Source organism: Burkholderia sp. KCJ3K979 (assembly GCF_016759955.1).
Taxonomy (GTDB): Bacteria; Pseudomonadota; Gammaproteobacteria; order Burkholderiales; family Burkholderiaceae; genus Burkholderia; species Burkholderia orbicola.
In genome coordinates, this window is the sequence record NZ_JACFYV010000018.1 from 1 (window position 1) to 56,419 (window position 56,419).

The window sequence follows — 56,419 nt, forward strand, 5'->3', positions numbered from 1 at the left end:
CAGCACGGCAACCGTGCGTTTTGTACTCAGTCACGGGCTCCAACACCCAAGCGCGGGGCAAACTGCACGGTCTCGTCTGGCTACCACCAGACTTTACCGTACTGGTCAGTACTGAACATACAAGCGCGGCGGTACGAATGCACCATGTGGATTGGTGCATCCGCATCTACCTCGCGCGGCGCCCCGCTTGCGATCCTGTCCACTCGGCGGTGCGACGGAAGGCGCCGCATCGCCGGCTCTCCCTCAAACCATCGCAGGAGATGACCATGGACAGGAATCGCATCGAAGGCAAGCTCAAACAGGTCAGGGGTTCGGTCAAGGAAGCACTCGGCAAGGTGACGGGCGACCGCGAGACCGAAGCGGAAGGCGTGGCCGAACAGCAGGCCGGCAAGCTTCAGGAGAAGGCCGGCGAGGCGGCCGATGCGGTGCGCAACCACACGGGCACCGATCGGCACTGACCGATGACGCGGCGCCCGCAAGGGGCGTCGCGAAGGCCGGCCGGGCCGGCATCGCAACGATGATGCGTTGCCGGCATGACCACGACCGGCCCCGACCCGGCGGCGCAGCCGCTGTCTCCTGCCGCGGACTTCCATCCCGGCTCACCGTCGTACGGGCCGCGGAGCGGCCATGACCACGGAACTTGATGACCAAATCTCACAACATAGTTCCGATATTTCGTTTGCTGCACGGGTATTGGCTACCCACAATCCATTTACCTCTTTCGCGATGAAAGGTTCTTCGGAGACGGAACCACGGTGAACGGCCAGCCGGTCGGGCGCATGGCGCCTCGGCGGCGCACGCCATCGCCGGCGCGCAGGAGGTTGCCGACGCGCGCCGATCGCGCGTTGCATCCCGATCCCCAGCAGAAGGACAGCCATGACGTTCCACATTCGTTCGCTTTCCGGCGTCGCCCTGACCGCCGCGCTTCTCGCGTTCCAGACGGGCGCGGCCCATGCGCAGGAGACGATCGTCAAGGTGGGCGTGGCCGGCCCGCTGACGGGCGGCGGCGCCGCCTACGGCAAGGACATCGAGAACGGCGTGCGCATGGCGGTCGACGAAGCGAATGCCGCGCGCACGATGGTCGGCGGCAAGCCGGTGAAGTTCGTCATCGCGTCGCAGGACGATCAGAGCGATCCGCGCACCGGCGTGCAGGCCGCGCAGCAACTCGCCGACACGCAGGTGGCCGTCGTGATCGGCCACTTCAATTCGGGCACGACGCTGCCCGCGTCGAAGATCTACGCGAAGGCCGGCATTCCGATGATCACGCCGTCGGCGACCAATCCCGACATCACGCGCGCCGGGCTCGGCACCGTGTACCGCGTGATCGCGACCGATACGCAAAACGCGGGCAACGCCGGTGCGTACGCCGCGAGCGTGACGAAGGCGAAGCGCATCGCGATCATCGACGATCGCACCGCGTTCGGCCAGGGCGAAGCCGACGAATTCGAGAAGGCCGTGAAGGCGAACGGCGGCACGATCGTCACGCGCGAATTCACGAACGACAAGGCCGTCGACTTCAGCGCGCAGCTCACGAAGATCAAGAGCACCAACGCCGATCTCGTGTTCTTCGGCGGCCTCGATGCACAGGCCGCGATGCTCGTGAAGCGCATGCGCCAGCTCGGCATCCGCGCGCAGTTCCTCGCGGGCGGCGGCGTGATGAACGCGAACTTCATCAAGCTGGCCGGCAATGCGGCCGAAGGCGCATCGGTGTGGGAATACGGGCAGCCGCTGTCGCGTCTCGCGAAGGGCAAGCTGTTCGAAACGAAATTCAAGCAGAAGTACGGCGTCGACATGCTCGCGTATGCGCCGTTCGCGTACGACGCGACGTGGATCGCGATCAACGCGATGCAGAAGGCGAACTCGACGAAGCCGGCCGATTTCAACGGCGCGCTGAAGGGCACGCGCTACGACGGCATCACGGGCACCATCGCGTTCACGAACACGGGCGACCTGAAGAATCCGAGCTCGACGCTGTATGAAGTGAAGAACGCCGCGTGGCAGCCCGTCACGACCCAGTCGGCGGACTGAACGCAACCCGCGCGCGGGCTTTCGCGGCGATGCCGGACGTGCTGAAATAGCCGAAGCGATCGTCCACGAAGCCTGCCCGCGGCACGCCGCGCGAGTCGCGGCGCGAATCACCCACAGGCCCTGAGCCTTTTACGTGCAACCGGAGTCAGTCGTGAGTTCTCAAGTCGTCATCGTCGGCGGTGGTGTGATCGGCAGCTCGATCGCTTATTTCCTGCGCGCCACCGATCCCACGGTCGCCGTGACCGTCATCGAGCGCGACCCCACCTATGCCAGATCGTCGTCGGCGCTGTCGGCCGCGTCGATTCGCCAGCAGTTCTCCACGCCGCTGTCGATCGAGATGTCGCTGTTCGGCATCGAGTTCCTGCGCACGATCGGCGAGCGGCTCGAAGTGGACGGCAACCGGCCGTCGATCGATCTGCACGAAGGCGGTTACCTGTTCCTCGCGACGCCGGCCGGCGACGCGACGCTGCGCGAGAACCATGCGCTGCAGACGCGCCTCGGCGCCGATATCCGGCTGATGGACGGCGACGCGCTGCGCGCGAAGTTTCCGTGGCTGAACGTCGACGATCTCGTGTCGGGCGCGTACGGCGTGAGCGGCGAAGGCTGGTTCGACGGCTACGGGCTCGTGCAGGCGCTGCGCAAGAAGGCGCAGGCGCTCGGCGCGCGCTACGTGCCGGCCGACGTGAAGGACGTGGTGCGCGACGGCCGCAGGATCACGCATGTCGTGACGGGCGACGGCGAGCGTTACGCGTGCGACACGCTCATCAACGCGGCCGGCGCATGGACGCGCACGCTGTCGTCGATGATGGGCATCGACATTCCCGTGTATGCGCGGCGGCGCAGCATCTTCAACGTGTCGTCGCCGGCGAAGCTCGCCGATTGCCCGCTGCTGATCGATCCGACCGGCGTGTATTTCCGGCCGGAAGGGCGCACGTATATCTGCGGCACGTCGCCGAGCCCGGATCGCGACCCGGACGACCTGCCGCTCGACGAAGTCGACCACGACCTGTTCGACGACGTGATCTGGCCGACGCTCGCGCACCGCGTGCCGGAATTCGAGGCGCTGCGCGTCGAGAATTGCTGGTCCGGTTACTACGAGTACAACGTGTTCGATCACAACGCGATCATCGGCTACCACCCCGAACTCGACAACGTCGTGTTCGCGAACGGCTACAGCGGCCACGGGCTGCAGCAAGGACCGGCGACGGGGCGGGGCGTCAGCGAACTCATTCTGGGCGGGCGTTACGACACGCTCGACCTGTCGTCGCTCGGCTGGGCGCGCGTGCTCGAAAACCGGCCGATCGTCGAAAAGAACGTCGTGTAGCGCGGCGTGACCGCCCGGTATGGGGTGGGCGGGATTCTCCTAGTGTCTCAAACCCGTTGGCCCGACGCTTGTCGGGCCTTTTTTCGTTGCGCGGGCGGGTTATCGCGCGTCGTAGACGGCATCACGCAGATCGAGCGTGTACTGCCCGTTCATCCCTTCGTAGAGCGTGTTCGTCAGCGACACGACGGTGAGCCCGCGTGCGCGGTCGACGAACCACGAATGACCGTAGACGCCGCCCCAGCGCCACGTGCCGACGGATTCCGGCGATGCGGCCGCCCGCGGGTCGCGCAGCACCGAGAAGCCGATCCCGAAGCCCGCGCCGGGGAGGTCCGGCAATTCCCGATCGCCGGTCTGTACGCGGCCCATCTCGTCGACCAGCTCAGCCGGCAGGATCGTGCCGCCGCCCGCGCGCAGCGTGTCCAGCACCGTCAGCACGTCGCCCGCGGTGCCGACCATCCCGGCGCCGCCCGACGGGAACGCGTGTGCATTCAGCGCGCGCGACGGCGAGTACGTGACGCCGACGAACCCTTCGTCGATGGGCACCGTCTCGTTCTCGGCGAGCCGGTGCGGCTGCGGCGTGTCGTTCACGTACGGCGTGGCGAGCCGCGCCGGATCGCGTGCGACGAAGCTCGTGTCGCGCGCACCGAGCGGGCGCAGCACGAGCGCATCGATCGCATCGGCGAGCGGCACGCCGCAGACGGCTTCGATCAGCGCACCGATGACGTCGATCGACAGCGAATAGTTCCAGCTGGTGCCGGGCGCGAACAGCAGCGGCACGCTCGCGATCCGGCGCAGGTTTTCGGCGAGCGTGATCGATGCGCCATCGAGCCCGTCGGAGACACCTGCACGCGCATAGGGGCCGTTCGCGTCGGTTTCGTTGAAACGATAGTCGAGGCCGGCGGTATGCACGAGCAACTGGCGCACCGTGATCGTCGGCACGCGGCCGTCGGGCAGCGCCGGACGGAATTCGGGCAGCCAGCGCGCGATGTCTTCGTCGAGCGACAGCTTGCGTTGCGCGACGAGCGCCATCGCGGCTGCCGACACGATCGGCTTCGTCACCGATGCGAGCCGGAACAGCGTGTCCTCGCGCATCGGCGTACGCGATTCGCGATCCGCGAACCCGGCCGCGCGGCGATAGACGAGCTCGCCGTCGCGGGCGACGAGGACGACCGCGCCGACCAGACGCTGCGTGTCGAGCTGGCGGGACAGGGCCGTGTCGATGCGCGCGGCGAGCGCCGGATCGGTGGACGACTGCAGTGACGATGCGGGAGAGGAGGTCATCGAAGTTTCCGTCGTGAAGGGCCTGGTCGACATGTTATGAGGCGGTTGCCGCACGCGTCGTTAACCCTTACTCCGAACAGGGCGATGGGCGCGGCATGGGCCGGCATGGGCGAACACCGACCCCGGCGGCCGACAAAATAGGCGCCAATCGTCCGTTGGCGTTCGTTAGAATCTGCTTTCGTCGAGGAAATGACGCATTTGCATGGTGCAGAGCAGTATCGAATCGAAGACGCTGCTTGTCCTGATTCCATCGTTCATCTTTCACCGGAGGCGAGCATGCCAGGTTTACTTCCCGATGTTGACCGCGAGGGGCTCCTCGAATATTCGGTGGTGTACACCGATCGCTCGGTCAACCATATGTCGCAGCGCTTCCAGGGCGTCATGCGCGACATCTCCGCCACGCTGAAAAAAGTCTACAACGCGAAATCGGTCGCGATCGTTCCGGGCAGCGGGACGTTCGGCATGGAAGCCGTGGCGCGACAGTTCGCGACGAACAAGAAATGCCTCGTGATCCGCAACGGCTGGTTCAGCTTTCGCTGGTCGCAGATCTTCGACATGGGCAGCATTCCGTCCGAGACGACGGTGCTGAAGGCGCGCCCGGTCGAAGCGGGCAGGCAGGCGGCCTATGTGCCGGCGCCGATCGACGAAGTGGTCGCCGCGATCAAGGAAAACAAACCCGATCTCGTGTTCGCGCCGCACGTCGAAACCGCGTCCGGGATCATGCTGCCCGATGCGTACCTGCGCGCGGTGGCCGATGCCGTGCATGCGGTCGGCGGCATGTTCGTGCTGGATTGCATCGCGTCCGGCACCGTGTGGGTCGACATGCAGGCGAGCGGCGTCGATATCCTGATCAGTGCGCCGCAAAAGGGCTGGAGCGCGTCGCCGTGCTGCGCGATGGTCATGTTGAGCCCGCTCGCACGCGAGCGTATCGATGCGACGACCAGCACCAGCTTCGCGTGCGATCTGCGCAAGTGGCTGCAGATCATGGAAGCGTACGAGGGCGGCGGGTTCGCGTATCACGCGACGATGCCCACGGACAGCCTCACGACGCTGCGCGACGTGATGAAGGAAACCGACGCATACGGCTTCGACAAGGTGAAGGCGGAACAGCTCGAGCTCGGCGAGCGCATTCGTGCGCTGCTGACGGAGAAGGGGTTCAGGAGCGTGGCCGCGAAAGGGTTCGAGGCGCCGGGTGTCGTGGTGAGCTACACGGACGATGACGGGATTCGCACCGGGAAGAAATTCGCCGATGTCGGTTTGCAGATCGCGGCGGGCGTGCCGTTGCAATGCGACGAGCCGGAGGACTTCAAGACGTTCCGGCTCGGGTTGTTCGGTCTCGACAAGCTGCATGATGTCGATGGCGCGGTGAAGCGGTTTGCCGATGCGTTGAACCGGATTGTTTGACGCGGTTTTGCGGGGTGGAGTGTTTTGGTGGCCGCCGCTCATTCGTTGAGCGGCGGCTTTTTAGTCGTTGAAAACGCAACCATTCTGGATCGTGACATGACCGAAGGCGTTCTGACGTTTGCCAGTCAGGCTGAATGGGAAAGCTGGTTGGAGCAAAACGGCGGCACGTCGACCGGAGCATGGCTGCGGCTCGCGAAAAAAGGCGCGGGGCAGCGAACCGTCACCTATGAAGAGGCGGTGGAAAGCGCCCTCTGCCACGGCTGGATCGATGGTCAGAAGAAGGCCGAGAGCGAGCAATACTGGTTACAACGCTTTACCCCGCGTTCGGCGAAGAGCATCTGGTCCAAAATCAACAAGGACAAGGCCGAAGCGCTGATCGTCGCCGGCAGGATGCGCCCGGCCGGCCTGCGTCAAATCGAGAAGGCCAAACAAGACGGCCGCTGGGAGGCTGCCTATACGTCGGCCAGCAATTCGATCGTGCCTGATGACTTGCAGGCGGCTCTGGACGCCAATCCGAAAGCCGCGAAATTTTTTGCGACGCTGAACAGCCGTAATCGCTATGCGATCCTGTTCCGGATACAGCACGCCAGGAAGCCTGAAACACGGGCACGCAAAATCGCGGAATTCATCGACATGCTGAAGCGGGGCGAGACGTTTCATCCGTAGATGAGTGGGGTTTCTGACGGAGATTTTGTCGAACCCGATCGACGCGGGAAATGTTCCGGTCGCCGTATGAACGGGAAAACAGGAATGGGAGCAAGAATGCATATCCGCGCATCGGCGTTCAGCCCGCGTCGCGCGGCGCTCGGCGTCGTCATGGCGCTGACGTTGTCGTGGTTCACCGCTGCGCAAGCACAGAGCTGCGCACCGGATAGCGTGGCTCCCGAGTGCTTGCTGCAGCGTAGTCAAGATGAGTTGCAGCGAGTCGATGGCGAATTGAACCGTACTTACCAAAAGGTTCTGAAGTCGCTGTCTCGGCCACGTGACGAGTACGTCGACTATCCGGCACTCAAGGTGAAATTTGTCGCGGCACAGCGGCAATGGCTCCGTTTCATCGACGACGAGTGTTCCGCTTGGTATCTGATAAACGAGGCAGGCGCGGATCGTAATCTTGATCTACTGACTTGCGAAATCGATAGAACACGGGATCGTACGCGTGAATTGAACGCGTGGCTCAAGCAAGTGAGTCATGATTAGCGCAGCGCTAGATAAAGACAGCCATGAGTGCCGGGCGCGCGGCTAGAGTCAGCGCAGTCACGTGGTGCACCAGCATGGTAGCTCCGACATAACGGAGAAGCGAGCGATGATCTCAAAGAACGTCCGCAGAGCGACGGCAGACGATGTCCCGGTGCTGACACAGATCCGGAACGATGCACATGCCAGGAAAGTCGCGCACGGCGACTACGTGTGGGGCAGGGAAGGCGACGGTTTTTCCGAGCGGTGGGTGCGAAACCATGTCGCCGAGAAAGCCGTGTACGTCGTCGAACAGGATGGCGCGCTGGTCGGCACGTTCTCGCTCGACTTCGACGAGGACAGGCACTGGGGGCCGCAAGCGCCGATCGCCGGTTACGTGCATGGGCTTTGCGTGCGGCGAGGTTTCAACGGGCTCGGGCTCGGCGGCTTCATGCTCGACTGGTGCGCTCATGAGGTGAGCCGCTTGAACCGGCGTTTGCTTCGACTCGACTGCGGCGCCGAAAACACGAAGCTCTGCGCTTACTACGAGTCGCTGCGCTTTGTCCGCGTCGGATTGAAAACGGACGGTATTGTCTGGTCCCTGTACGAAAAACCTGTCGCTTCGGCCAGCCGGTGATCGCGGCGGTCCGTCTGCAAACGCTGCCAGTGGGTCGCACGATTGACCATCGCGCGTTCGCGAACGTTCGACGTCACTCGACGCCGCGTCACCGTTGCCCTGCTACGCAGGCAACAGCCCCGCTTTACGATAATTGTCGATCAGCGCGTCATAGAGCGAGAGATCGGCGCGACTCCGCGCGATGAGCTGCGCGCCGGCGATGGCCGCGAAGATGGCCCGTGCCCGCTGTTTGCACTCCCGGGCGCCGACCACGGCCGCCGCGGACAGAGCCTTGCTCAGCCACGCGACATTCACGTCGGCGAAGGCCAGGACTTCTTTCATCACGACTTCCGGCAGATCGTCGGTTTCGGCGGCCATGAAGCTGCAAAGGCACAGGCGGTTGCCGGTCTCGAGCGCCTTGCGGAAGGTATCCGGATAGCGACGCAGGCAATCCAGCGGATCGCGCGAGTTGGCCAGCATGTCGTCCAGCGCCGCCGCCGAGTTCTCCCAATAGCGCCTCGCTACCGCTGCGCCAAGATCGGCCTTGCTTTCGAAGTGGTGGTAGATGCTCGCGGCCTTGATCCCCACCTCGCTGGCGAGATCCCGATAGTTCAACCCGCCGTAGCCGTGCGTCTGCGCGAGCCTCGTGGCGGCCGCCAGGATTCTTTCTCTCGAGTTCGAGCTCGCGTCGTTCGTCACTGCTTCAGTCTCCGCGCACGGGAAAGGGGTGTTGACACCCCGGATTGTACCTTATATGGTTAACCTAACAAACGTTAGGTAGATTCGTGGGCGACCTGGTTTTCACGTCGTCCGACCCAGTGCAACCGACTACGGAGCGCCCCGCAATGACTTCCAGCAACGTCGATTTCGATGCAGCCCGACTGCCCCTGATGAAGATCCACGATTTCCCGACAGGGCCCTATCCGACCCGCGTGCGTATCGCGCTGGCCGAAAAAGGGCTGCAATCGCGCGTCGAGTTCGTGATGGTCGATCTTTACAAGGGCGAGCACAAAAAGCCCGAGTTCATCGCCGGCAAGAATTATTCGGGTACGTTGCCGGTGCTGGAGCTCGATGATGGCACCTGTATTGCCGAGTGCACGGCCATTACCGAATACCTCGACGCGCTCGATGGCGCGCCCACGCTCACCGGCAGCACGCCACGCGAAAAGGGCATCATCCACATGATGAGCAAGCGCGCCGAGCTGGAGCTGCTCGATGCCATCAGCGTCTATTTCCATCACGGCACGCCGGGGTTGGGCCCCGACGTCGAGACGTATCAAAACCCGGAATGGGGGTTCCGCCAACGCGACAAGGCGCTGAGGGGCATGCGCTACTTCGATGCCATTCTGCAAAGCCAGCCGTATGTCGCGGGCGAGGCGTTCTCGATGGCCGACATCACCGTCATCGGCGGTCTGATCTTTGCGATGCTTGTGAAGCTGCCGGTGCCCGAGGAGTGCGAGGCGCTTCGAGCCTGGTACGCGAGAATGCGCCAGCGTGAGAGCGTCAGGAACCAGCCGGTGTTTGCCAACCTGACTTGATCTGGCGCGGCCGCCGGTCGATAACGGGCAGGGGGTTCACGCAGCCCCTGCACGGCACACATTGAACGGCGCGGGCGTGGCAGGCGACGCTTCGTTATATGAAGTAATCGCTGTCATACGGCATGAAATCCCGTTCCGTTGAGTCGGCCAGAGTGGCGGGCGCCGTAGTCTGCACTGAGCCTTGGCCGTCGCCTCGCCCTACACCGATTCCGTCGCGCCGCCCGCCACCGGGCGCAGGTGGTGGCGCAACAGCGGCGCGGTGATCGCGGTGGTGAACAGCGCGAAGATCACCAGCATCGTGTAGACGTTCTGCGGCAGGATGCGCAGTTGCAGCCCGATCGACAGGAAGACCAGTTCCATCAGGCCGCGCGCGTTCATCAGCGTGGCGATCACCGTCGCGTCGCCGCTCGTGTGTCCCGTCAGTCGCGCGCCGGCGAACACGCCCAGGTATTTTCCCGCGAAGCCGACCACGATGAAGGCCAGCAGCCAGAGCCATTGCGCATGGGCGGTGACGTCGAAGAACTGCAGGTTCAGGCCCGCGCAGGCGAAGAAGATCGGCATCAGGATGGTATGCAGGAAGCCGCCCAGCAGGCGGTCGAACTGCTCGCGCACGCTCGGTACGTCGCGCAGCAGCATGCCGATCAGCAGCGCGCCGAACGCGCTATGGAAACCGAGCTGCGAGGTGATCCACCCCGACACCAGCACCGAGGCGACCAGGATCGCCACCGTGTCGCGCGACCAGCCCTGCGCAAGCGAGCGCCCGACCACGCGCAGCAGCACACCCTTGGCCGCGATCACGAGTAGCGCCACGTAGGCGGCGAGCAGCACGACGTTGACGGCGAGGGCGCGCCATCCGGCGGCGTTGTGCGACAGGCAGACGAGCAGCGAGAGCGCGCCCCAGCCGAGCAGGTCGCCGACCATCGCCGCCGACAGCGCCGACGCGGCGCCGGCATGCCGCGTGAGATTCAGGTCGGTCACGATGCGCGCCATCACCGGTACGGCCGATACCGACAGCGCCACGCCGCAGAACAACACGAACGGCCAGAACGGCTGCTGCGGCGCCAGGACGTCGTGGGCGAGCCAGCCCACCGTCAGCCCCCCGCCGAACGGCAGCAGCATGCCCGGCACGGCGATCAGCACCGGGCCGAGCAGCGCGCGTTGCGCCGGCAGGCGCACGTCGAGGCCGATCTCGAACATCAGCAACGCGAGGCCGATCTCGCCGATACGACTGATCGCCGAGGTGTTGTCGGGCGTGAACAGCTCGTGATAGAGCGACGGCGTGACGACGCCGAGCGCGAGCGGGCCGAGCAGGATGCCGCCGGCGATCTCGCCGATCACCTTGCATTGTCCGAGCCGCTCCGCGATCGCGCCGCAGCCGTTACAGACCAGAACGACGAGCGCCACTTGTATCAGCCACATCACGTGTTCCTTGAGGAAGAAGGGAAAAATCGTTTCGCGACCGTGCGGCCCTGCGGGGGCGCGCGGCAGTGGGTTCAGTCGAGCAGCGCTTCCGAATCGACGCTGTCGAAGATGATTTCGCGCACCAGTTCGCTGGCGCCGGCGGCGATCGTGCCGGCGGTCGCGTCGCGATAGAGCCGCGCGACATCGGATTCCGACAGGTAGCCGCGCGCGCCGTGAAATTGCGCGCACAGATGCGCCGCTCGCTTCGCCAGCTCGGTGCTGCGCAGCTTCAGGATCGACGCGTCGCCGCTGCCGAGCCTGCCGCCCACGTATTGCTGCACCAGCTGATAAGCGAAATGGCGCAACAGCCGCAATTCGGCGATCAATTCGACCAGTTCGTGCCGGATCGTCTGGTTCGCGCTCAGCGGCGCGCCGCGCACCACGCGCTGGCGCACGAAGCGATTCATCAGCCGGATGCTGCATCCCGCGCCACCGAGCGCGAGCATGCCTGCCACCATGCGCTCGAAGTCGAGGCATCGCATCAGGTAGGTGAACGCCTTGTCGGGCTTGCCGAGCGTGTTCTCGCGCGGCACCGCGACGTCCTCGAAGCGGATGTCGCAGACATCGGCGCTGCGCCAGCCCAGCAGGTTCAGCGGCGTGCGCGTGACGCCGGGCGCCTCGGCATCCACGACCAGCAGGCTGCAACCGCCCAGCGCGTGGCGCCGCGCGTTGCTGCGGACCAGCGCGACGATCAGCGTGGCCTGCGAGCCGTTGGAGACGAAGCGTTTCGTGCCGTTCACGCGCCAGCCGTCGCCGCTCGCCGCGGCGCTGCATTGCAGGTCGCTCAGGTCGCTGCCGGCCTGATCCTCGGTGATGGCGAGCGCCGCCACGGCCGTGCCGTCGCGCATCCTCGCCAGATAGCGTTCGCGCTGGGCGTCGTCGCCGAACCAGGCGAGGTAGGAAGCCGCCATGAACGCATGCACGCCGATCGAGGCGCGCACGCCCGCATACCCGAGGCGTCCCAGCTCCTCCAGGAACACGGCGCTGCGCACGAAGCCTTCGCCCGCCAGCGGCAGGTCCAGCCAGCCCTCGGCGGCCAGCGCCGGCCAGATGGCGCGCGGAAGATGGCCGCGCGCCTCGGCGCCGTCGGCTTCGGGCAGCAGGCAGGCCTGCAGGCGCTCGCGCAGCTCGGCCGCGAGGCCGCGATACGACTCGTCCGGATAGGGACTGGACATGGGCAGCCTCGTTACTTCACCGAGACCACGCGATGCGCGGGCAGCACGTCGGTGAAGCGGCCGGCGATCTTGAACACCGCGCTCGGCGTACCGGCCGCCGCCCACAGTTCGTCGAACTGGAGCAGGTCCTCGTCCACCAGCAGCGCAACTTCCTCCCGGTGGCCGAACGGCGGCACGCCGCCGATCGCGAAGCCGGTGGTTTCCTTCACGAAGTCGGCATCGCCCTTGACGATCTGCGCGCCGATCAATTCGGAAATCGCCGCCTCGTTCACGCGATTCGGCCCGCTGGCGAGCACCACCACCGGCCGGTTGTCGGCCAGCGAGCGAAATACCAGCGACTTGACGATCTGCGCCTTCTGGCAGCCGAGCGTGCGCGCGGCGTCGTCGGCGGTGCGCGTGGAGGCGGGCAGTTCGAGGACTTCCATCTGCAGGCCGCGATCCGCCAGCAGATCCTGGAAATATTGGGCGCGTTTGCTCAGGCTCATGCTTGTCACTCCAGTGTCTGTTTCAGATGTCGATGATCGATCTTGCCGTTGGCCGAGATCGGCAGTTCGTCGCAAAGATGGATTTGTGCCGGCACCATGTACGCGGGCAGGACTTCGGCCAGCGCGGCGCGAATCTGCTCGGCCCCGCTGCCTTCGCTCCTGGGCACGACGAACGCCACCAGCCGCTTCTCGATGCCGTTGTCATGCACGGTCACATAGCTGCGCCGCACTTCGGGCCGGTTCTGCAGATGGAACGCGATCTCGCCGAATTCGATCCGGAAGCCGTTGATCTTGACCTGGTCGTCCATGCGCCCCTTGAACACCAGCACGCCGTCCTCGCGCAGGTAGCCGATATCGCCGGTGTGGTAGAGCCGCTCGCGTCGCCCCGCGATCTCGTATTCGACGAAGCGCTCGCGGGTGATCTCCGGCATGCCGAGGTAGCCGGGCGTCAGGCCCGGCCCCGCGACGCAGATCTCGCCGGGCTCGCCGGCGCGGCACAGCGCACCCTGGCCGACGACATAGAGGCGCGTGTTCTGGATCGGCAGGCCGATCGGCAGCATGGTTTCGTCGGGGCCGATCTCGCGCACCGGATACCAGGTCGTGAAGGTCGTGCATTCGGTCGGACCGTAGACGCTGACGATCCGGTCCGCGCCGTAGCGGCGCAGTGCCTCGTTCATATGGCGCAGCGAGTGGGCCTCGCCGCCGGTCAGCACCGTCTCGACGCTCGCGAGCGTCGCCGGCGCTTCGTCGACGAGCGCGTTGAACAGCGCGGTGGTCAGGAACAGCAGGTTGATCCGGTGGCGCTCGATCAGGTCGCGCAGGCGCGACGCGCGCACGAAGCCGTCTTCGTAGACGACGCACGCGCCGCCATTGAGCAGCGGTCCCCAGATCTCGAAGGTCGCGGCATCGAACGTGACCGGCGCCATCTGCAGCACGCGGCTTTCCGTGTCGAGCCGCGCATAACGCGCGCCGAAGACCAGCCGCGCGACGCTTCGATGCTCGATCGGCACACCCTTGGGTTGACCGGTGGAGCCCGACGTGAAGTTGATGTAGGCGATCGAGGCCGCCGTCGCGCGCCCGTGGGGCGCTTCGCGTTGGCCTTGCTCGCGGAGCGCGTCGACCGACACCGGCAGCGCGCGACACGCGCCGAGCGCCGCGGGCGCCGGGCCGGCCGCGCCGTACAACGCATGGCGGCAGCCGGTCTGCTCGATCAGGTGCGCGATGCGCTGGGCGGGCCAGGCCGCGTCGAGCGGCAGGTAGGCCGCGCCGGCCTTGACGATCGCCAGCAAGGCGGCCACCAGATCCACGCCGCGCGGCAGAACCAGCGCGACCACGTCGCCGGGGCGCACGCCCTCGTCGATCAGGCGCCAGGCCAGCGCATTGGCGCAGTCGTCCAGCTCACGATAGGTGCAGATCCGGCTCGCCGTGATCACGGCTGCCGCCTCCGGCCGGCGCGCCACGGCGCGGTCGAACAACTCGCCGATGCTCGCGTCGTCAGGGTACGGCACGGACGTCTGGTTGATCCGCTCGTGAAGCGACCATGCGGCTTCATCGCAGCGAAGCGATTTCATCGAACTAGCTCCTCAAACGAGTAGCCATGTGCGCAAGCAACGGTTCGCGATGGCTATCGAGAAAGAAATGCGCGCCGTCGAACCCGACCAGCTCGCATCCGGATGTGGTGAAGCCGCGCCAGCCGGCCACGCTGGCCTCGCTGTCGATCGGATCGGCGTGGCCGTAGTAGACATGGAGCGGTACGTCGAGCGGCGTGCGGTGCCAGTTGCCCCACAGCTCCGCGAGCCGCATGTCGGCGCGCATGATCGGCAGCATCAGGCTCATCAGCCGCTCATCCTCGAGCACCTCGGTCGGCGTGCCGCCCATGGTGCGCAACGCGGCGCGGAACGCGGGCTCCGGCAGTTCGTGCAGGTAAGGCCGCGCCTGCGGACTGTCGGGGCTGCGGCAACCGCCGATGAACAGCCCCCGGCAGGTGCCCGGCGGCAGCACCGGGCGCATCCGCTGCGCGATCTCGTAGGCGAGACGGCCGCCGAAGCTGTGCCCGAACAGCGCGTGCGGCTCGCCGAGATACGGCGCGAGCGCGCTCGCGCAATCCTCGACGAGCGCGGGCCATTCGCCGTACAGCGGCTCGCGCAGGCGCATGCCGCGGCCGGGCAGGCGCACCGCCACCAGTTCGACATCCGGGGCGAGGTACTCGACCCAGTTGCGGAACAGGTCGGCGCTGCCGCCCGCATACGCGAAACAGATCAACCGCAGCCGGGGAGCGGCCACGGGGCGCGGAACCAGGCACCACCGTGCCTGGGCCGCGCCGGCTTGCACCTGCGTCACGAGGTGCGCGTTTCGCTGTGTTGCGCGATGTGGCTCGCGATGTCGGACAGGCGGCTGTGCTCGAACAGCGCCTCCGGGGTCAGCGCATCCTCGCCGAAGCGCTCCTCCACGCGCGAAAGCAGCTTGACCGCGGTGATGGAGGTGCCGCCCGCCGCGAAGAAGTCGCTGTCGGCGTTCTCGACCCGCAGGCCCAATGCACCGCAGGCCTCGACCAGCCACGCCTCGATGTCGGTGATATCGTTGCGATTGCTCATGGTGTTTAGTGCTCCTGCCGGATTAGTTGGCCTGGAAACGGAAGCCGTTGACGTTCTCGGTAACGAAACGGTTGTGACCGAAGGCGTCCTGGCCCGCGACCTGCACGCAGCCGAACTTGTCGAGACTGGCGCTGCCGCCGAATTCTTCCAGCGTGTTGGAATACGGATAGACGCGCACCGAGTTGGGCAGATAGCGCGCGGCGAAGCCCAGCCGCATCTTGTCGGTCAGCCCGCTGTGCGGATGCGACGCGTGCATGAGCGTCGACCAGAAGATGATGAACTGGCCCTGGCGCATGACCATCGACTTGGCCTGGCTCTCGTCCGGGCTCCAGTTCGGGTCCTTCTGCAACTGTCGGTAGTCGTAGCCGAAGAAGCCGCGGCGCACGCCCTGTTTTTCCCGGTTGTTGATGGCGTCCTCGCGATACTCCATGACCTTCGATTCGTCGTAGTTCATGGTGCGATGCGTGCCGGGAATGAACTGCAGGCAGCCGTTCTCGATGGTGGCGTCGGTAAACGCCGACCAGACCGTGATGGTGCCGCCGAATTGCGCATCCTCCGGCCACACGATCTGCGGGTGCTTGGAGCCGGCCACGTTGGAGAAGTTGTCGGCCTGATGCCAGTCCGTGCCCTCGTCGCCCGGATACTTCGGGAAGAACTCCGAGCGCCAGCACAGTACGTCCGGGCCGAGGATGCTCGCGACCCGGTCGGTGATTTCCGGGCGCGTGATGTGCGAGGCCAGGAAGTCGATATCGAGATGGCGATCGTAATTGGCCAGATTGGTGACGCCGGAAATCGATTTTTCCTGGCTGTAGATGGCCTTTTTGGTGTTCAGCAGCTTGGGGCGCAGCGCCTGAAGGTTGGCTTCCATCTGGTCGCTGGGATAAAGATCGAACGGCCCGATATAGCCGTTGCGATGAAAATCTGCCAATTCTTCCTGGCTCAAAGCAAACCTGGTACTACGTACCTCGATAGTATTGTTCATGGTTATTTTTACGGCCCTCGAAAGATGGAACTGCATTGCTCGACTGCGACATAAAAAAGCGAATATCTTTTATTGTTGTTACGTTTTTGTTTTTAATCCGGGAGTTTGATTCGCGCTGCGGCATGCATGTCGCAAGCCGCAGGCGCTACAGCTGCTCAGCCCTGCAGGGCCGGCTTGGCGTGGCTCATGCCGAACTTGATCGGCGCGCCGCGCGGTTTCTTCTGCTCGATTTCCATTTGATCGATAATATCGCGAAATTCGATTTGATGGTCGGCCATTTCGCCCATCAAGAGCGCGATTACCGCGAGGTGAGACGGCACAGCACCTTTTTGTGAATAATTGGTGATTGAATTTTCATTCATCTTCACCAGGCTCGCAAATTCCCGCACGGTCAGCCGCGCTCGTTTGAGCTGATCGCGGAATTCGAAATACGTCATTACGGACACAACGGCTCTCCTTCAAAAAGCTCCGGGGTTTTGCCTGAACAAATCCGCCCTGCACGATTTCTCGATTCCGCGATCCCGGGCAATGGCCTGCTTACATCTTCACCTGGTCGAGGAACGTCTTCTTGCCTGCCTTGTAGACGTACAGCGAGATCACGCCATGCGCGAGATCGCCATGCGAATCGAACTGGGTTTCACCGATCACGCCGTGATAGTCGGTCGGCGGCATCTGCGCGAGGATCTTGGCGGGGTCGGTGGATTTCGCCCGCTTCATCGCATCGACGATGATGTACACGGCGTCATAGGCGAACGGCGCGTCGTATTCGACCACCTGTCCGAAGCGCTTCTTGTATTTCGCCTGGAACGCCTCGCCGCCCGGCATCGTCTGGATCGCCGCGCCGGCCTGCGAGCACACCACGTTCTCGGTCGCATCGCCGGCGAGATTGGCCAACGATTCCGTGCAGACGCCATCGCCCGTGAAGACGCGTGCGCGCAGGCCGAGCTGCTTGGCTTGCTTGGCGAACGGGCCGCCGGTCGAATCCGAGCCGCCGTACATGATCGCGTCAGGCGTCTCGCCCTTGATCTTGGTGAGTACCGAGCGGAAGTCGATGGCCTTGTCGCTGGTGGCATCGTGCGACAGCACGGTGATGCCCAGTTCCTTCGCGCGCTTCTCGAATTCGTTCGCCAGGCCCTGGCCGTAGGCGGTCGAATCGTCGACGATCGCCACACGATGGATGTTGCCCAGCTTCTTCGCATAGTTCGCCAGCGCCGGGCCTTGCTGCGCGTCGGTGGCCACGACCCGGAAGGTGGTCTTGAAGCCCTGCTGCGTGTAGACCGGATTGGTCGAGGACGGGGAGATCTGCGTGATGCCGGCTTCGCTGTAGATCTTCGAGGCCGGGATCGACGTACCCGAGTTCAGGTGACCGACCACGGCCACCACCTTGTCGTCGACGAGCTTCTGGGCCACTTGCGTGGCCGTGCGCGGATCGGCTGCGTCATCCTGGGCGTCGAGCTGCAACGTGACGGAATGCCCGCCGATCGTCAGGCCTTTCGCGTTGATTTCCTCCACCGCGAGGCGCGCGCCGTTTTCGTTGTCTTTACCAAGATGCGCGATCCCGCCGGTCAACGGCTCGACGCTGCCGATCTTCACGACGACCGGGTCTGCACTCGCTGCCGTCGCGGCGGCAAGCGCCAACACCGAAAGCGTGGCGTTCAGCGAACGCTTGAGTGCGCTGGATAAATGTGCTCGTTTCAAGTGCGGCTCTCCTGCGAGTGTGGTTGAGAACTTCCCGTCACGCCCGGCAACTGACCGGTGCCTTGTTTTGAATCACGCCAGCCCCTCGCTCGCGACCCCGTCGGCAGCCTGCTGGCCCCCCGGGTTTCGCCGCTCTGGTGCAGGACGACGACGTGCAACACCGCAAATCGTCTTATGTATCCATATTATGTATTTTGGATACATTGGTAGCATATCGGTGCCAAGATACAATTGGCAAGTCAAAAAAATCAAGCCGGAGGTATGCATTGCGACCCCCAAACACGCTGGTCGCGGAAGCGATTCGCGAGGACATCCTGCGGGGAGAATTGCCGCCTGGAACGCCGCTGATCCAGGAGAACCTCTCGGTCAGATATGGTGTGAGCCGGATTCCGATCCGGGAGGCGCTGGTGCGCCTGGAAGCCGACGGGCTCGCCCGGCAGGAGGGCAAGCGCGGCCTGACGGTGGCGCCGCTGCATGCCACCGAGGCCGAGGACTTGTGGATGATGCGATCGCGCCTGGAGCCGCTCGCGCTCGAAATGGCGTTTCCGTTCCTGACCAAGAGCGTGCTGGGCGAAGCCGAGGACCTGATCGACAAGGTCGAACACCTCGGCAACGACCCCGCGAAACAGAGCCAGGCGAACTGGCTGTTCCACCGCACGCTTTACGAGAAGGGCAACCGCCGGCGCCTGCTGGTCACGCTCGACGGGCTGCATTTGCAGGCGGAAAGGTACTTGCGGTTCCAGTACGACGTGATGAGCCACAGCCGCGACAGCCGCACCGAGCACATGGCCATCCTCGATGCGCTGCGTGCCCGCGACCTGGAGACCGCCTGCCAGGGCCTCGTGCGGCACATCGAGGACGCCGGGCGCAAGCTGGTCACGGCGTTGCGCAACGTGCCCATCGCGGAGGCGTAGGCTTTCGCCGCATGGGCCTCGCCGACTGAACCGATGCCGGCGATGCCGGTTGGCGGCAGCCGGCGAGATCACTGACAATATGCCGCTGTAAAAAATGAGAGAGGGTGCGGTATGCGCTGGATCGGCAAGACGCTCGCGGTGATCTCGGGCATGGCGGTCGTCGGTATCGCGTGCGTTCAAGCCGCCCCCAGCGAAACTGCATTCCCGCGCTTCACGCAGGCCGAAGGCAAGCTCGATGCCGACGGGCTCCCGCTGTCCGGCGTGAAGCTCTGCGTGCTTCCCGACCATGCGCCGTGCTTCGAGATGCCGCCGACGCTTGTCCCCGGTTCCGCCAAGGAGCTGTATCAGTTCGGTCTGAATCCGCGGTCCGAACGATTGCCGATTGCATCCGGCGGCTCGTGGGTGTTTTTAGCCGGAACGTTTTCAGGCGGCGGCAGCGGAATGCTGGAGCGCGTGGCCGTCCTGCGTGTCGGCGCGAACGGCAAGATCGAGAACCTGATGCCGATCGTCACCGAAACGGAGATGGCCGATCGCGCGATGTGGAACTTGCCGGCGGTGTCGCCGTATCCGCTGTTCGTCCGGGCCGACTATGTGTGGGGCAAGGGCGAGGATCATTTCGGCAAGCACTTCTTCGACGTCGACGCATGGGCGTTCGATCCCGCCGCCAATCAATACGCGAAGCGCTTTTCCTACCGGACGAGCCAGCGCTACGACAGGGGCGAGGGCGCGGACCACGTGCTGAGCGCCGAGCGTGCGGAAATCCTCCGCCGCCTCGCTGCCGCCAAGTAGCGCGCTATCGCTGCGCGTCCCCGTAAGTCTCCTTGCACACCGCGCGTAGCGCGTCGACGAGCAAATCCCGCGCGGGCGACCGGGAATCGGCGGAGCGCGTGAACAGCGCAATGGGCGGCAACGTCCACACCAGCGAATACGGCACGATCGCCACGCCGGCGATCCGCACCAGTTCCTCCGCGATATCGGCCGGCACGATCGACACGGCTTCGTCGCTCGACGCGATCATTTCGCCGATCAGCTTCGACGAGTAGCTTTCGACGATCGGCACGGGCGGCGCGATGCCGGCCGACAGGAACAGGTCGGTCACCTGTTCGCGCATCGGCGTATGCGGCGCGCCGAGAATCCAGTCGAGCGCGTGCAGCTTGTGCCAGTCGAGCGGCGTGCGGGCGAGCTTCGCCGCCAGCCGCCGGCTCGCGATCATGCGCGGCTGCTGCTGATACAGCACTTCGAACGAAACCTGCCCGAGATCGATCGCCGACGACGCGCGCCCGATCACGATATCGACACTGTGATCCTTGAGTTGCAGCAGTAGTTGATCGCTGGTGCCCTCGTGAATCGTCACGGTCAGGCGCCGCTCCATGCGCGCCTGCAGCCGCTTCAGCGCGGCCGACAGCATCTGGCCGGAGATGAACGGAATCACGCCGATGTGCAGATGGGCCGCATGCCCGGCGGCGACGGCCTCCATCTCGCGGGCGAGGTGGTCGAGATCCTTGATCATCGCCTTCGCGCGCTCGAGCACGACCGCGCCGAGCGCCGTGGGCCGCATGCCGCGCGACGAGCGCTCGAACAGCGGCGTGCCGAACATGCTCTCCAGTTCGGACAGCGCGTTCGTCACGGCCGGCTGGCTGCTCGCCATGTGCTCGGCGACCCGCGTCAGCGAGCCGTGCTGCTGGATCTGCAGCAAAAGCACCAGATGCCGGATCTTCAGACGCGCGCCGAGCCGCCTGACCACGTCGTTTGCATCAAAATTCATTGACTGGTCATGCATTCATCATGAAAAAGTGATGGACCGATATTAAAACAGAATCATCACGTTATGGCAGATCCCTAGAATCCTCTTCATGGATCGCGCCGGGACTGGCCTGGCGCCCACGCCGAGACCCAGAACATGAAACAGACAGAGACACAGCAGCAGGCCGCGTTCGACTATCACGAGTTTCCGACCCCCGGGAAAATCTCGGTCGTGGCGAGCAAGCCGCTGGTGACCCAGCGCGATCTGGCGCTGGCCTATACGCCCGGCGTGGCGAGCGTGTGCGAGTCGATCGCCGCCGATCCGCTGCAGGCGCACCGCTTCACGAGCCGCGGCAACCTGGTCGGCGTGATCACGAACGGCACCGCCGTGCTCGGTCTCGGCAACATCGGCCCGCTCGCATCGAAGCCGGTCATGGAAGGCAAGGCCGTCCTGTTCAAGAAGTTCGCCGGGATCGACGTGTTCGACATCGAGATCAACGAGACCGACCCGGACAAGCTGGTCGACATCATTGCCGGCCTCGAACCGACGTTCGGCGGCATCAACCTCGAGGACATCAAGGCGCCGGAATGCTTCACCGTCGAGCAGAAGCTGCGCGAACGCATGAAGATTCCCGTCTTCCACGACGATCAGCACGGCACGGCCATTACCGTGTCCGCCGCGTTCATCAACGGGCTGAAGGTCGTCGGGAAGTCCATCAAGGAAGTGAAGGTCGTGACGTCGGGCGCCGGTGCGGCCGCGCTGGCGTGTCTGGACCTGCTGGTCGACCTCGGGCTGCCGGTGGAAAACGTCTGGGTGACCGACATCGAAGGCGTCGTCTATCGCGGCCGTACCACGTTGATGGACCCGGCCAAGTCGCGCTTCGCGCAGGAAACCGACGCGCGCAAGCTTGCCGAAGTGATCGGTGGCGCGGATGTGTTCCTCGGCCTGTCGGTCGGCGGCATCCTTACGGCGGAGATGCTGAAGGCAATGGCAGCACGCCCGCTGATTCTCGCGCTGGCCAACCCGACGCCGGAAATCTTCCCGGAACTGGCGCATGAGACGCGCGACGACGTCGTGATCGCGACGGGCCGCTCGGACTACCCGAACCAGGTCAACAACGTCCTCTGTTTCCCGTACATTTTCCGCGGCGCGCTCGATGTGGGCGCGACGACGATCACGCGCGAGATGGAAATTGCCGCGGTGCACGCGATCGCGGGGCTGGCCGAGGAAGAGCAGAACGAAGTCGTCGCGGCGGCCTACGGTGCATACGACGTGTCGTTCGGCGCGCAATACCTGATTCCGAAGCCGTTCGACCCGCGCCTGATCGTGCGGATCGCGCCGGCCGTGGCGAAGGCGGCGATGGAAGGCGGCGTGGCGACGCGTCCGCTCGCGAATCTCGATGCGTACGTCGAGCAGTTGCAGCAATTCGTCTATCACTCGGGCGCGTTCATGAAGCCGCTGTTCGCGACTGCCCGCCAGCTCGTGCGTGACGGCGGCAAGGCGCGGATCGTGTTCACCGAAGGCGAGGATGAGCGCGTGCTGCGGGCGGTGCAGGTGATCGTCGACGAGAAGCTGGCGCGTCCGATTCTGGTCGGGCGCCCGGAGGTGCTGCTGGCGCGCATCGAGCGGTTCGGCCTGCGTTTGCGACTCGGTCAGGACGTCGAAGTGACCAATCCGGAATATGACGAGCGCTTCCCGCAGTACTGGACGAAGTATTGGGAACTGCGCTGCCGCGACGGCATTTCGAAGGAAATGGCGCGCGTGGAAATGCGTCGGCGCCTAACGTTGATCGGCGCGATGATGGTGCAGCTCGGCGACGCGGACGGGATGATCTGCGGGACGGTGGGCGAGTATCACAATCACCTGCGGTTCGTGGACGAAGTGATCGGCAAGAAGCCGGGGGCCTCGACTTACGCGGCGATGAACATCCTGTTGCTCGATCAGCGGACGGTCGCGCTGGTGGATACGCACGTGAACGACAACCCCGATGCGGAGCAGATCGCGGAATTCACGATCGCGGCGGCGCGGCAGATGGAATGGCTGAACCTGACGCCGAAGGTGGCGCTGCTGTCGCGGTCGAATTTCGGGTCGGGGAGTGCGGCTTCGGGCGTGAAGATGCGCCGGGCGCTGGAGATCGTGCGCGAGCAGGCGCCGGATATCGAGGCGGATGGCGAGATGCATGGCGACTGTGCGCTCGATGAAGGGCTGCGCGCGAAACTGCTGCCGATGTCGCCGTTGAAGGGGGCCGCGAACTTGCTGGTTTGTCCGAATGTGGATGCGGGGAATATCGCTTACAACCTGCTCAAGACCGAGGCGGGGAGTAATGTGGCGGTGGGGCCTTTCCTGTTGGGTGTTAATGCGCCGGTGAATATTCTTACTTCCAGTGCGACCGTGCGGCGGATCGTGAATATGGCTGCGTTGACGGTGATCGAGGCGAATCGGGGTGTGGCGGGCTGATTGACGTTTGCGAATCGGGCTGACGGTCGATCGTCAGCCCGATTCGGCCATTAGTGCATTGCCAAGGGGACATGTTTGACTGTGCGGTTGGATTGCTGCGCCGGTGCTTGATACATATCTCTGGATGTGGACATGCATTGCTGTTCCATTCATCGATTGATGGATCGGAGCGAGCGGAATGCACAATGCGATGTTCTGAACTTGGCTCTCGCAGTGGCGGCTATTCGATTTGAGTTAGCGATTTTCGACCGGTAGCCTAGTGCGCAAATCCAGCAGATGAATACTTAGTAAAACGGCATTGGCCATCATCTCTTGAACACGTTCTATTTCAGCTTGGAGTAGTAACATCAGTTCGTCTAGATCGATACGCTGTCCATTGTCGGGATTTTCCCATTTCCTATTTTTCGCCAGAGTAATCAATAGGCAACCTGATCGACTGTTTTCCGGGGCCATGTACTTTTTCACGAGTTGATTGTAGATGGTGTCGCGCAAATCTTTAGCGGACCTTCCGTCTCCAAGTTTTAACTCTATTATTGCTTCATGATCTGATGTGGTTGAGCGTAAACGAATATCTGTCTCCTTCTCATCCGCTGTAACAGCCTCCTGATCGATTTTGTATATCCCGTTAGCAGCATAACTCAGCTCTCGCGCGATCTCCCGGCGCATCACTTTTTCATCTGAGATGCCCGCCCATGCCTCTCTTGGCGAAGTGTCGCGCAGCAGAAGGTCGTCGAGATCCGACAAGCGATCTTTCAAAACGGCGAACATCGCTTCGTTCGTCGACGCAGGGGCTTCGCCTGTCTTATCAAGCGAAATTGCCTGCATATCATTAAACGCAACGGAGTCTATCTCTTGTGCCCAATGCTCCTCTGCGACGGAGATAATCCGATCCCTGAAATGCGCGCACAGGGGATCGTTGGACATTTCGAGTTTCGCTGCCCATCCGTCTTCTCCTTTGGCGTCCAATAGTGCTCCGACGATCTCGTTTCGCGCACGCTCGGCATGATCTCGAACGTCGGGCGAGTAGCTACCCTCGTGTGTAGCATCGTCATTTGGCCGAACATGGTGATACGAGAGACGAAGTAGCCGCAAGAGCAAGCTTGGAGTGAAAACCTCGTCTCGCAAGCTAATCGAATCAATGCGGTCTCCGAATAGTACGCTAAACCACGTAACAGCCTCTGAATGCGGTCCCGGCTCGATTGTGCGCAAGCGATTTTCCAGTTCCGCTACCCCAATTTCTGGATCTATCCGTATGACTGTCGCCAACCAGACGAAATTGAATTGAATTGGCAAATCATTCTGCAATCTCTGCCGTGCGATGGAAAAAAGCTGCATGCGCATCTTCTCGTCGCCTCGTTGCAGGATTACACCGATCACCTGGCGTAGTCTTTGGACGGCTGCTGTGCTTTCATGATCGTCAGTCAAACAATCGCCTCGCTCTTCCAACCAAGACATCAGTCGTGGAAGGTAAAGACGGGAAGACTGTGCGTAGCTGATGCTTTGTAGTAGCAGGGATTGAGCCCCCTTTGCTTTGGGGCTCAACTCCCAGGTGAGCTCTTGGCCGATTATGGTGTCTACTGCATGCGAATGGGCGTCGATAAGGCTATCTAGCCATGCGGGTAAGCCATTAATTTCGACGAGCGCAAATCGCGCAGCGAGCCTAGCTTCCTCTTCGGTAAGTTGTCGGGCCCAACCCGGATCCTCCGCTTCGGCATAAATTGCGGCGAGCCCGAGCTGCCACCGAACAAGATACGTGTTGCGTTGGTCTGCTGGTCGCTCGCTTGCACATGTCGGAGACTCTGCGCGCCAGATATTCATCAAGATACGGCGTAAGCGATCTGCTGTTTCCTTGCCGAAATGTTCTTCGATAAGACGTCGATTCCACCCGGACTCTTGACCGGCTGCTCCATCTCGGCTCATCGCTCGCCAAAGATTCCAGGCTGTGTTCCAACTACGTTCATCCGAGAAAGCGCTTTCCGGATTCTGGGAAACCTCGCGCCAGAAAAGGATCCAACTCGCGCGGTTTTTTGCTGCCGTTCGGTCACGTTGCCTTTTCCGCTCAATACTCCGCGCCTCCATGCGCTCCAGTTCCTTGTTATTCTTTGGCAGTTTTCTGCGCTCGGCAATTACGTCGAGAAGTTCTGTTTGGTCTGAAACTAGTTGCTCCAGTTCTGAAAGATGGTGCTGCCATTGTCCTTCGTCTGGCGAAAGGCGCAGCGCAGCCTGCAAAACCAAGGCACGGTCAGCCGTCGAACGTTCGATGTTGGCAAGAGTCATTTTTATCCACGGCAAGTCTCTGGCGACTGTCAATCTAACGCTGCTATCGTGATATATGATTTCTACCAGACGGTTCCACGGATCCGTGATAACGCGAAGCGACTGAATAAGTTTGTCTGTAGCCCAAAACAGCTTCTCATTGTCTTGAGCCTCAAAAAGATTAAGATGATTCAGAAGGGCTTTATGGGATTCATCGCTGCTATGTGCTTGATCGTGGAGGCGCGTGGAAAGAACGCACGCATCTAGCCACTGCTCGTCTTTGTTTGTACCTATTCCACGCACACAAACCGATGCAAGTACGTCGCTGAGATTTTCTCGGTTGCTAATCAGGTGCGGCCACTCCTTGTGCCAACTGAGTCCGTCAGACACAAGTTCAACCAGTCCGTCACGGAGTGACACAAGTTGTGACTGGTTGAGTTGGGCATTCTCAATCAGTCGTGACAACTGCGGGCTCAAGTCGTTGATGTCGCGCTTACCCTGCGTCAACCTCGCCAATGTCTTGCATAGTTGATCAATGGAAATATCGCGTGGGAACAGTCGAACGATTGCCGCGCGTGCGATCTTATCCGGCCAAGTTTCAACGTCGTTAGCGACGGCGTGAGCGATTTCCGGCAGCCGTGGTTCCTCGAGTGCCACCATCGCGTCGAGCGCGATTATCCGCTCTGTCGAGTCAGCGTTCGGATCACACGCACATCGGTAAGCCACGTCGGCACATTGGACGAGCCGCCCCGCTTCAATAAGATAGAGCAGTGTCAGCCTCACATCAGGATTCTCGACCCCTTGGCTCCATATTTGGGTAACCTCACTCGCGAGTTCTGGCGATGCAAAGCGATGAATCTGAATATGGGGAACCTGCCGTCCCCGCCAGCCGCCTTTGCCATAACGCTCGACATACGCCCGGAGTGCTTGAATACGCTGCATTGGGGTGAGCGTTTCGGGATCTCCTTCGTTGAGTAAGACAGCGGGATCGTTATCGCGCAATATCTCGAATATTGCGTCGTCCCCGAGCGCAAGCCAGCCGGCGACGGGCCGCTTCGATGGACGGACAATTACCTTGCCCCTGGTCTCCGCAAACAGTAGCCGTTTCAAGGCACGGAGAGGCATTCCCGCCTCACGAAGCTCGCGAAGGCGTTGCGCTGCTAGATATTCGGCGACGGAGCGATGATGAAAACGCACACGACCATAAGATGCAAAACCAAACAATGGTCTCTCGAGAAGGGCCTTTCGCTCGCTGGGACTCCAGTCAGGAAGAATGATCGAAGGGTTGAGCGCTGCTTCATTGTGGATATCATCAGAGGCAGCGTTGTGTCTCACTGTCAGACGTCGGGTCATAAGCATCGCCAAGGCGAGCCGGCTAGCGCCCACCATCGCTTTTTCCACAGACAGTTCCGCAGGTTCAGGCCGGTCATCTCTGGGTTGCAATTTGATCCGCACATTTGCAGCAACTTGATCGTAATGAGTTCGAATGCGCTTATGCTCACGCCAGTCACAACATAGTTCGATCAGATCTTGTGGGCGTCGTGCAAATTCTTGTGCGTTTCGCCGACGCAAGTCTTCCAATAAGATGTCTGGGTTTGTGACTCCCTGGTCGCACGCAAATTTCACAATTTGCGCATCAGAAAGTGGCATAAGTGCAACTGTCCGCCATTCTGGAGCCTTCTCGGCTCTATTGTTTTTCTGTTCGACCCGCATTGCAATCATCGCAAACTCATCTTCACTCGGTTTCGCAGTGGATGTCGGAGGAATTGGTAGCAAGCTGCGAACGAGATCGCTGTCAAATGCGACAGGGCGTGTCGTGATGACTATTCGGGCGCGCCCCAAGTTGCCAGCGATGCCTTTCTTAAAGCGTTTTAACGCACGTTCAAATGACCCTAGACTCAGTTGTAGTTCGTCTATCGAGTCCAAGAAAAAAGTCGCGACATCCGATTGAGACGAAAGCCAAGTGTTGAGCCGATTCTCTTCTTCATCATCCAGTAGGGTGCGCAGTTCGCTGGTTGCAAGGTTCGCCAGCTCAACAAAAAAGGTAGGCTCCCCAGCCGCCGATAGATGTTGAGCTTGGGCACGACACTCATAGGTCTTGCCGGCCCCGGCCTCCGATATTAGCAACACACGCCACGACTGCAAAAGATCGTTCCACGATAATCCTCGTGACCAACCCAAACTCGTCAAGAACGGTTGCTTGTCGGCGTCGGTGATTTTCCCCTCAGGGATATTCTGAAAAATTCGTTCGATCATATGCCACTTAGGTTATTCGATTGGCGATGCGTATGAGGCCCTGCCGCTTCATGGAATTCGTAGTATTTGTGCCGTTGCCAACATACCCGTCGCATATTTCTGTTCAGCAAAGTGTACTCGCTCGGGCATGCTGATCGCTAATCTCTGTTCGCTGATCTCAAAGGTCGATATTGGACGAGCGCGATGACGCTGGCTGTGGTCGACGACTATCTCAACGCGATACGGGAGTGTCTTCGCCCCCCTCCCGCATCGAAGGCGTCCGCGTGGCGAATTCGCAGGTTTTTGCGAGCAAACGGCGTTTGTACGAAGAGGCGCTGTACGGCATTGCACCTGGTACGCCGCCCGACATGTTTTTCACGAATCGGGCAGGGTTGCGCGGCCTCTATCTCGGAGGACACACGACCTTCCCGGCGTGTGGCGCCCCACGGCCATGCTTTCTCAGAAATCCAGGCAGAGAAGCGGCGACGCAGGGCACGCGCGGGAATCCGTGATCGGCGGGTTGGGTGACCGTGGGCAGCGTCCGAAACCGCGTTGAACTCATGTCTCCTGCTCCTCCCCCCATTTAATGACCAAACCGCAAGACCTAGTGCATAGATATCGTTTGCCGAGCCCTTAATGACTATCGACAATCGTGGCTCGAATTCCCCGCCGCGGCGCCAGAAGCGCCTTGGCGGCCGGCACTCGGCGGCTATTCCGGCCGCCCACGCCTTCCAGCACACGACGACATGTACGCGTTCACGCCCTCATTCCAAAACCCTGCCGGCTCGCCGATCCGCGAGTTGTTCAAGTACCTGTCCGAACCGGGCATGATTTCCTTCGCGGGCGGCTATCCGGCGAGCGACCTGTTCGACGTCGACGGCCTGAACGCGGCCGCCGAACGCGCGTACGCACAGCCCGTCCGCTGTCTGCAATACGGCCCGACCGACGGCCTCGCCGAGCTGAAGCAGCAACTGATCGCGCTGATGGCGCGTCGCGGCGTCGGGTGCACGCCGGCCGAACTGCTCATCACGACCGGTTCGCAGCAAGGCCTCGACCTGCTGCTGCGCGTAATGGTGTCGCCCGGCGACGTCGTGCTGACCGAACAGCCGGCGTACCCGGCCACGCTGCAGGCGATGCGGTTGCAACAGGCGCGCATCGTGACGATTCCGGTCGACGGCGAAGGCCTCGACGTCGATCGCCTCGCAGCGCAACTCGCGTCCGGCGCGATCGCGCAGCCGAAGCTGCTCTACACGGTCCCGACCTTCGCGAACCCGACGGGTGCGACGCTCACGCGCGAACGCCGGCTGAAGCTGCTGCGTCTCGCGGTGCAATACCGTTTCCTGATCGTCGAGGACGATCCGTACGGCGACCTGCGTTTCGCCGGCGAAGCCGTGCCGTCGATGCTCGCGCTGGCCGGCGAGGTGGACGGCGCGCGCGACTGGCTCGTGCATTTCGCGAGCCTGTCGAAGATCGTCGCGCCGGGGCTGCGCGTGGGCTGGACGATCGCACCGGCCGAGATCACGCGGCGCTGCGTGATCGCGAAGCAGACGGTCGATCTGTGCAGCACGCCGTGGACGCAGGCCACCGCCGCCGAATATCTGGCCGACGGTGCGCTCGAACGTCATCTGCCGCGCATCACGGCCGCGTACCGACGCAAATGCGACGCGATGTGCGACGCGCTGCGTGACGGGTTCGGCGACGCGATCGAATTCCATCGTCCCGAAGGCGGAATGTTCGTGTGGGCGCGGCTCGGCGCGGTATCGTCGGACGTGCTGCTGCAACAGGCGATCGCCAACAAGATCGTGTTCGTGCCCGGCAAGGCGTTCTTCGCGGACAACGTCGACGCGGCGTCGCTGCGCCTATCGTTCGCCGCGCCGGACGTCGATGCGATCCGGGAAGGCGTCGCGCGCCTCGTGCGCGCGTATGGTGCGGCGCTGGCCGCGTGAGGAGACATCAGCGTGAATATCACCGTCAACGAAACGGCATCGATGGGGGCGGCGGCGAGCGCCGCCTATAAGCAGCCGGCGAAGCATCGCTCGTCGCAGATCAGCGCCGGGCCGCAATATGTGGCCGACGTGCTCGGCCGCTTCGGCGCGGAGCCGGCGCCCGATGCAGGCGATGCGGCGCCGGTCGTGCTCGGCTACAACTGACCGGCACAATGGCGGCGACGCATCCCATGCGAGCCGTCGCCGAAACAAACGGTTAAGCTGGCGCGATCGAAACACCGACGATCGCCGCCGCCCCATGTCCGACTCGACCACCGACTTGACCTCCGAATCGCTCGCGCAAACCTACGACCGCCTGTGGTCCTGCCTCGAATCCGGCGTCAGCGTGCAGCGCTCGCCGTTCACGATGCTGCAGGCGGCCACGCTCGGCCTCGATGGTGCACCGAAGGTTCGGACGGTCGTGTTGCGCCAGGTGAACCGCGTCGAGCGCGTGCTGTCGTTTCATACCGATGCACGTTCGGCGAAGGTCGCGGAGTTGCGTCGCGATCCGCGTCTCTCGATCGTCGCCAACGATCTCGACGCGCTCGTGCAGATTCGTGCGGAAGGCGTTGCGTCGATCTGCGACGACGAAGCGCAACGGCGCGCGATCTGGGAAGCGAGCCGCCCGCATACGCTGCTGCTGTATCGTGCGCCGCTGCCGCCCGGCACGCCGGTCGTATCGCCGGAAGCCGCGCATCTTGACAGCACCGCACGCACCGCCGACGGCTACGAAAACTTCTGCCTGATCCACATGACGGTCACGCGCATCGACTGGCTCGAACTCGCGCGCGCCGGCCATCGTCGCGCGGTATTCGAACTGAACGAACGCGGCTACGAAGCCCGCTGGATTGCCCCCTGACGCTGGCCCAGCGCACCCAATCCGCTCAAGGCCGCCCGTCCGACGCGGCCTGGATCATCCACGCGCGCATCACCGCGATCGCATCGTCGTCGCGGCGCTCGGCCGGATACACGAGATAGAACCCCATCGACAGCGGAAACGCGAAGTCGAACGGCTTGCACAGCCGTCCGGCGGCGATGTCGCGCTCGACGAGCGGCTCGGTCGCGAGCGCGATGCCCTGGCCGGCGACGGCCGCATCGATCGCGAGCGACGTCTGGTTGAAGCGCAGCCCCTTGTGCGGATCGACGTCGACCGGTGCGGGCATCGCCGCGAGGAACTCGGGCCACAGATCGTGCGCGTCGTGCAGCAGCACCTGCCCGGCGAGCGCGCGCGGCGAAGCCGGCGCGGTCAGCACCGACGGGCTGCACACTGCGCACACGTCGAGCGGGAACAGCGCATGGGTGGCGAGATGCTTGCCGAACGGCGGCTTGCCATAGCGGATCGCCAGATCGACGCCATCGTGGCGGAACGTCGCGATCTGCGGATCGGCGATCACGCGCACGTCGTAGTCGGGGTGTGCTTCGGTGAACTGCGCGAGCCGCGGGATCAGCCACTTCGACGCGAACGACGGCGTCGTGCTGATCGTCAGCGCGGCGCGTCGTTTGACGAGCTTGTCGGTGGCGTCGGCGATCGCATGCAGCGCGCGCTGCACGTCGGAGAAATACGCGGCGCCGTCGTGCGTGAGCGCGAGGCCGCGCGGCAGGCGCTCGAACAGCTTCAGGCCGAGCACGTCCTCGAGGTGGCGCACCTGCTGCGCGACGGCGCCCTGCGTGACGCCGATCTCGTCGGCGGCGGCGCGGAAATTGAGGTGCCGCGCGGATACTTCGAACGCGCGAAGCGCATTCAATGGCGGCAGACGGGAAGGGCGTGGCGGCATCGTCAGGCTGTAGAAAAACTATCGGCTGGCGGCAGAAATACTGGTTCGACAGCCGGAATCGATGCGCCTACATTACCACCATGGCGCGCCGAATGGCGGCTGCGCGGCGGCAGAATCGGAACGAGGAGCACATCGTGACTGTAGAAAAAGTGGCGTTGATCACGGCGGCGGGCAAGGGCATGGGCGCGGCGATCGCGCGCGAACTGGCGGCGACGGGCTATCGCGTCGCGCTGATGTCGCCGTCGGGCAGCGCGGTGGCGCTTGGCGAGGAACTGGGCGGTTTCGGCATCCAGGGCTCGGTGACTGAAGAAGCCGATATCGACAAGCTCGTGCAGGAAACGATCGCGCGCTACGGGCGGATCGACGCGGTCGTGAACAACACCGGCCATCCGCCGAAGGGCGAGCTGCTGGCGATCACCGACGACAACTGGCACGCAGGGCTCGACCTGATTCTGCTGAACGTGGTGCGCGTGATGCGTCGCGTGACGCCGATCTTCCAGAAGCAGGGCGGCGGCGCGGTGGTGAACATCTCGAGCTTCGCGGCGGACGCGCCGGAGCAGCCGATGCCCGTGTCGTCGGCGCTGCGCGCGGCGTTGAGCGCATGGACGCGCCTGTACGCGGAACGCTATGCGGCCGAGAACATCCGGATGAACGCGGTGCTGCCGGGCTTCATCGACAGCTGGCCGGAAACGCCGGAGATCGTCGCGCGCATTCCGGCCGGGCGCTTCGGCAAGACCGGCGAGATCGCGAAGACGGTCGCGTTCCTGCTGTCGGACGGCGCGGGCTACATCACCGGGCAGAACATTCGCGTCGACGGCGCGATCGTCAAGGCGCTCTGAGCGCCGCATCGGCGAGCGGCCATACAGGCGTGGCCGCTCACCACGCAACAGCTACAAACGCGTACAAATCAGACAAATCCGGGATACATCAGACCTTTCGAATAGGCGACGCCGCGTGACGAGGGCGCGCCTGATTGAAAGCTTGGGCGCGATTCCGCGCGCGGCATGTTCACTTTCCACTTCACGAAAGGAGATGCCGAACGATGTCTTCCACACCGTTTTCCCCGATGCGTCGCCACCTGCTGGCCACTTCCGTGGCCGCCGGGGTGTCGGCGATGCTGCCCACCGCGCTGCATGCGGCCACCGGCGCGAGCGGCATACGCTCGTTTACCGCACACATTCCCGATGAAGCCGTGGCCGACCTGCGCCGTCGCATTGCCGCGACGCGCTGGCCGGGCCGCGAGACCGTCGCCGACGAATCGCAGGGCGTGCGGCTCGCGCGCATGCAGGCGCTGCTGCGCTACTGGGGCACCGACTACGACTGGCGCAAGGGCGAGGCGCGCCTGAACGGTTTCCCGATGTTCATCACGGAAATCGACGGGCTCGACATTCATTTCATTCACGTGCGGTCGCGGCACGAGAACGCGATGCCGATGATCATGACGCACGGCTGGCCCGGTTCGATCTTCGAGCTGCTGAAGGCGATCGGCCCGCTCACCGACCCGACCGCGCACGGCGCGAGCGCGGACGATGCGTTCCACGTCGTCGTGCCGTCGCTGCCGGGCTTCGGCTTCTCGGGCCGGCCAACGAAGACCGGCTGGGGCTCCGATCACATCGCGCGAGCGTGGGGCGAGCTGATGGCGCGGCTCGGCTATACGCGTTTCGTGTCGCAGGGCGGCGACTGCGGCTCGGTGATCTCGCACCGGATGGCGATGCAGCGCGTGCAGGGGCTGGTCGGGATTCACGTGAACATGCCGGCGACGGTGCCGCCGGAGATCGCGACGCTGCTCGCGACCGATGCGCCCGCGCCGGCTTCGCTGTCGCCGAAGGAGAAGGCCGCGTACGAGAAGCTCGCGACGTTCTATCGCGACAACTGCGGCTACTCGGCGATGATGGTCACGCGGCCGCAGACGGTCGGTTATGCGCTGGCGGATTCGCCGTCCGGGCAGGCTGCGTGGATGTACGACAAGATTTCGCAGTGGACTTATAGCGGAGGAGTACCGGAACGCTCGATTCCGCGCGACGAGATCCTCGACGACATTTCGTTGTACTGGCTGACGAACACCGCGACGTCGTCCGCGCAGATCTACTGGGAGGATCACTCGAACAATTTCAACGCGGTGGATATCTCGTTGCCGGCGGCGATCACGGTGTTTCCGGGCGAGATTTATCAGGCACCGCGCAGTTGGGCCGAGCGCAGTTATCACAACCTGATCTACTTCAACGAAGTCGACAAGGGCGGGCACTTCGCGGCATGGGAGGAGCCGGAATTGTTTGCGCGTGAAGTGCGTGCCGGGTTCCGGCCGTTGCGGCGCGTGTAAGCAGGGGGGCGCGACGAATGCGGGCCGGCCTGTTGCGCGGCTCGCGTTCGTTTTCAGGTCACCGCCTGCAACGCCTGCGCAAACCGCTTGTCCGCCAGATACGCGACGTTGAAGCGGCAATACTTCGACGGACGATCGGCCTGCGGCGAGAACACCGCCCCGGGCGCGAGGATCACGCCGCGCTCCAGCAGCGCCTGCGCGAGCAACATCGAATCCGGCCAGCCGGGCAGCGCGGCCCACAGATACAGGTTCTGCTCGCACGGCCGATAGACCTCCGCGCCGAGACGGCCGAGCGCATCGAGCGCGGTGCCGGTCGCGCGCCGCAGCTTCTCCTGCAGATGATTCGTATGCCTGAGAAAATGGCCATCGCTGACGATCGCATCGAGCGTGCGTTCGCAGTATTCCGAGGTGCTGACGTGCGTCAGCATCTTCACGTCGGCGAGATCGCTGGCAAGCGCCGCATTGCACGCGAGAAACCCGACACGCAGCGCGGCCGACACCGATTTCGAAAAACTGCCGATATAAATGGTGCGGCGCAACTGGTCGAGCGTCGCGATGCGCGTGAGCGAGCGCGGCCGCAGGTCGGCCAGCGCATCGTCCTCGACGATGATCAGGTCGTGCGCGTCGGCGAGTTGCAGGATACGGTGCGCCTTGGCCGCACTCGTATCGGTTGCGGTCGGGTTGTGACCGACCGATTGCGTGAAGAACAGCTTCGGCCGGTACGCGGCGATGTGCTCGGCCAGCTTCGTGACGTCGGGCCCGTCGATCTCGCGCGGCACGCCGACGATGTTCGCGCCGCTCAGTTTCAACTTGCCGAACAGCGGGTAGTAGCCGGGATCGTCGACGAGCACGGTGTCGCCGGGGCGCACGAAATAGCGCAGCACGAGGTCCATCGCCTGGTTCGCGCCGTGCGTGAGCACGATCTGCGCGGGCGGCGCCTCGATCTCGTAGCCGGCAAGCTTCTGCTGCAGCGACTGGCGCAGCGGCAGGTAGCCGAAGCGGCTGCCGTAGCGGAACAGCGACGCGGCGCTCGTGCGCATGATGCGCTGCTGGTACTGGTTCAGCCGCGTTTCCTCGAGCCACTCGATCGGCGGGAAGCCTTCGCCGAGATTGAGCACGTCGGGCTTCGCGTGCAGTTGCTCGCGCATCAGCCACACGATGTCCATCGCGCGGTCGAGCGAGCTCGGCTCGTCGAGCTCGGGCGCGGCCGCCGCGCGTCGCGTGACGAAGAAGCCCGAGCCGCGGCGCGGCTCGATCAGGCCGTCGGCCGCGAGCATCTCGAACGCGCTGATCACGGTGTTCTTCGAGCAGCCGGCTGCCTCAGCGTATTCCCTGATCGACGGCAGTTTCGCGCCGGCCGGCAACACCCCTTCCTCGATCTGTCTGGCGAGATTGTCCGCCATCGCGCCAGACAGGCTGGCTTTTGCACGCTGTTTCATCGGAATCTTCCGTCGGACCGGCCCACTGTCATGGGTACGGTTGAGTGACTGTCTGCGCCGTTTGTACCTTTTCAATGGGTACAGCGTGACTATTATTCGGCTGTCCGCCGCTCGCCGCAAGCACCGACGGGCGACATCGCCACCCGCAACAGTCAATCCATCATGCCGATCGATTCCGCCTTGCCGAACTTCCGCTCGCTGACGCCCGAGCAACGCCTGTCCCACTTGTCCCGTGCCGTCGGGCTCGACGATGCCGAGCACGCGCTGCTCGCCCGACCGGGCGCGCTGCCGCTCGATACCGCGAACGGGATGATCGAGAACGTGATCGGCACGTTCGAGCTGCCGATGGCGGTGGCCGGCTACTTCCGGATCAACGATCGGGACGTGATCGTGCCGATGGCCGTCGAGGAGCCGTCGATCGTGGCGGCCGCATCGTACATGGCGAAGCTTTCCCGCGCGGCGGGCGGCTTCCGCACGTCGAGCAGCGGCCCGCTGATGCGTGCGCAGGTCCAGGTGGTCGGCGTCGACGATCCGTATGGCGCGCGGCTCGCGATCCTGCGTCATGCGGCCGAACTGATCGCCCTCGCGAACAGTCGCGACAAGGTGCTGGTCGGCCTCGGCGGCGGCTGCCGCGACATCGAGGTTCATGTGTTCCCCGACACGCCGCGCGGCGCGATGATCGTCGCGCACCTGATCGTCGACGTGCGCGACGCGATGGGCGCGAACACGGTCAACACGATGGCCGAGGCCGTCGCGACGCGCATCGAGGCGATTACCGGCGGCCAGGTACGGTTGCGGATACTGTCCAACCTCGCCGACCTGCGGTTGGCGCGCGCAGAGGTACGGTACTCGGCCGCGACGCTCGCGACCGACGATTACGCCGGCGAAGCGGTGATCGACCGCGTGATCGACGCATACGTGTTCGCGGCGACCGATCCGTACCGCGCGGCGACCCACAACAAGGGCATCATGAACGGCATCGATCCGGTGGTGGTCGCGACCGGCAACGACTGGCGCGCGGTCGAGGCCGGCGCGCATGCGTACGCGAGCCGCAGCGGCCGCTATACGTCGCTGACGACGTGGGAGAAGGCCGCGAACGGCGACCTCGTCGGCACGATCGAGATGCCGATGCCGGTCGGGCTCGTCGGCGGCGCGACGAAGACGCATCCGCTCGCGCGCCTCGCTTTGAAGATCATGAACGTGACGTCCGCGCAGGAACTCGGCGAAATTGCGGTCGCGGTCGGGCTTGCGCAGAATCTCGGGGCGCTGCGTGCGCTTGCGACCGAAGGGATCCAGCGCGGCCACATGGCGCTGCATGCGCGCAACATCGCCGTCGCGGCCGGCGCGACCGGCGCCGACATCGACCGGATCGCGCAGCGGATGGTCGCGGCGAAGGACGTGCGTACCGATTTCGCCGTCGAGCTGCTCGCGGGCCGCAGCGGCGGCTGACGCGCGGCTGCGCGCCGCGTGATCGATGCGGCGTGCAGTCCGCGCCGCGCCGGCCCGGCCGGCGACATATCAAACCAGGAGGAGACACATGGAACAGACCGGTTCAAGCGCCGTCGCACCCGCGCCGCATCGCACCCGGCCGTTGGCCGGCGCCGATGCGGCGGCCACGACGCTCGTCGAGGTATGGGGCGACACGGTGGCGACGAAGCATCTCGCGTGGTCGGTGCTGCTCGGCATCGCGATCAGCCTCGGCGCGTTCGAGATCGGCCGCATCGCGCTCGCATCGTTCGTGCACGACGCGGCGATCGCACGCGCTTATGCGATGCTGATCGGCCTCGGCGGCTGCCTGCTGGCTGGCATGATCTGCGCGGTGCTGTTCAAGCCGAAGCGCACGGTGGTCGAACATGCGGCGGGCAGCGCCGAGCGCGACGACGCGTTGCGGCAACTCGCCGAAGCTTCGGGCGGGATCGGCGCGCCGAGCGACCTGTCGGCCAGCGCGCGCGCCGAGATGGAGGAACTCGGGCTGCTCGACCTGTTCGCGTCGTACGACGCGTCGACCGGGCGCGCACGCGCGGGAGGCCGCTGATGGATGCACTGCTGCAGGCGTTGCCGGCCGCGTTCGCGATGGGGCTGCTCGGCGCGATCGTGTTCTCCGGCATCGGGCTGATCTCCGGCACCGACGAAACGACGACGATCGCGCCGCTCACGTTGCTCGTCGCGCTGCTCGGCGTGCCGCCGGCCGGCGTGTTCACGTTTTTCCTCGCGGGCGCGGTGGCCAAGCACATCACGCATGCGATCCCGACCGCGCTGCTCGGCATTCCCGGCGACACGATGGCCGCGCCGCTGCTGCAACAGGCGACGCTGCTGCGCGCGCTCGGCGTGCCGCACATCGCGCTGCGCAAGATGATCTCCGGTGCGATCGTCGCCGCGTTCGTCGCGCTGCCCCTCGCGGTGCTGTTCGCGTCGTTGCTCGCGCCGTTCGGCGCGGCGATCGCGAAGGCCGCGCCGTGGGTGTTCCTCGCGGCGGCCGTCGGCATCGCATACTGCTCGGCGGGGCGTTGGGCGTCGGTGCTGCTGCTGGTGCCGTTCGTGATGCTGGTGGTCGGGCTGCAGGCGCTCACGGGTCATTACGGCGTGAAGCTGAGCGTCAGCTACTTCCTCGGGATCGCGATCGGCCCGCTGGTGGCCGACCTGTTCTCGATCCTGTCGCCGGCCGAGCGGCGGCGCATGCGCCGCGACGGGCCGTCGACGTTCGTGCTCGCGCCCGACGTGAAAAGCTGGCGCGGCTATTTCCCCAATCCGCTGAAGGTACTCGACCGCGAGCAGGTCGCGTGGACGGTCGGCACGGCGGCCGTGTCGAGCGCGACGTTCGTGTTCAGCCCGGTCGCGATGACGGTGCTGATGGGCGAGATCGTCGGCGCGCGCGTGCGTCATGCGTACCAGCGCCTGACGACCGTGATCGCCGCACGTAACGGCGTGACCGAGGCCACCTATATCGCCGAGGCACTGATTCCGCTGATCGCGTTCGGGCTGCCGCTGAGCCCGGTGGCCGCCGGCCCGGCCGCGCCGCTGTTCAATGCGCCGCCGCGCTTCACGGTCGACGCGGCGAGCGGGCAGATCCACAACCTGCATACGCTGATGAGCTGGCCCGAGTTCCTCGGCTACGGGCTGCTGTCGATCGTGCTGGCCGCGCTGATCGCGTATCCGCTCGCAATGCACCACGCGCACCGCGCGGCGGCGTTCGTCGCGCGCAAGCTGAGCCACGAAGCGATCATCGCGACCTTCGCTGGGTTGATCGTCGTGATCGGCGTGTGGGAAGGGCAACTGCTCGGGCTCGCCGTGATCGTGACGATCGGCCTGTTCGGCGGGATGCTGTCGCGCCTGTTCGCGTTCAACACCGGCGTGCAGTTCATGGGCTATTACGTCGCGGTGCTCAGCGTGCCCGCGATCGCCAGGCTGTTCTGACTCGCCGGCGCACGGGGCCGCGAGTGCCGCGCGGCCGTGCCGAAGTGTCGTTTTCCCCTCCATTTTTGAATCGCTGTGTGTCGTGTTCGCACACGGATACGTTGAGATACAAAGCGTCCGGACGGTTCGGATATAAAACCGGTGAAGCGATTCACACGGCGGCGCGGTGCCATGCGCTGCCGCCGCGAATGGCGAGAACCGATTGCCCGCGCGTGCCGCGGGCCCTTTCCTTAGCGATCGACAATGGAGAACGAGTCATGCCTGATACCGTGAACACCCGCCGCCGCCTGATCCTGGGCTCGACGCTGGCGAGCCTGAGCCTGGCCGACCTCGGCTTCAGCGCACTCGCGCAGGCCCAGTCGGCGCCCGATGCATCCGCGGCGAAGCGCCCGGCCGGCGTCGCGTCGCTGGGCACGATCCACCAGATCGACGCGGGCGTGCTGAATGTCGGGTATGCGGATCTCGGCCCGAAGAACGGCCCCGTCGTGTTCCTGCTGCACGGCTGGCCGTACGACATCTACAGCTACGCGGACGTCGCGCCGCTGCTCGTCGCGGCCGGCTATCGCGTGATCGTGCCGTACCTGCGCGGCTACGGCTCGACGACGTTCCGCTCGGCCGACACGGTGCGCAACGGCCAGCAGGCGGTGACGGCCGTCGACATCGTCGCGCTGATGGACGCGCTGAAGATCGACCGCGCGGTGTTCGGCGGCTACGACTGGGGCGCGCGCACGGCCGACGTCATCGCGGCGCTGTGGCCGCAGCGCGTGAAGGCGCTGGTGTCGGTGAGCGGCTACCTGATCGGCAGCCAGGCGGCGAACGCCAAACCGTTGCCGCCGCAGGCCGAATTCCAGTGGTGGTATCAGTTCTACTTCACGACCGAGCGCGGTGAACTCGGCTATACGCAGAACCGCGATGCGTTCAACAAGCTGATCTGGCAGCTCGCGTCGCCGAAGTGGCAGTTCTCCGACGAAACCTATGCGCGCTCGGCCGCATCGTTCCGGAATCCCGATCACGTGGCCGTCGTGATCCACAACTATCGCTGGCGTCTCGGGCTCGCGAAGGGCGAAGCGCAATACGACGACATCGAGCGGCGTCTCGCGGCGGGGCCTGCGATCACCGTGCCGACGATCACGATGGAAGGCGACGCGAACGGCGCGCCGCATCCGGAGCCGGCCGCGTACGCGAAGAAGTTCACCGGCAAGTATCAGCACCGGACCATCACCGGCGGCATCGGCCACAACCTGCCGCAGGAAGCGCCGCAGGCTTTCGCCGATGCGGTCCTGCAAGTGGAGCATCTGTGATGCGGGCCCGTGTAGGGCTGGGGCCGCACGGTGTGCGTCGTGCGCTCGTCGCGGGTGTGCTGCTGGCCGGCGCGTGGTCGGCGAGCGGGCCGGCCGCGTTCGCGGAACAGCCGAAACCGGCCGCGGCCGCGTCGCCGATCTACGGCGTGACGATTCCGCCCGGCTACCGGAAGTGGGAGATGGTCGCGCCGGCCGAAGAGGCCGCCCCGCTCGACGAGCTGCGCGTGGTGCTCGGCAACCCGGTCGCGATCCGCGCGCTCGAACAGGCGACGCTGCCGTTTCCGGACGGCACGATCCTGGTGAAGCTCGCATACAAGCGCAAGCAGTCCGACGAGTTCGCGCCCGCGACGGTGCCCGGCCAGGCGACGACCGTGCAGGTGATGGTGAAGGATTCACGCCGTTACGCAGCGACGGGCGGCTGGGGATTCGGGCGCTTCGTCAATGGCGTGCCGGCCGACATCGGCCAGCATCAGACGTGCTTTGCGTGCCATCAGGCGCGGGTAAAGAATCACGACTACGTGTTCACGCGGCTCGCGCCGTGACGTGACACGGCGGTGTGAAGGCGAAGGAAAAGGCGTGCCCTGCGAGGCACGCCTTTTTTCGTGGTGCGTAGCGCGAGGCGAAACGAATCCCCTCGGCAAACGGGTTTGTATCGCTCTGTATCTGCGGCCGCTTCTGAAAAACTGGCATGCGGAAAGCCCGATTTCGGAAACATGCCGGATACGTGCGCGGGTTCTACTGTCGACATGCAGCAAACGTTCGGTGCCAGACGTTCGCACCGGATGCCTAAGTGATCGACCACCCAACTTCGTTCAAGGAGAAATCTCATGAAAGCCGCTCGAATCCTCGCCGTTGCCGTTCTCGCCGTCGCACCCGCACTGTCGTTCGCCGATACCGGCCACGGCCTCACGCGTGCCGAAGTGCGCGCCGACCTCATCCGTCTCGAGAAGGCCGGCTACAACCCGGCCGGCAGCGAAGCGCATTACCCGGACGACATCGCCGCCGCAGAGCATGCCGTCGCGGCTGCCGAGCAGGTCGCGCGTTCCGACCAGAACGGCCCGTCGAAGTCGCAAGACGACAACGTGGCCGATGCGTCGACGCCGGCCGGCCATCGCGATGCCGCGCCGTCGCGTGCCGCACGCAACGCCGCCGACGACCTGTACGCGCATTCGTGATCTCGCGGCGCGCCTGCCGCATGCAGGCGCGATCGCTCAGACAGCACTTCACTTCAACGACACGATTAAGAAAGGAGCATGACGATGGCCGGTTTGATGAAACGCGCTCTGGTATCCGCCGCGATGATCGGCGGACTGTTCGGTGCGGTCGCGGCGCAGGCCGCGCCGAAGGAAGACCTGAAGGGCACCAACGTCGTGCTCGTGCATGGCGCGTTCGCCGACGGGTCGAGCTGGAATCGCGTGATTCCGCTGCTCGAGGCGCGCGGCCTGCACGTCGTGTCGGTGCAGAATCCGCTGAGCTCGCTCGCCGACGATGCGGCCGCGACGAAGCGCACGATCGATGAACAGAAGGGACCGGTCGTGCTGGTCGGCCATTCGTGGGCCGGCGTCGTGATCAGCGATGCGGGCAACGACGACAAGGTGAAGTCGCTCGTATACGTCGCGGCGTTCGCGCCCGACAACGGCCAGTCGATCGCGGACGTCACGCAGGGGCTGCCGGCGCCGTCATGGGCCGGCGAGCTGCGCAAGGACGCGGGCGGTTTCGCGCGGCTGTCGGACAAGGCGATCGCGCAGGATTTCGCGCCGGATCTGCCGCCCACGCAGCAGCGCCTCGTTGCCGCGACCCAGGGGCCGTGGTATGGCGGGTGCATCTCGGAGAAGGTCACGCAGGCGGCGTGGCATGCGAAGCCGTCGACGTTCGTGGTCGCGACGCAGGACCGGATGATCGACCCGAAGCTGCAGGAGGCAATGGCGAAGCGGATCGGCGCGACGGTCACGCGCGTGAATGCCAGCCACGTCGCGATGCTGAGCCAGCCGAAGGCCGTGGCCGACGCGATCATTGCTGCCGCCGAGCGCGCAAAGCAGGATACGCAGTGACCGAATGCGGCGCCGCGCTGTCGTGAGGCGGTGCGGCGCCGCGCGTGATCGTGATGTCTTTTCACCAGGAGAAGTCATGACCGAACTCTGGCAACTGTCGGCAACCGAGCTCGCGAAACGCGTGCGGCAGCGCGACGTATCGGCGCGCGAAGTGGCGGACGCGGTGCTCGATCGTCTCGATGCCGTGAATCCGGCGATCAACGCGGTGGTCGAACATCGTCCCGACGACGTGCGGCGGCAGGCCGACGAAGTCGATCGTGCGATCGCGCGCGGCGAGGATCCGGGGCCGCTCGCGGGCGTCCCCGTCACTGTGAAGATCAACGTCGATCAGGCCGGCTTTGCGACGACCAACGGCACGCGCCTGCAGGAAAACCTGATCGCGCATGCTGACAGCCCGGTGGTCGCGAACATCCGCAAGGCCGGCGGGGTGCTGCTCGGCCGTACCAATTCGCCGACGTTCGCACTGCGCTGGTTCACGTCGAATCGCGTGCATGGCCATACGCGCAACCCGCGCAATCGGTCGCTGACGCCGGGCGGATCGAGCGGCGGCGCGGCGGCGGCCGTGGCGGCCGGAATCGGCCCGCTCGCGGTCGGCACCGACATCGGCGGCTCGGTGCGCTACCCGGCGTATGCGTGCGGCGTGCACGGGATTCGGCCGTCGCTCGGCCGCGTGCCGGCGTTCAATGCGTCGTCGCCGGAGCGGGCGATCGGCGCGCAACTGATGTCGGCGGCTGGGCCGATCGCGCGCACGATCGACGATCTCTCGCTCGCGCTGCGGGCGTTCTCCGTGCCGGACCCGCGCGATCCGTGGCACGTCGCGGTGCCGTTCGACGGGCCCGAGGTGGCGAAGCGCGCGGCGCTGTGCGTGCGTCCGCGCGGCCTGGCGGTCGTGCCCGAAGTCGAGGCCGCGTTGCGCGATGCCGCGCGCCGGCTCGTCGATGCCGGCTGGACCGTCGACGAGATCGACGATACGCCGCCGATGCGCGAGGCTGCGCTGCTGCAGGAGCAGCTTTGGCTCGGCGACGGGTTCGACGCGCTGGCGAATGCCGCGGAGCAAGACGGCGATCCGGGTGCGGCCGCGGTGATCGCCGCCGTGCGCGGCAAGGTGCGCGATCTGCCGGCGGATGTGATCAGCCGGGCGCTGGTCCGGCGCACGACGTTGACGCGGCAATGGCGGCTGTTTCTAGATGAATATCCGGTGCTGTTGCTGCCCGTTTCATCGGAACTGCCGTTTCCCGACGATCTCGATCGACAAGGGCCGGAAGGGTTCGATCGCGTGTGGGAAGCGCAGCTCACGTTGCGCGCGCTGCCCGCGATGGGGCTGCCGGGGTTGGCCGTGACGACGTCGATAGTGAACGGCGTGCCGGTGGGCGTGCAAGTGGTCGCCACGCATCATCGCGAGGATCTGTGTCTGCTTGCCGGGCGCGACATCGAGGCGCGTGGGGCACCGGTTGTGCCGGTCGACCCGGTGGTATGACATCCTGAAGAACCCATGCATCGGCGAGGCTCGGTGGCTTCGCCGGCGCATTTCGGATTCCATGACGATGCACCGAATGCCGCGCTGATCGTTCTTCCCATTCCTTTCAAACCCCTTCGATGCACGCCATCGAACGGTCATTGTCTTCCATTCCCAACCCGCCATCAACCGCGCACCGATAGCGCGCGTCTGCTATTGCATTCCCCGCGGCGCTGATTAGGAAATGAATTTTTATTGGTTCTGCTTCCCCGGCCGCACTCGCATAGTGGCGCTGACGGCTATAGACAGCACGCAAGCTGCAACAGCCGCATTCCCGGTGTCTTTGTTCATACGAATCTGAGAATACAAGGAAGTGTCATGACGGTTGAACTGCAAGAACGAACCGCTGCGCAACAGGCGCTCGAAGACGCGCGCGCGGCGGCCCTGGCGGCCGGCAAGCCCTACGCGGGCGGCGTTGCGCCGGAAACCGCGTGGGCGTTGTTTTCGGCGGGCGACGCCGTGCTGGTGGACGTGCGCACGACCGAGGAACGGAAATTCGTCGGCTACGTGCCGGAGTCGCTGCACGTGCCGTGGGCGACCGGTACGAGCCTGACGCGCAACCCGCGCTTCGTGCGCGAACTGGAAGCGAAGACCGGCAAGGACGCGGTCGTGCTGCTGTTGTGCCGCAGCGGCAACCGTTCGGCGCAGGCGGCCGAGGCCGCGGCGAAGGGCGGTTTCACGCAGGTTTTCAATGTGCTCGAAGGCTTCGAGGGCGACCTCGACGAGCGGCAGCATCGCGGCGGCCAGAACGGCTGGCGTTTCCGCGGCCTGCCTTGGGCGCAGGATTGATTCACGGCGGTTACGGGGAGAAAGCAGCATGGCCGCATTCGATATCGACGACATCGTTCAATCGCTGCAGACGGTGCGTCGCGCATGGCGCGAAAAGCAGCGGCGTTCGCTCGAACCCGGCGGGCGCGATTTGCCGGCGCGCGAAGCGCTCGCGCAGATCGTCGGCGCACTGAAAGGCGTGCTGTTCCCGATGCGGCTCGGGCCGCCCGACCTGCGGCAGGAGAGCGAGAACTTCCACGTGGCCCACGCGCTCGACGCGGCGCTGAATGCGTTGCTCACGCAGGTGACGCTCGAATTGCGCTACGCGGCGCGTCACCGCAATGCCGACGGGCCGGCAGACAACCTCGACGAAGTCGCGTCGAAGGCCGTGCAGGCATTCGCCGCGCGCTTGCCGGAGATTCGCCGGCTGCTCGACAGCGACGTGCTGGCCGCGTTCCACGGCGATCCGGCGGCCGGCAGCGTCGACGAGGTGCTGCTGTGCTATCCGGGCATCCTCGCGATGATTCATCACCGGCTCGCGCACGAACTGTACGGGCTCGGCCTGCCGCTGCTCGCGCGGATCATCGCCGAGCAGGCGCATGCGGAAACGGGCATCGACATTCATCCGGGCGCGCGCATCGGCGCGGGCTTCTTCATCGATCACGGCACGGGCGTCGTGATCGGCGAGACGGCGATCATCGGCGAGCGCGTGCGCGTGTACCAGGCCGTCACGCTCGGCGCGAAGCGCTTCCCGCGGGATGCGGCCGGCCATCTGGAGAAAGGGCTCGCACGCCATCCGATCGTCGAGGACGACGTGGTGATCTATGCGGGCGCAACGATCCTCGGCCGCGTGACGATCGGGCGCGGCGCGGTGATCGGCGGCAACGTGTGGCTCACGCAGGACGTGCCGGCCGGCGAAAACGTCACGCAGGCCGTGCTGCGCAGCGAAGCGAACGCCGCGCCGCGCACGGCGGCGCGCGTCGCCTAGGAGGCGCGATGAGCGACCTCATCCATCACTTCGGTGCCACCGTGCGCAAGCTGCGCGAAGCGCGCACGTGGTCGCAGGAGCAACTGGCCGAGCATGCCGGGCTGAACCGCTCGTACGTCGGCGAGATCGAGCGCGGCGAGGCGATCGCGTCGATCGTCACGGCCGACAAGATCGCGCGCGCATTCGACGTGTCGATCTCGACGCTGCTGCCGGGCGCGTACGTCACCTGAGGCCGCTCGCACCGTTTCCCCTTTCGGGTGCATGACCTGACGGCTATAGCATGTTGAGCCGGCAGGGGCGTGCTTCCGATAATCACCCAGCGTCATAAGCAATCCCGTTTTTCATCTTAAGAACCCGGAGCCACACATGTCGACCGTTGCAAGCGGCACGGCTGCGCTGAGCGATCACGCCGCCCGCCAACTAGCGAACGCTACCAAGACCGTCCCCCAGCTTTCCACGATCACGCCGCGCTGGCTGACCCATCTGCTGCAATGGGTGCCGGTCGAGGCCGGCATCTATCGCCTGAACCAGGTGAAGAACCCGGAAGCCGTGCGTGCCGCGTGCACGCAGCTCGAGGACGAAAGCGTGCTGCCGCAGACGTTCGTGCCGTACGAGGAACAGCCGCGCGAGTACTTCCTGAACGCGGTGAGCACGGTGCTCGACGTGCATACGCGGATCTCAGATCTTTACAGCAGTCCTCATGACCAGATCAAGGAACAGCTGCGCCTGACGATCGAGACGATCAAGGAGCTGCAGGAAAGCCAGCTGATCAACAACCCCGACTACGGGCTGCTCGCGAACGTGACCGACGAACAGCGGATCTTCCCGCTGACGGGCGCGCCGACGCCGGACGATCTCGACGAGCTGCTGACGAAGGTGTGGAAGGAGCCGGCGTTTTTCCTCACGCACCCGCTCGCGATCGCCGCGTTCGGCCGCGAATGCACGCGGCGCGGCGTGCCGCCGCCGACGGTCAGCCTGTTCGGCTCGCAATTCCTGACGTGGCGCGGCATTCCGCTGATTCCGTCGGACAAGGTGCCGGTCGCGGACGGCAAGACCAAGATCCTGCTGCTGCGCGTCGGCGACAAGCGTCAGGGCGTCGTCGGCCTGTATCAGCCTGGCGTCGCCGGCGAGCAGGGGCCGGGCCTGTCGGTGCGCTTCATGGGGATCAACAACCAGGCGATCGCGTCGTACCTGATCTCGCTGTATTGCTCGCTCGCGGTCCATTCGCCGGATGCGCTGGCTGTCCTCGATGACGTCGAAATCGCCAAGTTCCATGACTATCCCGACACCTACCGTTAATCCCGGCCTGGCCGGCGGCGACGCGCACGCGTTGCCGCATGCGCCGCTGCCGGCCGGCTTGCCCGACCCGGCGACGCTCGCGCGGCTCGCGTCCGAGTTCTTCGCGACGCCGCCCGGGCAGGCCACCGCGCCCGGGTTGTCGGCGGGCAGCGGCGCGGTCGGCGGCGTGCCGTCGGCCTTGCCGGCCGCGGCGCCGATTCTCGCGTCGGTGAGCAACCCGGTGCCGGGCGGTTCGCCGCTCGCAGGCCCGGGCGGGGCGGGCACCGGTGTACCGGGGCTCGCGCTGCCGCAAGGCAAGGTACCGGGTGCGAACCTCGCGCCGTCCGCGCCCACGCACGTGCTGTCGCTCGGCAACCGCGCACCCGCGCTCGCGCCGCATGCGGCCGCGCAGAACGGGTTGCCCGACAACGTCGTATCGATCGCGCCCGCGCTCGAACCGCGGGTCGGCGGCGCGGCGCTCGGCGTGCCGCAGGTGAATGCGCCGGCACCGGAAGGCGCGGCGAAGGCGTCGCCGTACTACTTCACCGACGGTTCGCTGCAGGGCTGGCAGGGGACGCCGCAGGACATCGTCGTGCCGTCGAACAGCCTCGCGTCGCCGGAAGCGTTCGGGTTGCCGGGCGACGACGCGCTGCGCGCGCTGCTCGCCGTGCAGCGTGACGTGCCGGTGTCGCGTGCATCGGGCGCATCGGGCGCGGATGTGCCGCGTTATTTCATCGACGATGCGCACGCAGCCGAGCCGCAAGGCCAGCTGTATCGTGGCGCTCATCCGCCGTTCGACGTGAACGCGATCCGCCGCGATTTCCCGATCCTGCAGGAGCGCGTGAACGGCAAGCAGCTCGTCTGGTTCGACAACGCGGCGACGACGCACAAGCCGCAGGCCGTGATCGACCGCCTCGCGTACTTCTACGCACACGAGAACTCGAACATCCACCGCGCGGCGCACGCACTGGCCGGCCGCGCGACGGATGCGTACGAGCATGCACGGGAAACGGTGCAGCGCTTCATCGGCGCATCGTCGCCCGACGAGATCGTGTTCGTGCGCGGCACGACCGAGGCGATCAACCTGATCGCGAAGACGTGGGGCGTGCAGAACGTCGGCGAGGGCGACGAGATCGTCGTGTCGAATCTCGAGCATCACGCGAACATCGTGCCGTGGCAGCAGCTTGCCGCGCTCAAGGGCGCGAAGCTGCGCGTGATTCCGGTCGACGATTCGGGGCAGGTGCTGCTCGACGAATACCGGAAGCTGCTCAACGATCGCACGAAGATCGTGTCGGTCACGCAGGTGTCGAACGCGCTCGGCACGGTCGTGCCGGTGAAGGAAATCGTCGAGCTTGCGCATCGCGCGGGCGCGAAGGCGCTGGTCGACGGTGCGCAGTCGATCTCGCACATGCGTGTCGACGTGCAGGCGCTCGACGCGGATTTCTTCGTTTTCTCCGGGCACAAGATCTACGGGCCGACCGGGATCGGCGTGGTGTACGGCAAGCGCGCGATCCTCGACGACATGCCGCCGTGGCAGGGTGGCGGCAACATGATCGCGGACGTGACGTTCGAGCGCACGGTGTTCCAGCCGCCGCCGAACCGCTTCGAAGCCGGCACCGGCAACATCGCGGATGCGGTGGGGCTCGGCGCGGCACTCGACTACGTAAACCGTGTCGGCATCGAGAACATCGCTCGCTACGAGCACGATCTGCTTGCGTATGCAACGAGTGTGCTCGCGCCGGTGCCGGGCGTGCGGCTCGTCGGCACCGCGCGTGACAAGGCGAGCGTGCTGTCGTTCGTGCTGAAGGGCTATGAGACCGAGGAAGTCGGGCAGGCGCTGAACGAAGAGGGCATCGCGGTGCGCTCGGGGCATCACTGCGCGCAGCCGATCCTGCGGCGCTTCGGGCTCGAAGCCACGGTGCGGCCGTCGCTCGCGTTCTACAACACGTGCGATGAAGTCGATGCGCTGGTGAGTGTCGTCAGGAGACTGGCGGCGCGGCGCTGACGTTTTCGTTGCGCTGATGTTGATGTTGCCCGCTTGCGGCGGCCTTCGCGGGCCGCCGCAAGCGTTTTTATGCTACCTGGTCAGAAGCGCACGACCGGCTTCTGCTCGACACTGAACCCGTCTCGCAGCACGCACGCCGAATCGGCGAAGTAGCGGCGGATCTCCGACAGCAGATCGGTGTTGCCGCGTCGGCAGAACACCACGCCCGATCCCTCCTCCGTCAACAGCTCGTCGATCAGCGATTCGGGTTGCCCGATATCGGCGAGATGGACATTCTGCACGCCGTGTGCGAGCGCATCGAGCGCGTCCCGTACGCACGGCGCCGCGTCGGCGGCCGGATGCTCGGCGAGCCATTGCTCCAGCTCCGTGATGCCGTACAGCCCGACGAGCTCGCCAAGTTCGTGCAGCAACCCTTTGTCGACCATCATCACCAACGAGACGGCGCCCGTGCGTTGCGCGAGCAGGCTGCCGAGCCGTTCAGGGCGCAGCAGCCGATCATGGCCCGCGTCGTCCGGTGCGACCGGCATCACGACCGGCACCAGTCCGTTGTCGAGAAACGCGTTCAACGCGGTGACGTCGAACCGCGCGACCGTGCTCGTGTTCGCGCTGTCAGATTCGGCGCTGGCGACCAGCAGGCCGCCGTCGTGACCGTCGATGCCGATCGCCCGGGCGCCGTGACTGCCGATCAGGCGCACCAGTTCATGGTTGACGCCGGCCATGGCGGCGTGTGTCGTGTGGACCGATTTCGCGTCGGACGCGGCGGGTACGCTCTGGACGACGATCGGGCGGATGCCGGTGAGCGCGAGCAGCGCAATATCCTGCGCGAAGCAGGAGCGCGTGTGGGCGTCGCTGGCGGCACCGCCGTCGACGATGACGACGCGCTGTCCGTGCAGCGCCCGCATGAACGGCAGTGAGCGGGCCAAGCCGGCCACGCGTTGCGTGGAAGTTTCTGGGTCTGGGAACATGGGAATCCGAAATATGAAGGGGATACCTGTCGTTACGCGATGCCTGGTCAAACAGTGCGCTGCATGAGCCGATGAATCTCGTCGGGCGTTTGCGCGTCGCGTGACGCCTGCCGGATCGCGCGTTCGCCGAACCATCGCGCGGCATCGGCGAGCAGTTCGAGGTGCGCGCGGTCGTCCGCGAGCGGCAGCACCAGCACGACGAATTCGCCCACGGGCTTGCGATCCGGTGCATTGAACGCGAACGGGTGCCGCGTACGAACGAACAGCGCGACGGCCGAACCGAGCCCGTCGACGCGTGCATGCGGAATCGCGACACCTTGCCCGAGGCCGGTCGAGCCGAGTCGTTCGCGCTTGATCAGTTCGTCCCCGATCCGCTCCGCGGAGACGCCGCTGCCGCGCGCGACATGGCATGCGACGAGGTCGAACAATTGAATCGCGCCTTCCACGGGCACGTCGAGCAGGATGTTGTCCGGCGGACAGGCATCGGTGAGCCGGGTCGTGCACGGCGTGCCGCCGCGTCGGTGCGAGAGGTCGGGTTGGCCGCCGACGGCGGCCAGCTGCGTTTGCATGCGGATTGCTCCGTGTCGGGATGACACGGAAATTCTAGTCAACCGCGCGTAAAGACGGTGTCAGATACGCGGGGGCCGGGCATTAAAATTTCGTATCGGGCACCGATGGAGCCGCGCCCGCACGGTCACGGACGCGCGCTGGTGCAGCATGGCAACCAAGCGGTGAGGGCTCCGAAAAAAGGACAAGGACGCAGAGGGTCAGCGTCCTGCCAGCATCCGCCCACCCACGCCCATCAGCAGCAGCCCGGCCGCCGTATCGAGCACGGCCTTGCGCCGGACCAGCAGCCGGCGTACCGACGGATGCGACGCGAGCAGCGCCATCGTGCAATACCACGCGGCCGAAATCGCGATCGACAGCACGACGACCGACAGATCGAGCCACGCCGGCGCATGAGCCGGCACCATCAGCGCAAAGATACTGCCGTAGAGCGCGATGGATTTCGGGTTCGTCATGCTGACGACGTAGCCTTTCCTAGCCGCGCGCCAGTCGGACAGCGCGGCCGGCGCGGAAGCGGGCAACGGCTGGCGCGCGGTCACGATCATTTTCAGGCCGAGCCAGATCAGGTAGGCGGCGCCCGCCAGCCGCAGCGCGGTGTGAACCCACGCGACATGCGTGACGAGCAGGCTCAGCCCGGCGATCGCGATCGCGGCCCAGGTGCCCGACGCGGCGGCGAGGCCGAGCCCCGTCATCATGCCGGCGCGGCGCGACAGGACGGCGGTCGACGTGACGATCACGAAATTCGGGCCCGGGCTGGCGACGCTCAGCAGCAGGACGCCGGCAAGCGGCAGCAGGGTATTGGCGATGGGCGACATGGTGTTGGGGATGGCCGGATCACGGTCATCTTACTTGAGTGCGCCGGCGTTGCTTTTCATTGGGCCGCCGTAGATCCCATACTCGAGAATCAGCTCCTCTGATTGCGATGCCACTGGCAGCGCTGGGGCGCTCTACGTGTCAGACCAGAACGAGCATTTCACTAGATGCCAAGGACTTCGTCGACATAGCGTTTTGCTTTGTGCCTCAGACCGGTTGTATCGTGGCCGAGCGTGTCTGCGGTTTTGATTTGGAGTTGAACGTATCGATCACCATCTACTCTGATTGCGGTTGCTTGATTCGGCCATTTAACCGACAGGTAGCAGCCAAATTCATTATCGTCTAGGCGAACCGCACGGACGACCGACCCATCCAGCAGGTTCACAAGGTCGTCGTTGGACTCATCTTTATGAAACTGCGGAAGGTTTGCGAGCAATCGGATCAAGGCACGAGAGGACCTGCGCAACGATCTGCGGGGAGACTCGTCCGATCGAGTGTCGGTTTCCGAGGTTTCATCGCGTCGAAATGACAGAATCAGCGAAATCAGCCCGATCGGTACTGAAACAATAAAGACTACAACTTTCCACGCAAGATGAGGGGCGGACCATTTTTCTCGGTATGTAAAATTGCGACTGATAGCGTCCGAGATAATGTTAGTTCCCCACGAGGCAGTGGCAAAGGGAATGATCCAAAGGAGGAAATTTGCTGAGCTTGTGAATGTCTTGACTTGCTCCGGAGACATTCGAAAGTTGGTTGCGACCTTCGCGGCGGTCATTGCTTCAGCGATTGGTAACCAACGAACTTGAATTTGATAGGCAGTCCACCCCGCCTGAGCGATCAGTACAGATCCAAGTAGGATTGCGCCTGCCTTGCTGATATCTTCACTTGTAAGGAAAATTGTTAGAACAACAAACACCGTCATTGAGAGAGTCAGTAAATTGGCTGACATCACGGCGTTCAGGAACGCGAGCATCATATTCGCTCCAAAATCCGTTTTTTCGGCACCAATGTACGAATCTTTAGGGTTGTGCGTTTAGCAAGATTTCCGTGAGGATGGTGTGAAGTAGTTTGACAAGGCGGCACATACGATGTGATTTGAAGGGATGCGTTGCTCATGCCGACGTAGATTATGTCGGTGGGTTGGCTCAAAAACACAACACGTGACGACAAAAATCGCCACGCGTTGTGTTTGTTGCAGCGTTGCTGGACCTATTTCTGAAACGGTCCTTTCAGACATTGTCAGAAATCGAACCCCGGCCCGCCCGCACCCGGGCCGCCCGGTGCGGCGGCCGGCGCCGCATCCTTCGGCGCTTCGTATACGGTCGCATCGGTCGTCAGCAGCAGCCCGGCCACCGACGCCGCGTTCTGCAGCGCGGTGCGCGTGACCTTGGTCGGATCGAGCACGCCCGATTCGACGAGGTCGCCGTACTCGCCCGTCTGCGCGTTGTAGCCGAAATTGCCCGTGCCTTCCGCGACCTTCGCGACGACGACGCTCGCTTCCTCGCCCGCATTCGTGACGATCTGGCGCAGCGGTTCCTCGAGGGCGCGCAGCACGATCTTGATGCCTGCGTCCTGATCGGCGTTCGCGCCCTTCAGTTCGCGGATCGCCTGCCGCACGCGGATCAGCGCGACACCGCCGCCCGGCACGATGCCTTCCTCGACGGCCGCGCGCGTGGCGTGCAGCGCGTCGTCGACGCGGTCCTTCTTCTCCTTCACCTCGATTTCGGTCGCGCCGCCGACCTTGATCACCGCCACGCCGCCCGCGAGCTTCGCGACGCGTTCCTGCAGCTTCTCGCGGTCGTAGTCGGAGGTGGCTTCTTCGATCTGCACGCGGATCTGCTTCACGCGGGCTTCGATGTTTTTCGCATCGCCTGCGCCATCGATCACGGTCGTGTTTTCCTTGCCGACCTCGATGCGCTTCGCCTGGCCCAGTTCAGCCAGCGTGGCCTTCTCGAGCGTCAGGCCCGTTTCCTCGGCGATCACCTGGCCGCCGGTGAGGATCGCGATGTCCTCGAGCAGCGCCTTGCGGCGGTCGCCGAAGCCCGGCGCCTTGACCGCGACCGTCTTCAGGATGCCGCGGATGTTGTTCACGACGAGCGTCGCGAGCGCTTCGCCTTCGACGTCTTCCGCGATGATCAGCAGCGGCCGGCCCGACTTGGCGACCTGTTCGAGCACCGGCAGCAAGTCGCGGATGTTCGAGATCTTCTTGTCGTGCAGCAGGATGTACGGGCTTTCGATCTCGGCGATCTGCTTGTCCGGATTGTTGATGAAATACGGCGACAGGTAGCCGCGATCGAATTGCAGCCCTTCGACGACGTCGAGCTCGTCGGCGAGCGACTTGCCGTCCTCGACGGTGATCACGCCTTCCTTGCCGACGCGGTCGATCGCTTCCGCGATGCGCTGGCCAATCGACTCCTCGCCGTTCGCGGAGATCGTCGCGACCTGCGCGATTTCCTTGCTCGTGGTGGTCGGCTTGCTGATCTTCTTCAATTCCTCGACGGCCGACGTGACGGCCTTGTCGATGCCGCGCTTCAGGTCGAGCGGATTGAGCCCGGCCGCGACGTATTTCTGGCCTTCACGGACGATCGCCTGCGCGAGCACGGTGGCCGTGGTCGTGCCGTCGCCGGCTGCGTCGCTGGTGCGCGACGCGACTTCCTTCACGAGTTGCGCGCCGATGTTCTGCAGCTTGTCCGCGAGTTCGATTTCCTTCGCGACCGACACGCCATCCTTCGTGACGACAGGGGCACCGAAGCTGCGTTCGAGCACGACGTTGCGGCCTTTCGGGCCGAGCGTGACCTTCACCGCGTTCGCGAGGATGTTCACGCCTTCGGTCAGCTTCGACCGTGCGATGTCGCTGAAAAGAATTTCCTTGGCTGCCATGATTGCGCTCCGTTATTGATTGACGACCGCGACGATGTCTTCTTCGCGCAGCACGAGAAACTCGTTGCCGTCCACCTTGACGGCTTGCCCCGCGTACTTGCCGAACAGCACGCGTTCACCGACCTGCAGGTCGGGCACGATGCGCTGGCCGTCCGTGTCCTTGCGGCCGGGGCCGACGGCGATCACTTCGCCCTGGTCGGGCTTTTCGGCGGCGCTGTCGGGGATCACGATGCCCGACGCGGTGGTGGTTTCCTGATCGAGTCGCTTCACGATCACGCGATCGTGCAAGGGGCGTAGGCTCATTTTTTCGTCCTGTCCTGTTCTGTCGAAATTGGCTGGCACTCTTTAACAGAGAGTGCTGACGAGTATAAAAATGCATGGCGGTGCAATCCAATAACGGATTTGCACAAGCATTCGCGCCGTCGTGCAAAGCGCGGTGAGCCCGTTATTGCGACACGGCGGGCTGCGGGACCGGCGAGCACACCGGGCGGATCGTCTCGCCGGCCAGCACGCGCTTCACGAATGGAATCGAATCGGCGAGCGATGCGTTCACGGTGCCGTTGTGTTCGCGGCCCGCATACAGATGCGCTTCGACCGTCGTGCCCGCCGCACAGGCGTCCCTGGCGAGCGCGAGTTCGAGCGGCGCGAGCCCGTCGTCCGCACCCGCGCCGATGAAAACGGGCGTCGCGATCTTCAGCGTCGGGTACTTCAGGTAGTCGTCCCACCATGCCTTCAGCCGCGCATCGCCGCCCGGCTTCACGGTGTTCGCGTGCGTGAGGTGCGCGAGCGCCGCATCGTCCTCGAGCGATGCGAGGCAGCTGATGCGCGACTGTTCGAGGATCGGCAGTGCGGTATCGGTCAGCACCTCGTCGGCGCGCAGCGACGGGTCGATCTGCTGCGCGGACAGCACCGAGTAGAACTGATACGCGAGCGTCGGATCGACGCGTTCGGGATCGCGCCGGTAGGCCGTCTCGAACTTCGGCAGCGATGCGAGTGTGGCGCGCGACGCGTTGTAGATCGTGCCGGTCGCGACGGTCGCGCGGATCGCCAGTTCGGGCGCATAGACCGGCGCATAACCGGCCGCCGCGATCACGGCCGAGCCGCCTTGCGACTGGCCGACCAGCACGACCTCGTTCGCGAGGCCCGGCACGCCGACGAGCACCGCGCGCACGCTGTCGAGCAGCGTATAGCTGTTCGAGCGGTTGTTGAGCTGCGGATTCGGGCCGGGCGTGCCGAGGCCCTGATAGTCGGTGGCGACCACCGCGAACCCTTGCTGAAGCCACGCGTTCAGGTAGCGCACGTCGCGATACGAGCGGCCGAACCATGACGGCGCGCAGATGTCGGCCATCCCGAACGTGCCGTGCGCCCACGCGACGATCGGCCAGCCGCCGGCCGGCGGCGTGCCGCGCGGCAGGAACAGCGCGCCCGACACCGCGATCGGCGTGCGGCCGCCGACGCCGTCGGTCGATGCGTACAGGATGCGCAATTGCCGCGCGGCACTCGCGAGCCCGAGCGTCGCGGGCAGCGCTTCGGTGCGCAGCAGCGCGCCGGGCGTGGCCGGAACGTCGCGGTCCCACGTGTAGAACGCGGATACGCGGCCGTCGCCCTGTAGCGGGTCCGGGGCGGGGACACGGCCCGGCGACGCCGCGAGCGAAATGACGGAAGACACGGCGAGTGCCGATACGAGCAGCGTGCGCGCGGCGATGCCGCGCAGGGAAAGAAGCGTCATGGCTGGATGAAGGTCGGTGAGAGCGGATACGCCGGGTAAGGCCGGCGCGGGCCGAGTGCGATGCAAGTTTCGAACCAGCGGGGTCGTTGCGTACGCAACGCGCGGTATGGCGGAGCGATGGATCGATGCCGCGCGCATCATCCACACGCACTGACTGCGTGTCGCGCAGCAATCCCGGCCGGCACGGTGTTGCTTGCGCAACAGATGCGCTGGCGCAGGCTGCACGCCGCAAGTCGGGCGTCGCATGCCTGCGCCGCGTCAGCCGGCCCTCGAGATGCCCATCGCCGCGCTGGCACGATTGCTGCTGATTCGTCGACCGTGCGTCGCGGCGTTGCGACGCGAGCCCATCCGTTCAACCGATCAAGGAACCTTCCTCATGTCCGTCACCCAAGCCATCGACAGCGGCGAACTCGTGGCATTCGTCGAGCGCGCCACGCGCGAATTCGCGCAGGCCGAGCGCGTGCTGAAGGAAACGCGCACGCTCAGCGCCACCAACACGTTCCAGGCGTTTCAGCGCGTGCCGGGCACGGAGCTCGTCGTCGCGCTGTCGGCGCCGAGCCCGTGGGCCGCGTCGCGGGAGATCCAGCCGGTCGTCGTGACGCTCGACGGCGACGTGTTGCACGGCGATGCGCGCGCGGGCGGCAACGGCCCACGCTACGCGGGCGTATTTCGCGAGGTGCCGGAAGTCGACGTGGTGATTCATGTCCACGGCCCGTATCTCGGCGCATGGGCGAGCGCGCATCGTCCGCTGCCGATCCGTTACGCGCCGGCCGCGCGCTATACGCGGGCACGCGAAATCCCCGTCTACGTCGATCGCCGCCCCGGCGAGCCGCGCTTCATCGTCGACACGATCCGGCGCGATCCCGACGTGCCGGCGATCATCGAGGCGAACGGCGGCGCGACGTTCTGGGGCAAGTCGATCCTCGACGTGTCGAAGTACATCCTGATCCTCGAGGAAGCCGCGTACTTCCAGGCGCTCGCGGAACCGCTCGGCGGCTCGCTCGAATTCGGGCCGGGCGCGCTCGAACAGCAATGGAAGATGACCGGCCTCGCATGATGCCGCGCGGCGGCCGGCGCAATCCGGCCGCCGTCATACCGATAGCTCGATGAATTGGTTCGTGGCCGGCGTGCGCCTTGCTATCGTCGAACCTTCCCCGTTCAACACGCCGGTCGTGCCATGGCCATCTTCAGCTTGCCGGACCCGACTTCGCACGCGATCACGATTCGCGCGAAGGCACTGACGTTCGACGATCCCAAATC

General features: G+C 64.8%; 53 protein-coding genes (1 of these 53 cut by a window edge). 31 read left to right on the forward strand and 22 right to left on the reverse strand.

The features are described 5' to 3' along the window. The first annotated feature begins 266 nt into the window (after positions 1-266). The 3 genes from H3O04_RS06820 to H3O04_RS06830 all read left to right on the forward strand — a co-directional run bounded on the left by H3O04_RS06820 (position 267) and on the right by H3O04_RS06830 (position 3,352). Positions 267-458, forward strand: coding sequence for a CsbD family protein (locus H3O04_RS06820; RefSeq protein ID WP_023475363.1), 192 nt, complete (start codon positions 267-269; stop codon positions 456-458). A 418-nt stretch (positions 459-876) separates the two neighbouring features. Next, positions 877-2,028, forward strand: a complete 1,152-nt coding sequence (locus tag H3O04_RS06825) for a branched-chain amino acid ABC transporter substrate-binding protein (protein WP_202587389.1) — start codon at positions 877-879, stop codon at positions 2,026-2,028. Positions 2,029-2,179: 151 nt separating this feature from the next. Next, complete coding sequence (locus H3O04_RS06830) at positions 2,180-3,352, forward strand: FAD-dependent oxidoreductase (protein WP_202587390.1); 1,173 nt, start codon at positions 2,180-2,182, stop codon at positions 3,350-3,352. 99 nt (positions 3,353-3,451) lie between these two features. Here the strand turns inward: H3O04_RS06830 and H3O04_RS06835 are convergent, their stop codons facing one another. Then, positions 3,452-4,633: a serine hydrolase domain-containing protein gene (locus H3O04_RS06835; protein WP_202587391.1), complete on the reverse strand. Its 1,182-nt coding sequence runs from the start codon at positions 4,631-4,633 to the stop codon at positions 3,452-3,454. Between the two features lie 276 nt (positions 4,634-4,909). On the opposite strand from H3O04_RS06835, the gene H3O04_RS06840 reads away from it, so the two are divergent. The 4 genes from H3O04_RS06840 to H3O04_RS06855 all read left to right on the forward strand — a co-directional run bounded on the left by H3O04_RS06840 (position 4,910) and on the right by H3O04_RS06855 (position 7,847). Beyond that, positions 4,910-6,037 (forward strand): aminotransferase class V-fold PLP-dependent enzyme, encoded by a 1,128-nt coding sequence (locus tag H3O04_RS06840; protein WP_202587392.1) that lies wholly within the window; start codon positions 4,910-4,912, stop codon positions 6,035-6,037. A gap of 96 nt (positions 6,038-6,133) precedes the next feature. Further along, on the forward strand, positions 6,134-6,703 hold the full coding sequence (locus H3O04_RS06845; protein ID WP_202587410.1) for a YdeI/OmpD-associated family protein: 570 nt from the start codon (positions 6,134-6,136) through the stop codon (positions 6,701-6,703). A gap of 96 nt (positions 6,704-6,799) precedes the next feature. After that, on the forward strand, positions 6,800-7,234 hold the full coding sequence (locus tag H3O04_RS06850; RefSeq protein ID WP_234621348.1) for a lysozyme inhibitor LprI family protein: 435 nt from the start codon (positions 6,800-6,802) through the stop codon (positions 7,232-7,234). 106 nt (positions 7,235-7,340) lie between these two features. After that, the gene (locus H3O04_RS06855) at positions 7,341-7,847 is read left to right on the forward strand and encodes a GNAT family N-acetyltransferase (protein WP_202587393.1); all 507 of its coding nucleotides are present in this window, start codon (positions 7,341-7,343) and stop codon (positions 7,845-7,847) included. A gap of 102 nt (positions 7,848-7,949) precedes the next feature. Here the strand turns inward: H3O04_RS06855 and H3O04_RS06860 are convergent, their stop codons facing one another. Further along, on the reverse strand, positions 7,950-8,525 hold the full coding sequence (locus tag H3O04_RS06860) for a TetR/AcrR family transcriptional regulator (RefSeq protein ID WP_006479791.1): 576 nt from the start codon (positions 8,523-8,525) through the stop codon (positions 7,950-7,952). A 146-nt stretch (positions 8,526-8,671) separates the two neighbouring features. Between H3O04_RS06860 and H3O04_RS06865 the strand changes: the two genes are divergently transcribed. Next, complete coding sequence (locus H3O04_RS06865; RefSeq protein WP_202587394.1) at positions 8,672-9,364, forward strand: glutathione S-transferase; 693 nt, start codon at positions 8,672-8,674, stop codon at positions 9,362-9,364. 198 nt (positions 9,365-9,562) lie between these two features. Here the strand turns inward: H3O04_RS06865 and H3O04_RS06870 are convergent, their stop codons facing one another. From H3O04_RS06870 to H3O04_RS06910, 9 genes are all read right to left on the reverse strand, one after another. After that, positions 9,563-10,783 carry a cation:proton antiporter gene (locus H3O04_RS06870; protein WP_023475374.1) on the reverse strand — a complete coding sequence of 407 codons (1,221 nt, stop codon included), beginning with the start codon at positions 10,781-10,783 and terminating at the stop codon, positions 9,563-9,565. 74 nt (positions 10,784-10,857) lie between these two features. Next, positions 10,858-12,000 (reverse strand): acyl-CoA dehydrogenase family protein, encoded by a 1,143-nt coding sequence (locus tag H3O04_RS06875; protein WP_023475375.1) that lies wholly within the window; start codon positions 11,998-12,000, stop codon positions 10,858-10,860. An 11-nt stretch (positions 12,001-12,011) separates the two neighbouring features. Continuing rightward, positions 12,012-12,485, reverse strand: a complete 474-nt coding sequence (locus H3O04_RS06880; protein WP_023475376.1) for a YbaK/EbsC family protein — start codon at positions 12,483-12,485, stop codon at positions 12,012-12,014. Positions 12,486-12,490: 5 nt separating this feature from the next. Then, on the reverse strand, positions 12,491-14,056 hold the full coding sequence (locus H3O04_RS06885; protein WP_202587395.1) for an amino acid adenylation domain-containing protein: 1,566 nt from the start codon (positions 14,054-14,056) through the stop codon (positions 12,491-12,493). Positions 14,057-14,060: 4 nt separating this feature from the next. Continuing rightward, positions 14,061-14,825 carry a thioesterase II family protein gene (locus tag H3O04_RS06890; protein ID WP_226105452.1) on the reverse strand — a complete coding sequence of 255 codons (765 nt, stop codon included), beginning with the start codon at positions 14,823-14,825 and terminating at the stop codon, positions 14,061-14,063. Beyond that, positions 14,822-15,079: a phosphopantetheine-binding protein gene (locus tag H3O04_RS06895; protein WP_023475379.1), complete on the reverse strand. Its 258-nt coding sequence runs from the start codon at positions 15,077-15,079 to the stop codon at positions 14,822-14,824. Before H3O04_RS06895 ends, H3O04_RS06890 begins: the two co-directional genes overlap by 4 nt. Before the next feature lie 22 nt (positions 15,080-15,101). Further along, positions 15,102-16,061, reverse strand: coding sequence for a chlorinating enzyme (locus tag H3O04_RS06900; protein WP_043886952.1), 960 nt, complete (start codon positions 16,059-16,061; stop codon positions 15,102-15,104). Between the two features lie 155 nt (positions 16,062-16,216). Next, complete coding sequence (locus tag H3O04_RS06905) at positions 16,217-16,498, reverse strand: hypothetical protein (protein WP_034174981.1); 282 nt, start codon at positions 16,496-16,498, stop codon at positions 16,217-16,219. A gap of 100 nt (positions 16,499-16,598) precedes the next feature. Then, positions 16,599-17,720: a branched-chain amino acid ABC transporter substrate-binding protein gene (locus H3O04_RS06910; RefSeq protein ID WP_175769446.1), complete on the reverse strand. Its 1,122-nt coding sequence runs from the start codon at positions 17,718-17,720 to the stop codon at positions 16,599-16,601. A 305-nt stretch (positions 17,721-18,025) separates the two neighbouring features. Between H3O04_RS06910 and H3O04_RS06915 the strand changes: the two genes are divergently transcribed. Together H3O04_RS06915 and H3O04_RS06920 are read left to right on the forward strand one after the other, a co-directional pair. Beyond that, positions 18,026-18,673 (forward strand): GntR family transcriptional regulator, encoded by a 648-nt coding sequence (locus H3O04_RS06915; RefSeq protein ID WP_011694537.1) that lies wholly within the window; start codon positions 18,026-18,028, stop codon positions 18,671-18,673. Positions 18,674-18,784: 111 nt separating this feature from the next. Further along, positions 18,785-19,462: a hypothetical protein gene (locus H3O04_RS06920; protein ID WP_202587396.1), complete on the forward strand. Its 678-nt coding sequence runs from the start codon at positions 18,785-18,787 to the stop codon at positions 19,460-19,462. Between the two features lie 4 nt (positions 19,463-19,466). Here the strand turns inward: H3O04_RS06920 and H3O04_RS06925 are convergent, their stop codons facing one another. After that, complete coding sequence (locus H3O04_RS06925) at positions 19,467-20,438, reverse strand: LysR substrate-binding domain-containing protein (RefSeq protein ID WP_006495747.1); 972 nt, start codon at positions 20,436-20,438, stop codon at positions 19,467-19,469. A 135-nt stretch (positions 20,439-20,573) separates the two neighbouring features. Between H3O04_RS06925 and H3O04_RS06930 the strand changes: the two genes are divergently transcribed. Beyond that, entirely contained in the window at positions 20,574-22,874 is a 2,301-nt protein-coding gene (locus H3O04_RS06930) for an NADP-dependent malic enzyme (RefSeq protein WP_023475384.1), read from the forward strand. 234 nt (positions 22,875-23,108) lie between these two features. On the opposite strand, the gene H3O04_RS06935 is transcribed toward H3O04_RS06930, so the two are convergent. Then, the gene (locus H3O04_RS06935; RefSeq protein WP_202587397.1) at positions 23,109-27,386 is read right to left on the reverse strand and encodes an NACHT domain-containing protein; all 4,278 of its coding nucleotides are present in this window, start codon (positions 27,384-27,386) and stop codon (positions 23,109-23,111) included. Positions 27,387-28,111: 725 nt separating this feature from the next. On the opposite strand from H3O04_RS06935, the gene H3O04_RS06940 reads away from it, so the two are divergent. The 3 genes from H3O04_RS06940 (at position 28,112) to H3O04_RS06950 (ending at position 30,209) form a co-directional block, all read left to right on the forward strand. Beyond that, on the forward strand, positions 28,112-29,311 hold the full coding sequence (locus H3O04_RS06940; RefSeq protein ID WP_023475385.1) for an aminotransferase-like domain-containing protein: 1,200 nt from the start codon (positions 28,112-28,114) through the stop codon (positions 29,309-29,311). A gap of 12 nt (positions 29,312-29,323) precedes the next feature. After that, on the forward strand, positions 29,324-29,515 hold the full coding sequence (locus tag H3O04_RS06945) for a hypothetical protein (protein WP_027810831.1): 192 nt from the start codon (positions 29,324-29,326) through the stop codon (positions 29,513-29,515). Positions 29,516-29,609: 94 nt separating this feature from the next. Continuing rightward, the gene (locus H3O04_RS06950) at positions 29,610-30,209 is read left to right on the forward strand and encodes a pyridoxamine 5'-phosphate oxidase family protein (RefSeq protein ID WP_202587398.1); all 600 of its coding nucleotides are present in this window, start codon (positions 29,610-29,612) and stop codon (positions 30,207-30,209) included. Between the two features lie 25 nt (positions 30,210-30,234). On the opposite strand, the gene gcvA is transcribed toward H3O04_RS06950, so the two are convergent. Further along, the gene (gene gcvA / locus H3O04_RS06955; protein WP_023475388.1) at positions 30,235-31,125 is read right to left on the reverse strand and encodes a transcriptional regulator GcvA; all 891 of its coding nucleotides are present in this window, start codon (positions 31,123-31,125) and stop codon (positions 30,235-30,237) included. Between the two features lie 134 nt (positions 31,126-31,259). Here gcvA and H3O04_RS06960 point away from each other — a divergent pair, with 134 nt between their 5' ends. Then, positions 31,260-31,964, forward strand: a complete 705-nt coding sequence (locus H3O04_RS06960) for an SDR family oxidoreductase (protein ID WP_012338750.1) — start codon at positions 31,260-31,262, stop codon at positions 31,962-31,964. A 203-nt stretch (positions 31,965-32,167) separates the two neighbouring features. Further along, entirely contained in the window at positions 32,168-33,445 is a 1,278-nt protein-coding gene (locus H3O04_RS06965; RefSeq protein WP_023475391.1) for an epoxide hydrolase family protein, read from the forward strand. A gap of 53 nt (positions 33,446-33,498) precedes the next feature. Here the strand turns inward: H3O04_RS06965 and H3O04_RS06970 are convergent, their stop codons facing one another. Next, positions 33,499-34,884, reverse strand: coding sequence for an aminotransferase-like domain-containing protein (locus tag H3O04_RS06970; protein WP_202587399.1), 1,386 nt, complete (start codon positions 34,882-34,884; stop codon positions 33,499-33,501). A 162-nt stretch (positions 34,885-35,046) separates the two neighbouring features. Here H3O04_RS06970 and H3O04_RS06975 point away from each other — a divergent pair, with 162 nt between their 5' ends. The 13 genes from H3O04_RS06975 (at position 35,047) to H3O04_RS07035 (ending at position 48,205) form a co-directional block, all read left to right on the forward strand. Then, the gene (locus tag H3O04_RS06975) at positions 35,047-36,333 is read left to right on the forward strand and encodes a hydroxymethylglutaryl-CoA reductase, degradative (protein WP_202587400.1); all 1,287 of its coding nucleotides are present in this window, start codon (positions 35,047-35,049) and stop codon (positions 36,331-36,333) included. A gap of 88 nt (positions 36,334-36,421) precedes the next feature. After that, entirely contained in the window at positions 36,422-36,919 is a 498-nt protein-coding gene (locus H3O04_RS06980; protein WP_202587401.1) for a hypothetical protein, read from the forward strand. Next, the gene (locus tag H3O04_RS06985) at positions 36,919-38,298 is read left to right on the forward strand and encodes a tripartite tricarboxylate transporter permease (RefSeq protein ID WP_202587402.1); all 1,380 of its coding nucleotides are present in this window, start codon (positions 36,919-36,921) and stop codon (positions 38,296-38,298) included. The genes H3O04_RS06980 and H3O04_RS06985 overlap by 1 nt, the downstream gene beginning before the upstream one ends. A 257-nt stretch (positions 38,299-38,555) precedes the next feature. After that, entirely contained in the window at positions 38,556-39,599 is a 1,044-nt protein-coding gene (locus tag H3O04_RS06990; RefSeq protein WP_124632506.1) for an alpha/beta fold hydrolase, read from the forward strand. After that, complete coding sequence (locus H3O04_RS06995) at positions 39,599-40,141, forward strand: cytochrome P460 family protein (protein WP_011694552.1); 543 nt, start codon at positions 39,599-39,601, stop codon at positions 40,139-40,141. The genes H3O04_RS06990 and H3O04_RS06995 overlap by 1 nt, the downstream gene beginning before the upstream one ends. Positions 40,142-40,426: 285 nt before the next feature. Continuing rightward, entirely contained in the window at positions 40,427-40,774 is a 348-nt protein-coding gene (locus H3O04_RS07000; RefSeq protein ID WP_027808810.1) for a DUF4148 domain-containing protein, read from the forward strand. Between the two features lie 84 nt (positions 40,775-40,858). After that, entirely contained in the window at positions 40,859-41,650 is a 792-nt protein-coding gene (locus H3O04_RS07005) for an alpha/beta fold hydrolase (protein ID WP_202587403.1), read from the forward strand. Between the two features lie 76 nt (positions 41,651-41,726). Further along, positions 41,727-43,127, forward strand: coding sequence for an amidase family protein (locus tag H3O04_RS07010; protein ID WP_202587404.1), 1,401 nt, complete (start codon positions 41,727-41,729; stop codon positions 43,125-43,127). A gap of 357 nt (positions 43,128-43,484) precedes the next feature. Then, entirely contained in the window at positions 43,485-43,955 is a 471-nt protein-coding gene (locus tag H3O04_RS07015) for a rhodanese-like domain-containing protein (RefSeq protein ID WP_006479763.1), read from the forward strand. Positions 43,956-43,983: 28 nt separating this feature from the next. Then, entirely contained in the window at positions 43,984-44,922 is a 939-nt protein-coding gene (gene epsC, locus H3O04_RS07020) for a serine O-acetyltransferase EpsC (protein ID WP_011694557.1), read from the forward strand. Positions 44,923-44,930: 8 nt separating this feature from the next. Then, a complete protein-coding gene (locus H3O04_RS07025; RefSeq protein WP_006484517.1) occupies positions 44,931-45,152 on the forward strand; it encodes a helix-turn-helix domain-containing protein in 222 nt (73 codons plus the stop codon). 136 nt (positions 45,153-45,288) lie between these two features. Further along, complete coding sequence (locus H3O04_RS07030) at positions 45,289-46,221, forward strand: family 2A encapsulin nanocompartment shell protein (protein WP_006479760.1); 933 nt, start codon at positions 45,289-45,291, stop codon at positions 46,219-46,221. Next, positions 46,196-48,205 carry a family 2A encapsulin nanocompartment cargo protein cysteine desulfurase gene (locus H3O04_RS07035; RefSeq protein WP_202587405.1) on the forward strand — a complete coding sequence of 670 codons (2,010 nt, stop codon included), beginning with the start codon at positions 46,196-46,198 and terminating at the stop codon, positions 48,203-48,205. The genes H3O04_RS07030 and H3O04_RS07035 overlap by 26 nt, the downstream gene beginning before the upstream one ends. Before the next feature lie 80 nt (positions 48,206-48,285). Here H3O04_RS07035 and H3O04_RS07040 read toward each other — a convergent pair whose 3' ends face one another. The 7 genes from H3O04_RS07040 to H3O04_RS07070 form a co-directional block, all read right to left on the reverse strand. Further along, positions 48,286-49,170: an amino acid kinase family protein gene (locus H3O04_RS07040; protein ID WP_202587412.1), complete on the reverse strand. Its 885-nt coding sequence runs from the start codon at positions 49,168-49,170 to the stop codon at positions 48,286-48,288. A 47-nt stretch (positions 49,171-49,217) separates the two neighbouring features. Next, on the reverse strand, positions 49,218-49,739 hold the full coding sequence (locus H3O04_RS07045) for a PTS sugar transporter subunit IIA (RefSeq protein WP_202587406.1): 522 nt from the start codon (positions 49,737-49,739) through the stop codon (positions 49,218-49,220). Between the two features lie 198 nt (positions 49,740-49,937). Next, entirely contained in the window at positions 49,938-50,552 is a 615-nt protein-coding gene (locus tag H3O04_RS07050) for a LysE family translocator (protein WP_124591406.1), read from the reverse strand. Between the two features lie 161 nt (positions 50,553-50,713). Then, the gene (locus H3O04_RS07055) at positions 50,714-51,526 is read right to left on the reverse strand and encodes a hypothetical protein (protein ID WP_124591407.1); all 813 of its coding nucleotides are present in this window, start codon (positions 51,524-51,526) and stop codon (positions 50,714-50,716) included. Positions 51,527-51,789: 263 nt separating this feature from the next. Next, the gene (gene groL / locus H3O04_RS07060; protein ID WP_006479755.1) at positions 51,790-53,430 is read right to left on the reverse strand and encodes a chaperonin GroEL; all 1,641 of its coding nucleotides are present in this window, start codon (positions 53,428-53,430) and stop codon (positions 51,790-51,792) included. A 12-nt stretch (positions 53,431-53,442) separates the two neighbouring features. Next, positions 53,443-53,733 (reverse strand): co-chaperone GroES, encoded by a 291-nt coding sequence (locus H3O04_RS07065; RefSeq protein ID WP_011694564.1) that lies wholly within the window; start codon positions 53,731-53,733, stop codon positions 53,443-53,445. A gap of 142 nt (positions 53,734-53,875) precedes the next feature. Continuing rightward, positions 53,876-55,159 carry a lipase family protein gene (locus H3O04_RS07070; RefSeq protein ID WP_202587407.1) on the reverse strand — a complete coding sequence of 428 codons (1,284 nt, stop codon included), beginning with the start codon at positions 55,157-55,159 and terminating at the stop codon, positions 53,876-53,878. Between the two features lie 376 nt (positions 55,160-55,535). On the opposite strand from H3O04_RS07070, the gene H3O04_RS07075 reads away from it, so the two are divergent. Next, positions 55,536-56,216: a class II aldolase/adducin family protein gene (locus tag H3O04_RS07075; protein WP_011694566.1), complete on the forward strand. Its 681-nt coding sequence runs from the start codon at positions 55,536-55,538 to the stop codon at positions 56,214-56,216. A gap of 120 nt (positions 56,217-56,336) precedes the next feature. Then, a protein-coding gene (locus H3O04_RS07080; RefSeq protein WP_124548054.1) for a sigma-54 interaction domain-containing protein crosses the window boundary here: on the forward strand, positions 56,337-56,419 show its 5' portion. 1,051 nt of this gene lie beyond the right edge of the window; only the first 83 of its 1,134 coding nucleotides appear in the window; the start codon lies at positions 56,337-56,339; the stop codon falls past the right edge of the window.

Excerpts from the sequence above, each read along its gene's own strand:
- H3O04_RS06825 (WP_202587389.1), top strand. The coding sequence starts at position 877 with ATGACGTTCCACATTCGTTCGCTTTCCGGCGTCGCCCTGACCGCCGCG.
- H3O04_RS06995 (WP_011694552.1), top strand. The coding sequence starts at position 39,599 with ATGCGGGCCCGTGTAGGGCTGGGGCCGCACGGTGTGCGTCGTGCGCTC.
- H3O04_RS06940 (WP_023475385.1), top strand. The coding sequence starts at position 28,112 with ATGTACGCGTTCACGCCCTCATTCCAAAACCCTGCCGGCTCGCCGATC.
- epsC (WP_011694557.1), top strand. The coding sequence starts at position 43,984 with ATGGCCGCATTCGATATCGACGACATCGTTCAATCGCTGCAGACGGTG.
- H3O04_RS06990 (WP_124632506.1), top strand. The coding sequence starts at position 38,556 with ATGCCTGATACCGTGAACACCCGCCGCCGCCTGATCCTGGGCTCGACG.
- gcvA (WP_023475388.1), bottom strand. The coding sequence starts at position 31,125 with ATGCCGCCACGCCCTTCCCGTCTGCCGCCATTGAATGCGCTTCGCGCG.
- H3O04_RS06975 (WP_202587400.1), top strand. The coding sequence starts at position 35,047 with ATGCCGATCGATTCCGCCTTGCCGAACTTCCGCTCGCTGACGCCCGAG.
- H3O04_RS07055 (WP_124591407.1), bottom strand. The coding sequence starts at position 51,526 with ATGATGCTCGCGTTCCTGAACGCCGTGATGTCAGCCAATTTACTGACT.
- H3O04_RS07075 (WP_011694566.1), top strand. The coding sequence starts at position 55,536 with ATGTCCGTCACCCAAGCCATCGACAGCGGCGAACTCGTGGCATTCGTC.
- H3O04_RS06980 (WP_202587401.1), top strand. The coding sequence starts at position 36,422 with ATGGAACAGACCGGTTCAAGCGCCGTCGCACCCGCGCCGCATCGCACC.
- H3O04_RS06880 (WP_023475376.1), bottom strand. The coding sequence starts at position 12,485 with ATGAGCCTGAGCAAACGCGCCCAATATTTCCAGGATCTGCTGGCGGAT.
- H3O04_RS07040 (WP_202587412.1), bottom strand. The coding sequence starts at position 49,170 with ATGTTCCCAGACCCAGAAACTTCCACGCAACGCGTGGCCGGCTTGGCC.
- H3O04_RS06840 (WP_202587392.1), top strand. The coding sequence starts at position 4,910 with ATGCCAGGTTTACTTCCCGATGTTGACCGCGAGGGGCTCCTCGAATAT.
- H3O04_RS06870 (WP_023475374.1), bottom strand. The coding sequence starts at position 10,783 with ATGTGGCTGATACAAGTGGCGCTCGTCGTTCTGGTCTGTAACGGCTGC.
- H3O04_RS06925 (WP_006495747.1), bottom strand. The coding sequence starts at position 20,438 with ATGAATTTTGATGCAAACGACGTGGTCAGGCGGCTCGGCGCGCGTCTG.
- H3O04_RS06875 (WP_023475375.1), bottom strand. The coding sequence starts at position 12,000 with ATGTCCAGTCCCTATCCGGACGAGTCGTATCGCGGCCTCGCGGCCGAG.
- H3O04_RS06950 (WP_202587398.1), top strand. The coding sequence starts at position 29,610 with ATGTCCGACTCGACCACCGACTTGACCTCCGAATCGCTCGCGCAAACC.
- H3O04_RS07035 (WP_202587405.1), top strand. The coding sequence starts at position 46,196 with ATGACTATCCCGACACCTACCGTTAATCCCGGCCTGGCCGGCGGCGAC.
- H3O04_RS07005 (WP_202587403.1), top strand. The coding sequence starts at position 40,859 with ATGGCCGGTTTGATGAAACGCGCTCTGGTATCCGCCGCGATGATCGGC.
- H3O04_RS06865 (WP_202587394.1), top strand. The coding sequence starts at position 8,672 with ATGACTTCCAGCAACGTCGATTTCGATGCAGCCCGACTGCCCCTGATG.
- H3O04_RS07010 (WP_202587404.1), top strand. The coding sequence starts at position 41,727 with ATGACCGAACTCTGGCAACTGTCGGCAACCGAGCTCGCGAAACGCGTG.
- H3O04_RS07025 (WP_006484517.1), top strand. The coding sequence starts at position 44,931 with ATGAGCGACCTCATCCATCACTTCGGTGCCACCGTGCGCAAGCTGCGC.
- H3O04_RS07070 (WP_202587407.1), bottom strand. The coding sequence starts at position 55,159 with ATGACGCTTCTTTCCCTGCGCGGCATCGCCGCGCGCACGCTGCTCGTA.
- H3O04_RS07015 (WP_006479763.1), top strand. The coding sequence starts at position 43,485 with ATGACGGTTGAACTGCAAGAACGAACCGCTGCGCAACAGGCGCTCGAA.
- H3O04_RS06895 (WP_023475379.1), bottom strand. The coding sequence starts at position 15,079 with ATGAGCAATCGCAACGATATCACCGACATCGAGGCGTGGCTGGTCGAG.
- H3O04_RS06885 (WP_202587395.1), bottom strand. The coding sequence starts at position 14,056 with ATGAAATCGCTTCGCTGCGATGAAGCCGCATGGTCGCTTCACGAGCGG.
- H3O04_RS06965 (WP_023475391.1), top strand. The coding sequence starts at position 32,168 with ATGTCTTCCACACCGTTTTCCCCGATGCGTCGCCACCTGCTGGCCACT.
- H3O04_RS06900 (WP_043886952.1), bottom strand. The coding sequence starts at position 16,061 with ATGAACAATACTATCGAGGTACGTAGTACCAGGTTTGCTTTGAGCCAG.
- H3O04_RS06845 (WP_202587410.1), top strand. The coding sequence starts at position 6,134 with ATGACCGAAGGCGTTCTGACGTTTGCCAGTCAGGCTGAATGGGAAAGC.
- H3O04_RS06850 (WP_234621348.1), top strand. The coding sequence starts at position 6,800 with ATGCATATCCGCGCATCGGCGTTCAGCCCGCGTCGCGCGGCGCTCGGC.
- H3O04_RS07030 (WP_006479760.1), top strand. The coding sequence starts at position 45,289 with ATGTCGACCGTTGCAAGCGGCACGGCTGCGCTGAGCGATCACGCCGCC.
- H3O04_RS06970 (WP_202587399.1), bottom strand. The coding sequence starts at position 34,884 with ATGAAACAGCGTGCAAAAGCCAGCCTGTCTGGCGCGATGGCGGACAAT.
- H3O04_RS06820 (WP_023475363.1), top strand. The coding sequence starts at position 267 with ATGGACAGGAATCGCATCGAAGGCAAGCTCAAACAGGTCAGGGGTTCG.
- H3O04_RS06985 (WP_202587402.1), top strand. The coding sequence starts at position 36,919 with ATGGATGCACTGCTGCAGGCGTTGCCGGCCGCGTTCGCGATGGGGCTG.
- H3O04_RS07065 (WP_011694564.1), bottom strand. The coding sequence starts at position 53,733 with ATGAGCCTACGCCCCTTGCACGATCGCGTGATCGTGAAGCGACTCGAT.
- H3O04_RS06930 (WP_023475384.1), top strand. The coding sequence starts at position 20,574 with ATGAAACAGACAGAGACACAGCAGCAGGCCGCGTTCGACTATCACGAG.
- H3O04_RS06835 (WP_202587391.1), bottom strand. The coding sequence starts at position 4,633 with ATGACCTCCTCTCCCGCATCGTCACTGCAGTCGTCCACCGATCCGGCG.
- H3O04_RS07000 (WP_027808810.1), top strand. The coding sequence starts at position 40,427 with ATGAAAGCCGCTCGAATCCTCGCCGTTGCCGTTCTCGCCGTCGCACCC.
- H3O04_RS06905 (WP_034174981.1), bottom strand. The coding sequence starts at position 16,498 with ATGACGTATTTCGAATTCCGCGATCAGCTCAAACGAGCGCGGCTGACC.
- groL (WP_006479755.1), bottom strand. The coding sequence starts at position 53,430 with ATGGCAGCCAAGGAAATTCTTTTCAGCGACATCGCACGGTCGAAGCTG.
- H3O04_RS07050 (WP_124591406.1), bottom strand. The coding sequence starts at position 50,552 with ATGTCGCCCATCGCCAATACCCTGCTGCCGCTTGCCGGCGTCCTGCTG.
- H3O04_RS07045 (WP_202587406.1), bottom strand. The coding sequence starts at position 49,739 with ATGCAAACGCAGCTGGCCGCCGTCGGCGGCCAACCCGACCTCTCGCAC.
- H3O04_RS06935 (WP_202587397.1), bottom strand. The coding sequence starts at position 27,386 with ATGATCGAACGAATTTTTCAGAATATCCCTGAGGGGAAAATCACCGAC.
- H3O04_RS06920 (WP_202587396.1), top strand. The coding sequence starts at position 18,785 with ATGCGCTGGATCGGCAAGACGCTCGCGGTGATCTCGGGCATGGCGGTC.
- H3O04_RS06855 (WP_202587393.1), top strand. The coding sequence starts at position 7,341 with ATGATCTCAAAGAACGTCCGCAGAGCGACGGCAGACGATGTCCCGGTG.